This window comes from Rhodococcus sp. NPDC127593 (assembly GCF_042671975.1).
Classification (GTDB): domain Bacteria; phylum Actinomycetota; class Actinomycetes; order Mycobacteriales; family Mycobacteriaceae; genus Rhodococcus_F.
In genome coordinates this window covers 1-55,915 of sequence record NZ_JBHXWI010000035.1, presented here as the reverse complement: position 1 = coordinate 55,915, position 55,915 = coordinate 1, and the positions used below count along the sequence as shown (strand labels likewise).

Annotated in this window: 55 protein-coding genes and 1 riboswitch (1 of these 56 cut by a window edge); of the genes, 20 read left to right on the top strand and 35 right to left on the bottom strand. The window is 68.3% G+C overall.

What is annotated here, in order from left to right:
- Together ACFVJ3_RS29485 and ACFVJ3_RS29480 are read left to right on the top strand one after the other, a co-directional pair.
- Positions 1-1,557, top strand: partial view of an AMP-binding protein gene (locus ACFVJ3_RS29485; RefSeq protein WP_378455430.1) — the 3' portion only. 78 nt of this gene lie to the left of the window's left edge; the window shows 1,557 of its 1,635 coding nt (coding positions 79-1,635); its start codon lies beyond the left edge, outside the window; it ends in the stop codon at positions 1,555-1,557.
- Positions 1,558-1,639: 82 nt separating this feature from the next.
- Positions 1,640-2,773 carry a methyltransferase gene (locus ACFVJ3_RS29480; RefSeq protein ID WP_378455429.1) on the top strand — a complete coding sequence of 378 codons (1,134 nt, stop codon included), beginning with the start codon at positions 1,640-1,642 and terminating at the stop codon, positions 2,771-2,773.
- Positions 2,774-2,785: 12 nt separating this feature from the next.
- Here ACFVJ3_RS29480 and ACFVJ3_RS29475 read toward each other — a convergent pair whose 3' ends face one another.
- The 3 genes from ACFVJ3_RS29475 to ACFVJ3_RS29465 form a co-directional block, all read right to left on the bottom strand.
- Entirely contained in the window at positions 2,786-4,234 is a 1,449-nt protein-coding gene (locus ACFVJ3_RS29475) for a PQQ-binding-like beta-propeller repeat protein (protein ID WP_378455428.1), read from the bottom strand.
- Between the two features lie 5 nt (positions 4,235-4,239).
- On the bottom strand, positions 4,240-5,586 hold the full coding sequence (locus ACFVJ3_RS29470; protein WP_378455427.1) for a hypothetical protein: 1,347 nt from the start codon (positions 5,584-5,586) through the stop codon (positions 4,240-4,242).
- Positions 5,587-5,726: 140 nt separating this feature from the next.
- Entirely contained in the window at positions 5,727-7,151 is a 1,425-nt protein-coding gene (locus ACFVJ3_RS29465) for a short-chain fatty acyl-CoA regulator family protein (protein WP_378455426.1), read from the bottom strand.
- Positions 7,152-7,319: 168 nt separating this feature from the next.
- Here ACFVJ3_RS29465 and prpD point away from each other — a divergent pair, with 168 nt between their 5' ends.
- Genes prpD through ACFVJ3_RS29450 form a run of 3 tightly spaced genes read left to right on the top strand, consistent with a single transcriptional unit; the run spans position 7,320 to position 10,824 of the window.
- Positions 7,320-8,822 carry a 2-methylcitrate dehydratase PrpD gene (gene prpD / locus ACFVJ3_RS29460; protein ID WP_378455425.1) on the top strand — a complete coding sequence of 501 codons (1,503 nt, stop codon included), beginning with the start codon at positions 7,320-7,322 and terminating at the stop codon, positions 8,820-8,822.
- Positions 8,822-9,739, top strand: a complete 918-nt coding sequence (gene prpB, locus ACFVJ3_RS29455; RefSeq protein ID WP_378455424.1) for a methylisocitrate lyase — start codon at positions 8,822-8,824, stop codon at positions 9,737-9,739. The genes prpD and prpB overlap by 1 nt, the downstream gene beginning before the upstream one ends.
- On the top strand, positions 9,736-10,824 hold the full coding sequence (locus ACFVJ3_RS29450) for a bifunctional 2-methylcitrate synthase/citrate synthase (RefSeq protein WP_378455423.1): 1,089 nt from the start codon (positions 9,736-9,738) through the stop codon (positions 10,822-10,824). The genes prpB and ACFVJ3_RS29450 overlap by 4 nt, the downstream gene beginning before the upstream one ends.
- Positions 10,825-10,909: 85 nt before the next feature.
- Here ACFVJ3_RS29450 and ACFVJ3_RS29445 read toward each other — a convergent pair whose 3' ends face one another.
- From ACFVJ3_RS29445 to ACFVJ3_RS29430, 4 genes are all read right to left on the bottom strand, one after another.
- Entirely contained in the window at positions 10,910-11,044 is a 135-nt protein-coding gene (locus ACFVJ3_RS29445) for a hypothetical protein (protein WP_378455422.1), read from the bottom strand.
- 95 nt (positions 11,045-11,139) lie between these two features.
- Positions 11,140-12,498: a hypothetical protein gene (locus ACFVJ3_RS29440; RefSeq protein ID WP_378455421.1), complete on the bottom strand. Its 1,359-nt coding sequence runs from the start codon at positions 12,496-12,498 to the stop codon at positions 11,140-11,142.
- A gap of 70 nt (positions 12,499-12,568) precedes the next feature.
- Positions 12,569-13,234, bottom strand: coding sequence for an ESX secretion-associated protein EspG (locus ACFVJ3_RS29435; protein ID WP_378455420.1), 666 nt, complete (start codon positions 13,232-13,234; stop codon positions 12,569-12,571).
- A 14-nt stretch (positions 13,235-13,248) separates the two neighbouring features.
- Positions 13,249-14,166 carry a hypothetical protein gene (locus ACFVJ3_RS29430; protein WP_378455419.1) on the bottom strand — a complete coding sequence of 306 codons (918 nt, stop codon included), beginning with the start codon at positions 14,164-14,166 and terminating at the stop codon, positions 13,249-13,251.
- A gap of 123 nt (positions 14,167-14,289) precedes the next feature.
- On the opposite strand from ACFVJ3_RS29430, the gene ACFVJ3_RS29425 reads away from it, so the two are divergent.
- A complete protein-coding gene (locus tag ACFVJ3_RS29425) occupies positions 14,290-15,498 on the top strand; it encodes an MFS transporter (RefSeq protein ID WP_378455418.1) in 1,209 nt (402 codons plus the stop codon).
- 6 nt (positions 15,499-15,504) lie between these two features.
- Here the strand turns inward: ACFVJ3_RS29425 and ACFVJ3_RS29420 are convergent, their stop codons facing one another.
- Entirely contained in the window at positions 15,505-16,059 is a 555-nt protein-coding gene (locus tag ACFVJ3_RS29420; protein ID WP_378455417.1) for a hypothetical protein, read from the bottom strand.
- A gap of 290 nt (positions 16,060-16,349) precedes the next feature.
- On the opposite strand from ACFVJ3_RS29420, the gene ACFVJ3_RS29415 reads away from it, so the two are divergent.
- Both ACFVJ3_RS29415 and ACFVJ3_RS29410 read left to right on the top strand, forming a co-directional pair.
- Positions 16,350-17,927, top strand: coding sequence for an FAD-binding protein (locus tag ACFVJ3_RS29415; RefSeq protein ID WP_378455416.1), 1,578 nt, complete (start codon positions 16,350-16,352; stop codon positions 17,925-17,927).
- The gene (locus ACFVJ3_RS29410; protein ID WP_378455415.1) at positions 17,924-18,256 is read left to right on the top strand and encodes a ferredoxin family protein; all 333 of its coding nucleotides are present in this window, start codon (positions 17,924-17,926) and stop codon (positions 18,254-18,256) included. The genes ACFVJ3_RS29415 and ACFVJ3_RS29410 overlap by 4 nt, the downstream gene beginning before the upstream one ends.
- A 21-nt stretch (positions 18,257-18,277) precedes the next feature.
- Here ACFVJ3_RS29410 and ACFVJ3_RS29405 read toward each other — a convergent pair whose 3' ends face one another.
- On the bottom strand, positions 18,278-19,267 hold the full coding sequence (locus ACFVJ3_RS29405) for an alpha/beta hydrolase (protein ID WP_378455414.1): 990 nt from the start codon (positions 19,265-19,267) through the stop codon (positions 18,278-18,280).
- A gap of 178 nt (positions 19,268-19,445) precedes the next feature.
- Between ACFVJ3_RS29405 and ACFVJ3_RS29400 the strand changes: the two genes are divergently transcribed.
- Positions 19,446-20,801, top strand: a complete 1,356-nt coding sequence (locus ACFVJ3_RS29400) for a wax ester/triacylglycerol synthase family O-acyltransferase (RefSeq protein WP_378455413.1) — start codon at positions 19,446-19,448, stop codon at positions 20,799-20,801.
- Positions 20,802-20,813: 12 nt separating this feature from the next.
- Here the strand turns inward: ACFVJ3_RS29400 and ACFVJ3_RS29395 are convergent, their stop codons facing one another.
- The 5 genes from ACFVJ3_RS29395 to ACFVJ3_RS29375 form a co-directional block, all read right to left on the bottom strand.
- On the bottom strand, positions 20,814-21,626 hold the full coding sequence (locus tag ACFVJ3_RS29395; protein WP_378455412.1) for an ABC transporter ATP-binding protein: 813 nt from the start codon (positions 21,624-21,626) through the stop codon (positions 20,814-20,816).
- A complete protein-coding gene (locus ACFVJ3_RS29390; RefSeq protein WP_378455411.1) occupies positions 21,619-22,440 on the bottom strand; it encodes an ABC transporter permease in 822 nt (273 codons plus the stop codon). The genes ACFVJ3_RS29395 and ACFVJ3_RS29390 overlap by 8 nt, the downstream gene beginning before the upstream one ends.
- Complete coding sequence (locus tag ACFVJ3_RS29385; RefSeq protein WP_378455410.1) at positions 22,418-23,458, bottom strand: ABC transporter substrate-binding protein; 1,041 nt, start codon at positions 23,456-23,458, stop codon at positions 22,418-22,420. Before ACFVJ3_RS29385 ends, ACFVJ3_RS29390 begins: the two co-directional genes overlap by 23 nt.
- Positions 23,443-24,165, bottom strand: coding sequence for a TenA family protein (locus ACFVJ3_RS29380; RefSeq protein ID WP_378455409.1), 723 nt, complete (start codon positions 24,163-24,165; stop codon positions 23,443-23,445). Before ACFVJ3_RS29380 ends, ACFVJ3_RS29385 begins: the two co-directional genes overlap by 16 nt.
- A riboswitch (TPP riboswitch) is annotated at positions 24,159-24,254 on the bottom strand. Its footprint overlaps the gene before it by 7 nt.
- A gap of 57 nt (positions 24,255-24,311) precedes the next feature.
- Entirely contained in the window at positions 24,312-24,989 is a 678-nt protein-coding gene (locus tag ACFVJ3_RS29375; protein ID WP_378455408.1) for an NUDIX hydrolase, read from the bottom strand.
- A 110-nt stretch (positions 24,990-25,099) separates the two neighbouring features.
- Between ACFVJ3_RS29375 and ACFVJ3_RS29370 the strand changes: the two genes are divergently transcribed.
- Positions 25,100-26,653 carry a carboxylesterase/lipase family protein gene (locus ACFVJ3_RS29370; RefSeq protein WP_378455407.1) on the top strand — a complete coding sequence of 518 codons (1,554 nt, stop codon included), beginning with the start codon at positions 25,100-25,102 and terminating at the stop codon, positions 26,651-26,653.
- Here the strand turns inward: ACFVJ3_RS29370 and ACFVJ3_RS29365 are convergent.
- The 6 genes from ACFVJ3_RS29365 to ACFVJ3_RS29340 form a co-directional block, all read right to left on the bottom strand.
- Positions 26,646-27,887, bottom strand: a complete 1,242-nt coding sequence (locus ACFVJ3_RS29365; RefSeq protein WP_005252784.1) for an MFS transporter — start codon at positions 27,885-27,887, stop codon at positions 26,646-26,648. The two genes, ACFVJ3_RS29370 and ACFVJ3_RS29365, sit on opposite strands and share 8 nt — an antisense overlap.
- A gap of 83 nt (positions 27,888-27,970) precedes the next feature.
- Entirely contained in the window at positions 27,971-28,498 is a 528-nt protein-coding gene (locus ACFVJ3_RS29360; RefSeq protein ID WP_378455406.1) for a DUF3558 domain-containing protein, read from the bottom strand.
- A complete protein-coding gene (locus ACFVJ3_RS29355; protein ID WP_378455405.1) occupies positions 28,495-29,034 on the bottom strand; it encodes a DUF3558 domain-containing protein in 540 nt (179 codons plus the stop codon). Before ACFVJ3_RS29355 ends, ACFVJ3_RS29360 begins: the two co-directional genes overlap by 4 nt.
- Positions 29,018-29,293, bottom strand: coding sequence for a GNAT family N-acetyltransferase (locus ACFVJ3_RS29350; RefSeq protein WP_378455404.1), 276 nt, complete (start codon positions 29,291-29,293; stop codon positions 29,018-29,020). The genes ACFVJ3_RS29355 and ACFVJ3_RS29350 overlap by 17 nt, the downstream gene beginning before the upstream one ends.
- A gap of 65 nt (positions 29,294-29,358) precedes the next feature.
- Positions 29,359-30,477, bottom strand: coding sequence for a DUF4185 domain-containing protein (locus ACFVJ3_RS29345; RefSeq protein WP_378455403.1), 1,119 nt, complete (start codon positions 30,475-30,477; stop codon positions 29,359-29,361).
- A 182-nt stretch (positions 30,478-30,659) separates the two neighbouring features.
- Positions 30,660-32,033 carry an FAD-binding oxidoreductase gene (locus ACFVJ3_RS29340; protein WP_378455402.1) on the bottom strand — a complete coding sequence of 458 codons (1,374 nt, stop codon included), beginning with the start codon at positions 32,031-32,033 and terminating at the stop codon, positions 30,660-30,662.
- 513 nt (positions 32,034-32,546) lie between these two features.
- On the opposite strand from ACFVJ3_RS29340, the gene ACFVJ3_RS29335 reads away from it, so the two are divergent.
- The gene (locus ACFVJ3_RS29335; RefSeq protein ID WP_005254150.1) at positions 32,547-32,876 is read left to right on the top strand and encodes a hypothetical protein; all 330 of its coding nucleotides are present in this window, start codon (positions 32,547-32,549) and stop codon (positions 32,874-32,876) included.
- Between the two features lie 29 nt (positions 32,877-32,905).
- Here ACFVJ3_RS29335 and ACFVJ3_RS29330 read toward each other — a convergent pair whose 3' ends face one another.
- Complete coding sequence (locus tag ACFVJ3_RS29330; RefSeq protein WP_378455401.1) at positions 32,906-33,589, bottom strand: Type 1 glutamine amidotransferase-like domain-containing protein; 684 nt, start codon at positions 33,587-33,589, stop codon at positions 32,906-32,908.
- Positions 33,590-33,594: 5 nt separating this feature from the next.
- A complete protein-coding gene (locus ACFVJ3_RS29325) occupies positions 33,595-34,413 on the bottom strand; it encodes a maleylpyruvate isomerase family mycothiol-dependent enzyme (RefSeq protein ID WP_378455400.1) in 819 nt (272 codons plus the stop codon).
- Between the two features lie 166 nt (positions 34,414-34,579).
- On the opposite strand from ACFVJ3_RS29325, the gene ACFVJ3_RS29320 reads away from it, so the two are divergent.
- On the top strand, positions 34,580-36,121 hold the full coding sequence (locus ACFVJ3_RS29320) for an AMP-binding protein (RefSeq protein WP_378455399.1): 1,542 nt from the start codon (positions 34,580-34,582) through the stop codon (positions 36,119-36,121).
- A 22-nt stretch (positions 36,122-36,143) separates the two neighbouring features.
- Here ACFVJ3_RS29320 and ACFVJ3_RS29315 read toward each other — a convergent pair whose 3' ends face one another.
- Both ACFVJ3_RS29315 and ACFVJ3_RS29310 read right to left on the bottom strand, forming a co-directional pair.
- Positions 36,144-36,308, bottom strand: coding sequence for a hypothetical protein (locus ACFVJ3_RS29315; RefSeq protein ID WP_378455398.1), 165 nt, complete (start codon positions 36,306-36,308; stop codon positions 36,144-36,146).
- Positions 36,305-36,706, bottom strand: coding sequence for a DUF488 domain-containing protein (locus ACFVJ3_RS29310; protein WP_378455397.1), 402 nt, complete (start codon positions 36,704-36,706; stop codon positions 36,305-36,307). Before ACFVJ3_RS29310 ends, ACFVJ3_RS29315 begins: the two co-directional genes overlap by 4 nt.
- A 269-nt stretch (positions 36,707-36,975) precedes the next feature.
- On the opposite strand from ACFVJ3_RS29310, the gene ACFVJ3_RS29305 reads away from it, so the two are divergent.
- Genes ACFVJ3_RS29305 through ACFVJ3_RS29295 form a run of 3 tightly spaced genes read left to right on the top strand, consistent with a single transcriptional unit; the run spans position 36,976 to position 39,839 of the window.
- A complete protein-coding gene (locus tag ACFVJ3_RS29305; protein ID WP_378455396.1) occupies positions 36,976-38,088 on the top strand; it encodes a Re/Si-specific NAD(P)(+) transhydrogenase subunit alpha in 1,113 nt (370 codons plus the stop codon).
- A complete protein-coding gene (locus ACFVJ3_RS29300; protein WP_378455395.1) occupies positions 38,089-38,415 on the top strand; it encodes an NAD(P) transhydrogenase subunit alpha in 327 nt (108 codons plus the stop codon).
- A complete protein-coding gene (locus tag ACFVJ3_RS29295) occupies positions 38,415-39,839 on the top strand; it encodes an NAD(P)(+) transhydrogenase (Re/Si-specific) subunit beta (protein ID WP_378455394.1) in 1,425 nt (474 codons plus the stop codon). The genes ACFVJ3_RS29300 and ACFVJ3_RS29295 overlap by 1 nt, the downstream gene beginning before the upstream one ends.
- Positions 39,840-39,916: 77 nt before the next feature.
- Here the strand turns inward: ACFVJ3_RS29295 and ACFVJ3_RS29290 are convergent, their stop codons facing one another.
- On the bottom strand, positions 39,917-40,549 hold the full coding sequence (locus tag ACFVJ3_RS29290) for a hypothetical protein (protein ID WP_378455393.1): 633 nt from the start codon (positions 40,547-40,549) through the stop codon (positions 39,917-39,919).
- 184 nt (positions 40,550-40,733) lie between these two features.
- Here ACFVJ3_RS29290 and ACFVJ3_RS29285 point away from each other — a divergent pair, with 184 nt between their 5' ends.
- Complete coding sequence (locus tag ACFVJ3_RS29285) at positions 40,734-42,509, top strand: multicopper oxidase family protein (RefSeq protein ID WP_378455480.1); 1,776 nt, start codon at positions 40,734-40,736, stop codon at positions 42,507-42,509.
- 4 nt (positions 42,510-42,513) lie between these two features.
- Here the strand turns inward: ACFVJ3_RS29285 and ACFVJ3_RS29280 are convergent, their stop codons facing one another.
- The 5 genes from ACFVJ3_RS29280 to ACFVJ3_RS29260 form a co-directional block, all read right to left on the bottom strand.
- A complete protein-coding gene (locus ACFVJ3_RS29280; protein ID WP_378455479.1) occupies positions 42,514-43,662 on the bottom strand; it encodes an MFS transporter in 1,149 nt (382 codons plus the stop codon).
- A 61-nt stretch (positions 43,663-43,723) separates the two neighbouring features.
- Positions 43,724-44,968 (bottom strand): dihydrolipoamide acetyltransferase family protein, encoded by a 1,245-nt coding sequence (locus ACFVJ3_RS29275; protein WP_378455392.1) that lies wholly within the window; start codon positions 44,966-44,968, stop codon positions 43,724-43,726.
- A 30-nt stretch (positions 44,969-44,998) separates the two neighbouring features.
- Positions 44,999-45,982 (bottom strand): alpha-ketoacid dehydrogenase subunit beta, encoded by a 984-nt coding sequence (locus tag ACFVJ3_RS29270; protein ID WP_378455391.1) that lies wholly within the window; start codon positions 45,980-45,982, stop codon positions 44,999-45,001.
- Positions 45,979-47,076 carry a pyruvate dehydrogenase (acetyl-transferring) E1 component subunit alpha gene (pdhA, locus tag ACFVJ3_RS29265; protein WP_378455390.1) on the bottom strand — a complete coding sequence of 366 codons (1,098 nt, stop codon included), beginning with the start codon at positions 47,074-47,076 and terminating at the stop codon, positions 45,979-45,981. The genes ACFVJ3_RS29270 and pdhA overlap by 4 nt, the downstream gene beginning before the upstream one ends.
- A 243-nt stretch (positions 47,077-47,319) precedes the next feature.
- Positions 47,320-47,688: a DoxX family protein gene (locus tag ACFVJ3_RS29260; protein ID WP_378455389.1), complete on the bottom strand. Its 369-nt coding sequence runs from the start codon at positions 47,686-47,688 to the stop codon at positions 47,320-47,322.
- A 115-nt stretch (positions 47,689-47,803) separates the two neighbouring features.
- Here ACFVJ3_RS29260 and ACFVJ3_RS29255 point away from each other — a divergent pair, with 115 nt between their 5' ends.
- Entirely contained in the window at positions 47,804-48,832 is a 1,029-nt protein-coding gene (locus tag ACFVJ3_RS29255) for a phosphotransferase family protein (RefSeq protein ID WP_378455388.1), read from the top strand.
- Positions 48,833-48,854: 22 nt separating this feature from the next.
- Here the strand turns inward: ACFVJ3_RS29255 and ACFVJ3_RS29250 are convergent, their stop codons facing one another.
- On the bottom strand, positions 48,855-49,316 hold the full coding sequence (locus tag ACFVJ3_RS29250) for an acyl-CoA thioesterase (protein WP_378455387.1): 462 nt from the start codon (positions 49,314-49,316) through the stop codon (positions 48,855-48,857).
- Between the two features lie 58 nt (positions 49,317-49,374).
- Between ACFVJ3_RS29250 and ACFVJ3_RS29245 the strand changes: the two genes are divergently transcribed.
- The 3 genes from ACFVJ3_RS29245 to ACFVJ3_RS29235 are packed head-to-tail and all read left to right on the top strand — an operon-like array spanning position 49,375 to position 52,356.
- The gene (locus ACFVJ3_RS29245; protein ID WP_378455386.1) at positions 49,375-50,565 is read left to right on the top strand and encodes a benzoate/H(+) symporter BenE family transporter; all 1,191 of its coding nucleotides are present in this window, start codon (positions 49,375-49,377) and stop codon (positions 50,563-50,565) included.
- 7 nt (positions 50,566-50,572) lie between these two features.
- Positions 50,573-51,082 (top strand): O-acetyl-ADP-ribose deacetylase, encoded by a 510-nt coding sequence (locus tag ACFVJ3_RS29240; RefSeq protein WP_378455385.1) that lies wholly within the window; start codon positions 50,573-50,575, stop codon positions 51,080-51,082.
- Positions 51,079-52,356 (top strand): cation:proton antiporter, encoded by a 1,278-nt coding sequence (locus ACFVJ3_RS29235; protein ID WP_378455384.1) that lies wholly within the window; start codon positions 51,079-51,081, stop codon positions 52,354-52,356. The genes ACFVJ3_RS29240 and ACFVJ3_RS29235 overlap by 4 nt, the downstream gene beginning before the upstream one ends.
- A 57-nt stretch (positions 52,357-52,413) precedes the next feature.
- Here the strand turns inward: ACFVJ3_RS29235 and ACFVJ3_RS29230 are convergent, their stop codons facing one another.
- The 4 genes from ACFVJ3_RS29230 to uraD are packed head-to-tail and all read right to left on the bottom strand — an operon-like array spanning position 52,414 to position 55,622.
- On the bottom strand, positions 52,414-53,865 hold the full coding sequence (locus tag ACFVJ3_RS29230) for a nucleobase:cation symporter-2 family protein (protein WP_378455383.1): 1,452 nt from the start codon (positions 53,863-53,865) through the stop codon (positions 52,414-52,416).
- A gap of 10 nt (positions 53,866-53,875) precedes the next feature.
- Positions 53,876-54,769 carry a factor-independent urate hydroxylase gene (gene pucL / locus ACFVJ3_RS29225; RefSeq protein ID WP_378455382.1) on the bottom strand — a complete coding sequence of 298 codons (894 nt, stop codon included), beginning with the start codon at positions 54,767-54,769 and terminating at the stop codon, positions 53,876-53,878.
- 2 nt (positions 54,770-54,771) lie between these two features.
- Positions 54,772-55,116, bottom strand: coding sequence for a hydroxyisourate hydrolase (gene uraH, locus ACFVJ3_RS29220; RefSeq protein WP_378455381.1), 345 nt, complete (start codon positions 55,114-55,116; stop codon positions 54,772-54,774).
- Positions 55,113-55,622, bottom strand: coding sequence for a 2-oxo-4-hydroxy-4-carboxy-5-ureidoimidazoline decarboxylase (gene uraD, locus ACFVJ3_RS29215; RefSeq protein WP_378455380.1), 510 nt, complete (start codon positions 55,620-55,622; stop codon positions 55,113-55,115). The genes uraH and uraD overlap by 4 nt, the downstream gene beginning before the upstream one ends.
- Between the last annotated feature and the right edge of the window lie 293 nt (positions 55,623-55,915).

Sequence of the window (55,915 nt, the reverse complement as noted above, 5' to 3'; positions counted from 1 at the left end):
TTCGGCGGCGACTTCAACACGGCCCACGAAATCTGCACCCGCTATGCGGCCGACCCGAATCGGGTGGCGCTGACCGTCCGGCACGAGGACGGTTCGGCCGACCGCTGGACCTACCGTGAACTCGACCGGCTCTCCGCCAAGGCGGCACGGGTATTCGCGCGAGCCGGGCTGAAGCGGGGAGATCGCGTCGGCGGACTCCTCTCACGACAGGTCGAGAGTTGGATCACCGCACTGGCAGTGTGGCGCTCGGGGCTGGTGTACGTGCCGTTGTTCGGTGGGTTTGCCCCGGACGCGATCGGCCTGCGCCTCGACGCGGCGGGAGTCCGTGCGGTCGTGGTCGATCAGCGGTACCGGCCGGCGCTCGCGGAGGCGCAGGCGACCCACGGACTCGATCCCGCCGTGTTCGTCGTCGGCGACGTCGCGGCCGGCGAGGACGACAGGTCCTTCTGGACCGAGGTCGACCGGGCCGACGCCGACGGCCCGCTCGCGACCACGGCACTCGGGGACACCGCCACCCTCCTGTTCACCAGTGGAACATCCGGAACACCGAAGGCGTGCACCATGACCCACGCCACCTTCGTCTCGGTCATGCCCTACGCGAAGAGCGTTCTCGGGGCGACCCGCGACAGCGTCGTGTTCTCGACGTCGGATCCGGCGTGGGCGTTCGGGCTGTACAGCACGGGTGCCGCCGTCATGGCGCTGGGCGTGCCGCGCGTCATGTACTCCGGGAAGTTCGTCCCCGAGGCCTGGCATCGCGTCATCCGGGAAGAGCAGGCGACGATCCTCACTACCGCGCCGGCCGCGTTGCGGCGACTGACGGCGACGTTCGCGCAGGACGGGGTGCCGCCGTCGCTCCGCACCGTCGCCGCTGCCGGTGAACCGCTCACCGCAGCGGTCGCCGCGGCCTGGGCCGACACCGGTGCACCCGCCGTGCGCAACGGGTACGGACTGTCCGAGGTCGGCATGCTCCTGGGCGACACTCAGGGCACCGAATCGAGATCCGGTCCGGGCTGGATGTCCGCCACGATTCCGGGTTTCGACACCTTCCTCGCGGACCGGGACGGTCAACCGGTGGCCGACGGTCAACCTGGATTGATCGCGGTACGGCGGCCCCGGCACCAGATGTCCAGCGGCTACGAGAACACCCCCGATCTGTGGGCCGACCGCTGGCGCGGCGACGTATTCCTCACCGAGGACCGAGCCGTCACAGACCCCGACGGCCGGTGGCAGATCCTCGGCCGGGACGACGACATGATCATCGCGTCGGGGCACAACATCAGCCCGGTCGAGGTCGAGAACGCGCTGTTGCAGCACCCGGCGGTCGCCGACGCCGCGGCAGTCGCCTACGACGATCCGATCCGCGGCGGAGTGGTCCGGGCCGTCGTCGTCCGCGCGGATACCCGGGCCGACGACGGCGACCTCGTCACGCAACTCAAACACCTCGTCGCGCAGCGCGTCGGACCCTACGCGGCACCCAAAGTCGTCGACTTCCGGCCCGACCTTCCGCGCACCGAAGTCGGCAAGTTACGCCGGGCGGCCGTCCGCGAACTCCCGTGAGGCGGCTCCGCCGCCCGTGCGCCTTTCTGGTTGTTGCAGCTACCAAAAAGGCGCACGGGCGCGAAGCGCCTATGGTTGTGCGATGGAAACCGAGTTCGTCCGCTGGACCGAGGACGGCACCGAGCATTCGGCGGTGTGGCGGTCCACCAGCGGGGCGACGCCCCCGAAGAAGATCCGGGTGGCCGACGACTCGATGACCGCCGACGAGGCGTACCGCCTGGCGTGCGAGGGGACGGCGCTGCTGTGGCGTGGCGACTTCCACAACGCCCGCCAGCTCGGCACCGCCGTCGCCGCCCGTACCGACCGTAAGACCCGTAAGACCTCCGCCGACCCCGCCACCGCGTTCCACCTGCACCGGCAGACGCAGTCGCGGCGGGCGGGGATCCTGGGGATGCTGCTGGTGCCGTTCGACGCCGATCAGACCGTCCCGCTGCGACGCGCCCCCGACGTGCGGCAGGCGGTGCTCGAGGCGTACGGACCGACGGACCAGCCCACCGTCACCACCCTGCGGGATCTGCTCGGGGCGATCGGCGCCCACGAGTGGCAGAAGAAGGGCGTCGAGATCCCGGCCCTGGATGCGCGCATCCACCCCGGCTACGGCGTGTTCTCCCCGATTCGCGGCGAGTACGTCGACCTCGTCGCCGACACCCCGCTGCCGTCGCTCACGCAGGCGTTCGACATCGGCACCGGCACCGGTGTGTTGGCCGCCGTCCTCGCACACCGCGGCGTCGAGAAGGTGATCGCGACCGAACTCGACGCGAACGCGCTGGCCTGCGCCCGGGCTAATCTGGACCGGCTCGGCTACGCCGGTCAGGTGCAGGTCGTGGAAACGGACCTGTTCCCCGAGGGCCGGGCACCGCTGGTCGTGTGCAACCCGCCGTGGATCCCCGCCCGCCCCACCTCGCCGATCGAGTACGCGATCTACGACCCGGACAGCCGGATGCTCCGCGGATTCCTGGGCGGCCTGGCCGAGCACCTCGAGCCCGGGGGAGAGGGCTGGCTCATCCTGTCCGACATCGCCGAGCACCTCGGACTGCGGACCCGCGAGGAATTACTGACCCTGATCGACGACGCCGGCCTGACCGTCCTCGGGCGCCGGGACGTGGCGCCCCGGCACGGCAAGGTCGCCGACCGCTCGGATGCTCTGCACGCCGCGCGCAAGCGGGAAGTGACGTCGCTGTGGCGGCTCGGTGCGCAGGACTCGCCCGCCGGGTAGCCCCGGGGTGATTCACTCGGACGCGCCCAACCCGACCATCGTCCCCGACGTCATGTAGACCAGGCGGGTATCCGACGCCGCGACGACTTGTGTGCTGTCCCACGAGTCGTCGTCGATCACTGTCTGCAGGGGGAGCATCCACAGTTCCTCGCCGGACCGGACGTTCTCGGCGCGCAGGACATCGGATTCCAGCAAGACCGCGGTGTCGCCGTCCGCGGCGACGACGGTGCCGTACGACTCGGCGCTTCGGTGCCACAACCGGTCCCCGGACCTCAGGTCGAGTGCGGCTTCCGTCTTGCCCTCGTAGTCGCGCAGCAACGCCACATCCCCCAGGACGGCGACGGCGGTGCCCTGCGTGGTGTTCGGGCCGTACGACTGCGGAGTGTCGACCCGCGGCGTCGACACGAGATCGGGGCTCGTCCAGAGCAGTTCGCCCGCCGTCCGGTCGTAGGCACCGTCGCCGAGCAACACCGGAATCGTGGTGTCGGCGGGCCGATCGACGGCAAGGGTGTGCACCGCCTCCACGTCCGATGCCGCGAGGACGCGCCCGGTACGATCGACGGCCTCCGAGCCCAGCACCTTGCTGAGACTGCAGTCGCTGTGCACACGGACGACCACCCCGCCTTCGGTGGCCCGGGCGGACTGCGTGCAGTCGGGCAGCGTGCGCGTGAACGTCGGATTCCCGGTCGCGAGGTCGAACCCCGCCACCTCCCCGCCGAGTTCGAGCACACCCTGACCGTGCTCGGTGCTCATGAGGTGACCGAACGCGTCCTCCCACGCCGAACCGAGGTCGAACCGCTGTGACCAGCGGGCATCGGGGTCGGTGGGGATGCCGCCGTGCACCCGGATGTCGTCGGATTCCGGGTCGCCTTCCATCACGTACAGCCAGTCGTCGGCGGCCGTCATCGCGAGGATCGTCCAGTCGGTGGGTGTGCGGGTCACGGAGCCGCTCTCGGTGTCGACGGCCAGGATGACCGGTGCGTCCTCGAAGGGGGTCGTGTAACAGACCATCCGCCCGGCGGCGAGGGTGTCGGTGCACCCGCCCAGCGACTCGACCGGCGTCTCCCAGCGCACCGATCCGGTGTCGGCGTCCACCCCGACCAACCTCGTCTCGTCCAGCCCCGACGTCTGCTGATTCACCAACCCGATCATGGTGACCAGCACCTGTCCGCCGTCGACGAATCCCGGCTCGCCCGAGTCGAATCCGCTGCCGTACACCGGGTTGCGGAAGACCGCGAACTGTCGATCGTAGGTGGCGGCCGCATCCAGCGACCACTCGGCGCCCGGTGCATCCGGCGACGCCTCCGGGGCGCCGGGATCCACAAAGCCGGTGAGCCCGGGGATGTTCACCTCCGGGTACTCCGGTTCGTGCACGATCACGGTGGTGACGGCGCCGGCGACAGTCACGACCGCCACGAGCGCTGCGGCCCAGAGGTTTCGGCTGCTCTTGTCGGGGCCCATGTCGGCTACAGCTCCAGTCCGGGTGTCGTGGCCAGGGATTCGAGAAGCTCGTAGGGGAGCGGAGTGGCCGGCAGCGTGGAGGTCGAGCTGACCGAAACCCGGGTGCCAGACGGCCGTGTCAGCGTCACGTAACGGCCGGCCTCCGCGACGGCGGGTGTTCTGGGCTCGGACGCTGCGGAGGTGTACCCGTCCCGTCGCTCCAACACGGAGCCGTCGGGCAGTCGGGTGGCCTTCGCGGCTTGCGGGTCGTAGGACGGGTCGTACTTGTCCGGCTCGGGCGGAACGATGTAGCCGCCCTCGATCGAGATTCGCAGGGTCCCTTCGGATCCGGGTGTGGTGACGTCGACGCTCTCACACACCGCCTTGTCGCTGTACTCGGCCAGTTGCAGTGATCCGAGCGGTGTCGACACGGCGATACCCTGATCGCGCCACGCGTCGTCGAGCACGGAGTTCAACCGGTCCAGATCGGCGCGGGTCAGCGCCGGTCCCTCGTCCTCGGAGCCGCCCCCCGACCCGCATGCCGTCGGGGGAGGCGGGGTGCCCGGTGGAACCGCTGTACTCACCCGCAGTTCGGGGCGCAGCACGATGGCGGTGAGTTCGTCGAGGGTCAGTGGGATGGTGCCGCTGTACTTCGAGCCTTGGTCGGCCTCGGCGAAGTTCTCGTCGGTGGCGTCGGCATGGATCCACGTGCCGTCCGGGAAGTAGCCGGCGATGCTCCGGGACAGCGTGCGGTGGCCGTCGTACTCGGACCACGTGTCGTCCGCATCCAGCACGGTGCCGTCGGGCAGCGTCGTGCGACGGTCGAGTTCCCCGGCCACGCACGGCGGAATCGGCCTGTCCGCCTTGCTGACCGATATCCACAGCGACCCGGGTGCCGAGTCCCGGAGCAGCGGTCCCCGAGCGCTGGTGACGCCGCCGAAGTCGTCCTCGAAGTCCGGTGTCTCCGGCTGGTCGTACTCCGGAATCGGCTCGAACAGCAACGACTCGGTGGGGCTGACGAAGGGGATCTCCACGGCCTCCGGCAGAGCGTCGAGGACCGCGGCAGTCATGGACGACGCCTTCGGTGCCGAGAACCACGGGTAGCGCGGGTTGTCGTAACTCTGCTCGCCGCTGACGAACATGGCGAAGGACTCTCCCTCCGTCGGCGGTTCCACCGTCGCGCAACCGGGAATGTCGACGGGATATTCGACCGGCGAGGTGACGTACGACGGGAGCCCAGTGGCGTCCTCGACCGTGGCAGTGCCGGATCCGGTATCGAGCAGTCCCGCGACGATCACGCCACACGCCATGATCGACACCACGACGAGACCCGTCGTCCAGCGGTCCTTGCGGCTGTCCGCCCCGTCGCCCATGTGCCCCCACCCGTGTCGCAGGCGCTCACCCCGAACGGAGGAGCATCCGAAGTCCTATTCGTCACGATTGCGGGCAGCGTTACGCCCGTGCGTGGTCAACGAGTCCCTGGACTCCCCAACCACTCACGGGCGCGGAGCGCCTACCTGCCCTGCGGATACGGAAGATGGCCGCTGCTGTCCTCGTTGACGAGTACGGCCCGGCCCAGTTGCGGGAAGGCGCGTTGCGCGCATGCGGGCCGGTCGCACACCTTGCAGCCCGCGCCGATCGGGACGACCGTGCTCGGGTCGTCCGTCTGGATTCCGCGCGAATAGACCAGCCGATCGGCGTACCCGATGTCGCAGCCGAGGCCGATCGCGAAATTGCGTTCCGGGGCGAGATATCCGAGACCGCCGCTGTGGGTGGTGCGCGCGATCCACAGGTAGGCGCGCCCGTCGGGCATCTTCGATACCTGCGTGAGGATCCTCCCCGGATTCGCGAACGCCTCGTGGACCACCCACAGCGGGCAGCTGCCGCCCACCCGGGAGAAGTGGAACGCTGTGGCGGACTGTCGCTTCGAGATGTTCCCGGCGCGGTCGGTGCGGACGAAGAAGAAGGGCACGCCGCGCTGACCCGGCCGTTGTAGCGTCGACAGTCGGTGACAGATCGTCTCGAACCCCACCTCGAACTTCAGGCTCAGCAGGTCGATGTCGTAGTGGAGCGATTCGGCGGCACCCAGGAACAGCGTGTACGGCAGGATCAGCGCCCCGGCGAAGTAGTGAGCCAACCCGATTCGCGCGAGCGCGGCGGATTCGGCGGTCAGCGATTCGTCCCCGGCGACGATCGCGTCGATCGTCTCCGACTGCGTGAAGAACGCCACCTGCATCGCGATCTGGAACGCGCGCTGACCGGCGGTGAGCCGACGGGCGAGCGTCAGTGTGCCCGCCTCTGCGTCATACAGTCGTTTGGGGCCCAGCTGATCCGGTTCGTCGGTGCGGATGCGGACCGTCACCCCGTGCCGGTCGCGGAGGATGCGGGCCAACTGGAGGTCGAGCGCGCCGATCGACAGTGTGTTGCCCCTGAACATCTCCTCGGCGGCGTCGTCGAGGCGGCCGATATGGTTGCGCCGATCGTAGAAGAAGTCCCGCACCTCCTCGTAGGGCATCGGCACGTGCGCCGGGTCCGGCGTCGCGTCCCCGGAGATCTGCGCCGAGAACTGGTCGAGCTGATCGGTGGTCGCCCGCAACCGTCGGTGCAGCGTCACGAGCGTTCGCCCCACGGCGGGCATCCGGGCGACGAGTTCGTCGATCTCCGCCAACGACACCTCGCCGGACTCCGACGTATCCACCAGCGCCTCGTGCACGTCCGCGACCAGACGGGCATCGGTGTCGGAGGCGAAGAACTGGACGTCGAGATCGAACACCTCGTTGAGCTTGAGCAGAACCGGCACCGTGAGCGGGCGCTGATCGTTCTCGAGCTGATTGACGTAGCTCGGCGACAGCCCGAGGCTCTTCGCGAGCGCAAGTTGCGACAGCCGGCGTTCCTCCCGCAGGCGCCGCAACCGGGGGCCGGCGTACATCTTCTTCATGCGTCCATTCCTCCATCGCCGCGCCCACAGACAGTACCCAACGATGATTCGCAGCATTCGCAAGTTTGCCGGGTTCGATACGCACGAATAGGCCTTTGCGAGGTATTTCTTGCCCCCGAGGCCTCTGCGTAGCGTGCGAAAGAAGGACGAGGACCACGGAGGAAAACGATGAAGACACATCTCGTACGCACGCGACGCTCGGCGGAGGAGTTCCCCAGGGACGAACACCTGGCCTGGAAGATCGCGGAGGTGGCCACCGACCCCGTCGAGGTGTCCGGAGCGACGGCGGAGATGATCGTCAACCGGATCATCGACAACGCCGCCGTCGCCGCGGCCTCCCTGACCCGCCGCCCGGTGTCCAACGCCCGGGCGCAGGCGCAGTCGCATCCCTACAGCCCAGGGTCGGCTGTGTTCGGGGTCGGCGGGACGTACTCGCCGGAGTGGGCGGCGTGGGCCAACGGTGTGGCGGTGCGGGAACTGGACTTCCACGACACGTTCCTCGCCGCCGAGTACTCGCACCCCGGTGACAACATTCCGCCGATCCTCGCGGTCGCCCAGCACGCCGGACTCGGCGGACGCGACCTGATCCGCGGCCTCGCCAGCGGCTACGAGATCCAGATCGACCTGGTGCGCGCAATCTCGCTGCACGAGCACAAGATCGACCACGTCGCGCATCTCGGCCCGTCGGCCGCGGCCGGGATCGGCACCGCACTCGGTCTCGACACGGAGACCGTCTACCAGGCGATCGGTCAGGCCCTGCACCTGACGACGGCGACGCGGCAGTCGCGCAAGGGCGAGATCTCCAGTTGGAAGGCATACGCCCCGGCGCTCGCCGGCAAGGTGGCCGTCGAGTCCGTGGATCGGGCGATGCGGGGCGAGGGGTCTCCGTCACCGATCTGGGAGGGTGAGGACGGTGTCATCGCGTGGCTGCTCGGCGGACCGGACAAGGAATACCACGTTCCGCTGCCCGGCCCGGGTGAGGACAAGCGTGCGATCCTCGACAGCTACACCAAGGAACACTCGGCCGAATACCAGAGTCAGGCGCCCATCGACCTCGCGCGCCGGATGCGCGAGCGGATCGGGGATCTGAATCAGATCGCGTCGATCGTGCTGCACACCAGCCACCACACGCACGTCGTGATCGGCACCGGTTCGAACGACCCGCAGAAGTTCGACCCCACCGCCTCCCGCGAGACCCTCGACCACTCGGTGATGTACATCTTCGCCGTCGCGCTGCAGGACGGAACGTGGCACCACGAGCGCTCCTACGCCCCCGAGCGGGCACAGCGCCCCGACACGGTGGAGTTGTGGCGCAAGATCTCCACGGCCGAGGACCCGGAGTGGACGCGTCGCTACCACTCGACCGACCCGGACGAGAAGGCGTTCGGTGCGCGCGCCGAGATCACGTTGAAGAGTGGGGAGGTTCTCGTCGACGAACTCGCCGTCGCGGACGCGCATCCGTTCGGTGCCCGGCCGTTCGCCCGCGACCAGTACGTCGCCAAGTTCCGCACCCTCGCCGACGGCGTGATCACACCTGCCGAGCAGGACCGCTTCCTCGACGCCGCGTACGGCGCCGCCGACCTGAAGCCCGGTGAGCTGGACCAATTGACGTTCACCGTCACCGAGGACGTGCTCGCCCGCGTACCGAAGCTGCCGAAGGGACTGTTCTGATGAGCGGGCTGATCGCCGCGGCCACGTCGGCGGCGGACAAGCGGAAAGCGTTTCGGGCCGGGCTCGACTCGGGCGCGCTGCAGCGTCTGCCCGGCGCGTTCAACCCGTTGGTGGCCAAGCTGATCCAGGAGATCGGCTTCGAGGGTGTCTACGTGTCGGGCGCCGTCGTCTCCGCGGATCTCGCCCTGCCCGACATCGGGCTGACCACCCTGACCGAGGTCGCGGGACGGGGGCAGCAGATCGCCCGCGTCACCGACCTGCCGGTCCTGATCGACGCCGACACCGGGTTCGGGGAACCGATGAGCGCGGCGCGCACCGTCACCGTCCTCGAGGACGCCGGTATCGCCGGATGCCACCTCGAGGACCAGGTGAACCCGAAACGCTGCGGCCATCTCGACGGCAAGGCGGTGGTGCCGACGGACGAGATGGTGCGGCGGATCCGGGCGGCGGTCTCGGCGCGGCGCGATCCGAACTTCGTGATCTGCGCCCGCACCGATGCTCGCGGAATCGAGGGACTCGACGCGGCGATCGACCGGGCCAAGGCCTACGTCGACGCCGGCGCCGACCTCGTGTTCACCGAGGCCCTCGCCGACGAGTCGGACTTCGAGAAGTTCCGCGCGGGCATCGCCGTCCCGCTGCTCGCGAACATGACGGAATTCGGTAAATCCGAGCTGATCTCGGCGACGACGCTGCAGGACATCGGGTACAACGCGGTGATCTATCCGGTGACCACGCTGCGGCTCGCGATGTACGCGGCCGAGGCCGGACTGCGGCAGATCGCCGCGGAGGGAACGCAGGCCGGTCTGCTCGATCGGATGCAGCACCGCAGCCGGCTCTACGAACTGCTCGACTACAAGCGCTACAACGAATTCGACAGCGGCATCTTCAATTTCCGGATCGAGGGGAGTGGGTCATGACCGAACCAATTCCCATCATCTACAAGGGGCTGGCCGGTGTCGTCGTCGACACTACCTCCATCTCCAAGGTGGTGCCGGAGACCAATGCGCTGACCTACCGCGGCTACGCGGTGCAGGACCTGGCGGCGCACTGCAGCTTCGAGGAGGTGGCGTACCTGCTCTGGTACGGCGAACTCCCTACCCCCGCGCAGCTGGAACTGCTCGGTCAGCGTGAGCGGGCGGCGCGCCGGGCCGACCGCTCCCTGCTGTCGCTGCTGGCGAAGATGCCCGACAACTGCCACCCCATGGACGTGGTGCGCACGGCGATCAGCTACCTCGGTGCGGAAGACCCTGCGGAGGACGACAATTCACCGTCCGAGAACCTCGCGAAGGCGCTGCGCATGACGGCGGTGCTGCCCACGATCGTGGCCGCCGACTTCCGGCGCAGGCGCGGACAGGACCCGATCGCACCGCACTCGCACCTGGGGTTCGCGGAGAACTTCCTGAACATGTGCTTCGGGGACGTGCCCGATCCGGCCGTCGTCAAGTCGTTCGAGGTGTCGCTGATCCTGTATGCGGAGCACAGTTTCAACGCGTCCACGTTCGCGGCCCGCGTGGTGACGTCGACACTGTCCGACATCTACAGTGCGGTCACCGCGGCGATCGGGGCGTTGAAGGGTCCGCTGCACGGCGGCGCCAACGAGGCCGTCATGCACGACATGCTCGAGATCGGCGAGCCGGACCGCGCCGAGGAGTGGCTGCTGGGCAAACTCGCCGCCAAGGACAAGGTGATGGGTTTCGGCCACCGCGTCTACAAGAACGGCGACTCGCGGGTGCCGACGATGAAGGCGGCACTGCTCGACATCGCCGCCCACACCGGCGGCGAGAAGTGGGTGCGGATGTACGACATCCTGGAGAAGACGATGGCCGGCGCCACCGGCATCGCGCCGAACCTCGACTTCCCGACCGGTCCGGCGTACTACCTCATGGGATTCGACGTGGAAATGTTCACACCGATGTTCGTGATGAGCCGGATCACCGGGTGGACCGCCCACATCATCGAGCAGGGCGCGTCGAACAGTTTGATCCGCCCGCTCAGCGAGTAATCGGGGGTTCCCCAGAGGTCCGTCGTGGCCTGACCGCCTTGTGCGCCTTTGTGGTTGCTGCTGCTACCAGAAAGGCGCACGGGCGCTAGCGCTTCTTGACGTGCGAGACGATTTCCGGATCGCTCTGCCCGGTCGTCTTCATCTTCTTGTCGGCGCGCTTCTCCTTCAGCGACTTACCGGATTTCTTCGACATGGAATTGCGGGGCGATTTGTCAGCCATGGACCATCCCTGAATGCGGAACCTGGACGGCTCCGATAGAGCCGACAGTACGCCACATCCCGGGAAACCCGGACCGATCGTCGAAAGGGCCGCTTCTAGGACGACGGATCGTCGAACAGGGTCTGCTCCTCGGGATTGTTGAACAGTCCCATCTGCTCGGGCCGCGGCTTGCTGTCGGGAGCGCTCGTCGTCGGTGGCAGCACGACCGTCCGGAGGGCGTTGCGCAGGGCACCAACGATGCGCTCCCACTGGTCCGCCGACGCATCATCGGTATCCCGCAACCGGGACACCCAGGCGGTCCCGGTGTCCAGGAGCACGAGGATCCGGTCGCGGTCGTGACCGCAGACGTCGGCGACGACAGCCGGATCGGTGTCGCGATCGGGCCCGGAATCCAGATGGAACAGCGTCTGGAGTTCCTTCGGCAGGTCGGTCGACGACATCCGGCCCTCGGTGCCAGGTGCCGCTTCCGGTTCGGGTTCCTCGTCGGAGCCGGAATCCCGGCTGAAGAACAGTTCGCCACCGAACCGCGACGCGAACTCGTTGTCGACGGTGCGCAGGAAATCGGCGAACGCCTTGCAGCTGTCCGTCAGGTGCTGCGGAACGAACGGGTTGCCCGACACTTCCAGGAACGCCGACAACCGGTCGTCCACCAGCACGAACTTGATCCGCGACCACGTGCGGTTGAGGTCGGCGGTGACTTCGGCCGCCCGGGTGCGGTCGCTGATGTCGTGCACCAGCGGCGCGAACAGTTGCACGTCGACGGTGTCGGCGAGCGGGCCGACGAACAGGATGGTGTTGCCCATCCGGATCGGGACGTCCCCATCCGGGTCGCGTTCGGGCAGCAGCCCGAGCATCGGCACCAACGCGAGCGTGATCAGTTCGTGCAGATGCTCGACGTCGCGCGGGACCACGGCGGTCGCGGGGTCGAGCTGCGCGACCAGCGGCGGCCGCACCGCAACCGGGTCGAACGTGGCCTCGGGGTCTGTGCCGGACGTCTCGGTACTCAGGAACGCGGGATGCGTGATTCCCCAGACGTCGCGGAACGCGGCCACGGTCATCGCGGCCAGCTGATCCGACCACGACAGCTTCTTGTCGACGTAGAACGCGGGGGAGCCGTCGTCGGGTTCGTCGTCCGGACCGCGGGTCGGCCGGTTCCAGCCCAACTCGGTGAGGTACGTCTGCTCGGCCTCGGTCAGCGCGCGGTCGGGGTGCAGGTAGTGGTTCGACGGCACCTCGCAGCGCACCGTGTCACCGTCCCACACGACGAACTGGATGCACGGCATCAGCCCCTGGGATTCGTCGAGCTCCTCGAATCCCGATTCGAGCACCAGAAGGTCCTCGTCCTGCATCGCTGCCAGATAGTCCGCGAGGCGCCGCTGGAACTCGGCCCAGTCGCGGTTCACACTCGAATCCAGATCGAAGTCCTGCATGTCTGCTCCGTCCGGGTCGGCCACAAGTCACCTACTTCCGCTCTATACGGTAGCGGCGATCGCCGAGACCGCAGCGCAGGAGGGGTCGGCGGGCTCAGACCGGGTGACCGGCCGCGATCCGTCCGGTCAGCCGGGCGACGGCGTCGAGGAGGTCCCACGACGTGCCCGGTTCCACCGCGACGGCGGTATCGCCCCACACGAGGTACCGGCCGTCGCCCTCGATGTCCCGCCACGCCAGACCGCCGACGGGGTGTGGTGAGTGCCGCGACCCGCGGATGACGGTGACGACCCCCTGGCTCGTCGACGGCCGGTCGAGGATCCGGGCCGCCCGTGCGCTCCCGGCCGGTGCCGGTGGGACCACGATGCCCGCCACCGTGCCCGCGTCGGTGTCGGGGAGCTGAGCGATCAGCTGCCGGCCGACGTCGTACGGTTCGCAGCTCCGGATCACCACTTCGGCGCCCGGATGCTGCACCGCCGCGATTCCGTGCCCGCGTGCGAGGGCTCCCGTCATGCGGATCGGGGTACCGCCGTCCGCGCCTGCCGAACCGGAGATCTCGATCCGGAGGTCGGGTTCGGCGAGCACCAGCAGCGCCGACTCGAGCGGGTCGTGTTCGGGTCCGGAGAAGTCGCCGCGGATCCGGCGCTGCTCCGCCTGGTACTCGTCGGCGGTGGCCAGCATGCTCGTGACCTTGAACGGATACGGAATGCGGTCCTGGCCGGTCCGGGCCCACAACGCCGAGAACTGCGAATCGCTCAACACCCAGTGCCCCACGACTATTCGCCGATCACCGCGGGCGTGACGAGGGGCAGCTTTCCGACGAGTTCGCTTCCCTCGTCGATGCTTTCGAGGTAGGTCGGGGGTTCTTCCGCGTCCTCCCGCTCGGCGGGCCGGGCCGGACCGCTCGGCCGCTCGCGGCCGGGCGTCCGGTGAGAGGACACGATGCTGTGCGCGTACCGCGCCACCCCGCCGCCGACGGCGCCGGCCAACGCCGCACCCGCGATCGAACCCGGCGCAGCCTGTGCGGTTGCCTGCGGGTCCTCGAGCCTCACCTCGTCGCTCTTACGGTGCTCATTGCGCGGGACGGAATCGGATTCGGGCTCGGCCACCTGCTGGTCGCTGGGTATGCCGTGCACCCCGTTCGGTCCGATGTCGAAGCCCACCGGCTGACCGTGGGCCGTTGCCGCGGCGTGGGTCGCGGCGAGGCCGGCAGCGGGGAGTTGTTGGTCCGCAACGCAATAGGCCGACGTGTACAAGGTGTCCATGGCGGCCTTCGCGTTCTGTTCCGCGGCGTCGGCGTCGGCTTCCGCGGTCCAGTTGGCGGGCAGCACACGGGTCCAGTCGGTCGGGTGGTCGCCGGGCCGGCCCACCGCGCCGCGCACCGCTTCGGCGCCTGCGGTCGCGTGCCGCAACGCATCCCCCACATCGGTGAACTGGCCGCCGACCCGTCCGGCGCGGGCGGCGTAGTCGTCGAGTGCCGCCGCCACCGTGGTCGCGGTCGGCCCACGCCAGCCGGCGTCGACGGCGGCGCGGGTCGCGTCGTGGAACGCGTTGACCGACTCACGGAATCGCCGACCGAGGTCGTCCCAGGCCGCGGCGACCGCACCGGACTCGGCGGGCCTCAGCGCGTCGACCGCACTCCGGATGGCGCGGTGATCCCACTCGCCCGACCGAAAATTCTCCCCGCCATTCATCCCCGACCTCCGATGCTGGACACTCCCGGTCCCGGAGTGGACCCCCCAATCCGGCGGGAAGCCACCTTACCGACTGCTGCATATGACTTGTCACCGCTCCCGATCTCGGAAAGGCTCGGATCCATGCCTTCGTTCTCGCCCGCAGTGTCCGGAACGCGCACCCGGTCGTCCGCCCTTGCGGTCGGGGCCACGTCGTTCGCGTTTCTCGTCACGATGATGGGAACGACACTGCCCACCCCGCTCTACTCCATCTATGCGCAGGAGCTGGCGTTCAGCGCCCTCACCGTCACGATCCTGTTCGCCGTGTACGCGGTCGGGGTCGTGGCCGCGCTCGCCCTGTTCGGGCGGCTGTCCGACGACGTCGGACGGCGCCCGGTGCTGTTCATCGCGGTCGCCCTCGCCGCGGTCAGTGCCGTGCTCTTCCTGCTGCCGTCGACGCTTCCGGTGTTCGTGGTGGCCCGGGTCATTTCCGGACTGTCCGCGGGTCTCATGACCGGCACGGGCACGGCCGCGGTGATCGACCTGTTCCCACCCGACCGCAAGGCGGTCGGCGGAATGCTCGCGGTCGCGGTGAACACCGGCGGCCTGGGATTGGGCACGCTCAGCGCGGGGGTGATCGCCGACATCACGTCGAGTCCGCTGACCATTCCCTATGTGGTGAACCTCGTGCTCGCCGTTCTCGCGGGCGCCGGGCTGTGGATCTTCGCGCCCGCACCGGCAACCCGTCCGACGTGGCGCATCCGACCCCGCCGCCTGCAGGTTCCCGCGTCGATCCGCGGCGCGTTCGTCACCGCGGTGCTCGCCGCCGGAACAGCATTCGCCGTAACCGGCGTGCTGACCGCGGTGTCGGCGTTGTTCCTGACGGAATATCTGGGGTCGAGGAGCCACACGATGGCCGGGCTCGTCGTGTTCCTGACGTTCCTGTTCATGGCGTTCGGTCAGCTGCTGGCCCGCCGGCTGTCGCCGTCCACCGCGATGCTCGTCGGGTGCCTCGGACTGATCCCCGCCGCCGCGCTGCTGGCGCTCGCACTGGCGTACACCGTCCTCGAGCCGCTGCTCGCGTCCGCGGTGGTCCTCGGCGTCGCCGGCGGCCTGTGCCTCAATGCGTCGCTCGCGACCACCGTCGAACGGGTCGAACAGCAATTCCGCGGCGGAGTGTCGTCGGCATTCTTCGCGGGGATCTACGTGATGCTGGCCGTTCCCGCGGTCGGGGTGGGTGTCCTCGCACGGTTCACCGACCTCCGCACCGCCGGGATTGTCTTCGGCGGGCTGGTCGCCGCGCTGGGTGCCGGGGTGGCAGTCGCGCAGTTGGTCGCGCGCAGACGGGCCTGAGCGGCTCTAGCCCCGCGGTCTGGTGGTGACGGGCGGGATGGTGATCACCGGACGCGTCGTCGTGGTGGTGGTGGTGACCGGCGGCAGTGTCGGCTCGGCGGGTGCCGCGGACGGCGGGGCCGCGATCCGGGGCGCGGTCTGCTCGATCGTCGTGACGACGGGAGGCCTGGTCACGGGTGTGGTGACCGGGGCCAGACTGATCGTCGGGGGAGGCGGCGCGACCGTGGCCCTGACCGGCGGCGGAGGCGGGGCGGGGGTCGTCGAGGGCGCGGGTGGCGGTGCCGTGGTCACGGGCGCCGGTTCGGTGGTGAGCGTGACGGCCCGCGGGGTGGTGAGGTCGGCCATCTGCCAGGTGGGGGTAGGCGGGACGAACACTTGGAAGGTGGCAGGTGCGGCGCTGTGCGGTCCGCCGGACTGCAGGCCCTCCGACGTCAGCGGTGGCGGCACGACTGCGGGCCCGCGGCTGCCGAACGCGCCGCCCGCGGCGCCGATCATCAGGCCGGAGACCGCCGACACGGTGGCAATCGCGAGTGCCCCGATCGCTACAGTCCTGTCGTCCATGCGTTACCCGTCCTCGGCGTGCAAATGCGTCCACCATAGAGGGCGCTTCCGTCTGCTGCCGCATGTGTCCGGAAATGCGAGCCGTCCGGGCACGTTCGCTGGATGGTTGCCGGGGTTCGGCGCACGCTGACGAGAACCCTTGTTCGGACGAGCCGGTCAGCCGACGATCGAACGGTGTCCATACCGCTCCGACCGGGGGTAACGATGTCTCTGCTCGACTGGTTGTTCCGTCGCCCGCTGTCCGAACGAACCGGGGCGGCCCTCGCTGCGTCGGCGATGCTGTTCGCTTCGTGAGCCAACTCGAGATCGACGCCGACGTCCTCGTCCTCGGCGGCGGACCCGCCGGAACGTGGGCGGCATTGGCGGCGGCCCGCGAAGGCGCGCGGGTCGTCCTCGCCGACAAGGGGTACTGCGGCACCAGCGGCCCCACCGCGTCGGGCGGCAACAACCTGTGGAACGTCCCGCCCGGCCCTGCACGCGAACGGTCGGTGCAGGCCCGCTTCGAGGACGGCGGCAGGCTGTCCGAGCCCGCGTGGATGTACCGGGTGCTCGAGGAGACCCACCACCGGGTGGACGAACTGGCCGGCGCCGGGTACCGGTTTCCGTCCGGCGACGACGGCCGGGAGGTGCGCACCAGTCTGCAGGGGCCGGAGTACATGCGCCGGATGCGCAGGCGTGTGCACCGCGCCGGGGTCGCCATCCTCGACCACAGCCCCGCCCTGGAACTGCTCACCACCGGCGACGGCGTCGTGTCCGGCGCCGCGGGTCTGCAACGGCAGAACGGATACGCCGCGTGGTCGGTGCGCGCCGGGGCAGTCGTCGTGGCGACCGGTGGCTGCGCGTTCCTGTCGGGAAGTTTCGGAACGAACGTCGACACCGGCGACGGACTGCTGATGGCCGCCGAGGTCGGGGCGTCGTTCTCGGGCATGGAATTCTCGACGGCCTACGCGCTGGCACCGGCGTGGAGTGGCCACACCAAGGGTTTGATGATGCAGTTCGCCACCTACTACGACGCGGACGGTCGGACTCTCGGGGACGGCGGCTTCTCTGCACGCGGCGCCGCGATGGCGCACCTCGCCGCCGGCCGCCCCGTGTATGCCCGACTGGACCGGGCCAGGCCCGATATCCGCGCGGCCATGCGCACGTCGCAACCGAATTACTTTCTGCCGCTGGACAAGGCGGGTATCGACCCGTTCACGCAGAAGTATCCCGTGCGGGCAGTGCTGGAGGGAACGGTGCGGGGAACCGGAGGCATCCGGGTCGCCGGCCCCGACTGCACCAGCGACGTTCCCGGCCTGTTCGTGGCGGGTGACGCCGCCACCCGTGAGCTCATCACCGGTGGTCGCAGCGGCGGCGGCAGTCACAACGGGGCGTGGGCGATCTCCTCGGGGACGTGGGCGGGTGCGGGTGCGGCGCGGTTCGCGCGGACGCGTCCCGCCCCCGACGGGGTGCGCGGCGCGGGCGCGGCCGGACTGCGCGGACCGTCCGCCCGCCGGCAGGCGTCGCGCTCCATCGTCGGACTCGTGCAGGAGCACACCCTGCCGCTGCGCCGCAGCTACCGGCGCAGCGCGACGAGCCTGCAGGACAGCGTGACCGCCCTCGACGAGGCCTGGTCGGGTGCAGCGGATCTGCTCGGCGGCTCCGAACGGGAGCTGCTGCAGGCACGTTCGGCCGCCGCGATGCTCGCCGTCGCGCGGTGGGCGACGCACTCCGCGCTGGCGCGGACCGAGACCCGGGGGATGCACGTGCGCACCGACCTGCCCGACACCGATCCGGCGCAGACCCGTCGACTGCTGTCGGGCGGACTGGACGACGTGTGGGTGCGGCCGGAACGCGGCACCGCCGAGGTCCGGACGGTCGCGTCGTGATCGAAGTCGTCGTCGCCGACCGCTGCGTGCAGTGCGACATCTGCATCAAGGTCTGCCCGACGGACGTCTTCCGCCGCGGCGCGGACGGCGTTCCCGTCGTCGCGCATCAGGAGGACTGTCAGACGTGCTTCATGTGTGAGGCGAACTGTCCCACCGACGCGCTGTACGTCGCGCCGTTCGACACCCCGGTTCCCGAGGACTCGACGCACACCGACGCCGAGAGCCTGGCGGAGTCGGGGGCCCTCGGCGCCTACCGTGCCGTGATCGGGTGGGGTGGCAGGCGCACGCCGGGGTCCACACTCGACCGGAACCACCTCTTCACCCCGTGAGTACTTGTTAACCGCCCGCGGTTAAGAAGTACTCACAGGGGTGGCCTTGCGGATGAACCGGCCGATCTCGCGGATGGCGCGGGTGCCCTCGGGAAGCAGTCCGGCGGCGGCCTGGAAGACGTGCACCTGACGTTCCCACACCTGCAGTTCGCACGGCACACCCGCCTGGGACAGCCGCTCGGACATCAGTTCCGCGTCGACGTACACCATCTCCTGCGAGCCGGTCTGGATCAGTGCCGGCGGCATGGAGGCGAGGGAGCCGTCCACGGGTGACGTGGACGGCTCGTGCCCGCCCCTGGTGTCCAGTCTTTCGATCAGCCTGGACAGGGCACCGACCGCGCGTTTGGGGAAGACAGCGCAGAGGTCGGCGTTGGGATGGGCCAGCTTGTTGACCGGGTCGAGGTCGGTCAGCGGCGACAGCGCGACGTCGGCGGCGGGACGCGGCAGCCCCTGGCGCAGGGCTTCGAGCGTCACCATGAACGTCAGGAATCCGCCTGCCGAGTCGCCGGCGATGACGATGCGGTCCGCGGTGTAGCCGTGGGAGAGCAGCCACCGGTACCCGTCGACACCGTCCGCGACGGCCGCCCGGATGGGGTTCCGCGGGATCATCCGGTACGCGACGTTCAGCGTCGACGCCTGCGACTCCGCCGAGATCCGGGACACCATCTGGCGGTGGGAGTTGATCCCGCAGCACAGGAACGCCCCACCGTGAAGGTAGAGGATCGCCCGGTCGCCGAGCTCACCCGGAGGCCGGATCCATTCGGCGCGGCAGTGCGGCAGCCGGATGGGCCTGCGCTGGGTTCCGCGAATGGGGCCGAGCGAGTACCCGAACAGGTCGACGACTCCGGTGGGCCACGGCAGTTCGGGGTAGCGTGCCCACCCGTCGAGGAACGGCCGGACCGTACGACGGAGTGTGTGGGTGAGGGCCGTCGACTGCAGGCTGGTTCCGGCGAACTCCCGCCGCGTCACCGGGAGCGGTGACGGACAGAATTCGTAAGTCGCAGTGCTCATTGCCTGCCTCCGTTCCGGCCTCGGTGCCCATCGACTTGCTGCCTTTAGGTTTTCCACCTCTTTGCGCCGTACGGTCTACATCGAAGTTGGTCGCACGGACGCTACGCCCGACGTAGCATCCAGGCGGAAGTCGTAATGGGATAGTGACCGAGCGGGGGTGAACGTCCAGGTGGGGATCATGCCGGTTACCGATTCGATATTCCTTCTCGGCGAATCGCGAGAGCATCCGATGCACGTGGGATCGCTCGAATTGTTCACACCGCCGGCGGATGCCGGCCCCGACTACGTGAAGTCGATGCTGGAAACACTGCTGAAACACACGGACGTCGACCCCACTTTTCGCAAGAAGCCTGCGGGCCCCGTGGGCACTCTCGGGAACCTGTGGTGGGCCGACGAGTCGGACGTCGATCTCGAATACCACGTGCGTCATTCGGCCCTTCCGGCCCCGTACCGGGTCCGGGAACTGCTGACGCTCACGTCCCGGCTGCACGGCACGCTCCTGGACCGTCATCGCCCGCTGTGGGAGATGTATCTGATCGAGGGTCTCAGCGACGGCCGCTTCGCGATCTACACCAAGCTGCACCACTCGCTGATGGACGGTGTCTCCGGGTTGCGGCTGCTGATGCGGACGCTGTCGACCGACCCGGACGTGCGCGACGCCCCGCCGCCGTGGAACCTGCCGCGCAGGGCGTCGGCCAACGGAGCCGCCCCCGACCTCTGGTCGGTGGTGAACGGGGTCCGTCGCACGGTCGGTGAGGTGGCCGGTCTCGCGCCGGCGTCGCTGCGCATCGCCCGCACCGCGATGGGGCAGCACGACATGCGGTTTCCGTACGAGGCGCCCCGCACCATGCTGAACGTCCCGATCGGTGGCGCGCGCCGGTTCGCCGCGCAGTCCTGGCCGCTCGAACGGATCCACGCCGTGCGGAAGGCGGCCGGGGTCAGTGTCAACGACGTCGTAATGGCCATGTGCGCCGGAGCGTTGCGTGGGTACCTCGAGGAACAGAATGCGCTGCCCGACGAGCCGCTGATCGCGATGGTTCCGGTGTCGCTGCGCGACGAGCAGAAGGCCGACGCCGGCGGCAACGCGGTGGGGGTCACGTTGTGCAACCTGGCGACGGACGTCGACGACCCGGCCGAGCGTCTGACGGCGATCTCCGCCTCCATGTCCCAGGGGAAGGAACTGTTCGGCAGCCTCACCTCGATGCAGGCGCTGGCGTGGTCCGCGTTCAACATGTCGCCGATCGCCCTGACACCGGTGCCGGGGTTCGTCCGTTTCACGCCGCCACCGTTCAACGTGATCATCTCCAACGTCCCGGGGCCGCGGAAGACCATGTACTGGAACGGGTCCCGGCTGGACGGCATCTACCCGACGTCGGTGGTGCTGGACGGGCAGGCACTCAACATCACGCTCACCACCAACGGCGGCAACCTCGATTTCGGTGTCATCGGGTGCCGCCGCTCGGTGCCGAGCCTGCAACGCATCCTCCACTATCTGGAGACGGCTCTGGGTGAACTCGAGGCGGCATTGCTCTGAGACGCAGTCTTTTCAGCGCCGAGCCGACTCCTGCTCGACGAGTGCCCGCCGCGACTCCTCGTGGAGCACTCCGAGCAATTCGTGTTCGACGTCCGCGAACTCGGGCGACGTCATCATCGACAGTTCGCGGGGACGGGGCAGGCCCACCGTCACCTCCCGCCGCACGGTGGCGGGCCGCGCGGACAGCACGACCACCCGGTCCGACAGGTAGACGGCCTCCCGGATGTCGTGGGTGATCATCAGGACGGTCCACCGGTAGCGCTGCCACACGTCCTGCAACCAGGTCTGCATTTCGGTGCGGGTCAACGAATCCAGGGCGCCGAACGGCTCGTCGAGCAACAGCACCGGACGGTCCTGGACGACGGTCCGCAGCATCGCGGCACGCTGTCGCATCCCGCCGGACAGCTGGCTGGGACGGGCGTCCTCGAATCCGCCGAGACCGAACACGGAGAACAATTCCCGGGCCTTGTCCCGCGCCTGCTTCTTCGGCACGCCCTGCACCTCGAGTCCGAGGGTGGTGTTGTCGAGGACGGTGCGCCACGGGAACAACAGGTCCTTCTGCGGCATGTACGCGCATTTCGCGGGACCACTCCCCGCGGGGCGCACCGGTTCGCCGCCGATCGTGACGGTGCCGGAGTCCGGTTGGTCGAGACCGGCGAGCATGGAGAACGCGGTGCTCTTACCGCACCCGCTGGGGCCGATCACCGACACGAACTCACCCGGTTCGACGGTGAACGAGACGTCGTCGAGGACGGGCCGGATGCCGCCGCGGACCGGGAATCCCTTGCTCAGACCGGACAGTGCGACGCGCGCGGTCTCACTCATGCCGGGCCCTCTCGTTCTTGATCCAGGGGGCGACGACGCGCTCGACCGCGAAGGTGAGCAGGTAGAGGCTGACGCTGATCACGGCCGTCACGAGCACCGCCGCCAGCACGAGGTCGGTGCGGAAGGAGTTCTTCTGCGTCGCCATGTAGATGCCGAGACCGGACGTCGCCCCGACGTATTCGGCGAACACGGCACCCACCACTGCGTACGTGATGCCGATGCGCAGGGCGGTGAAGAACCGGGGGATCGCAGACGGAAGCCGCACGTAGCGGAATTCCTGCCACCGCGAGGCGCCCATGCTGCGCAACAACGCGCCCGCCTCACGGTCGGCCGCGGCGAAACCCTCGATCAGTCCGATCGTCATCGGGAAGAACGTGGCGAGCGCGATCACGAGAATCTTCGGCAGCAGACCGAATCCGAACCAGATGATCATCAGAGGCGCGATCGCGATGATCGGGAGCGTCTGCGACACGACGAACAGCGGGACGAACGCGCGTCGCAGCCACGGCGAGAAGTCCACGAGCACGGCGAGCGCCCACGCGCAGAGCAGGGAGACGGCGAACCCGATCAGCGTCACCTGCAGTGTCGCGGAGGCGTGACCGGAGATGGCGTCCCGCGCCCGCCAGCCCTGCTGGACGACCCGCAGCGGCGACGGCAGCACCTGCGGCCGGATCCCGCTGACCGTCACGTACACCTGCCACGCGACGACGAGCAGTGCCACGACCACGACCGCGGGCAGCACCCGCCGCAGCAGCGGGGACGTGCCCGGGGCCGTGGTGCGGAGACTCGGGTCAGGGCTGAGTGAGGTACTCATTGGTGAAATATGTCGACCAGTCGGGTTCCGTGGTCAGCGGTGCCCCGTCGGGGCCGGTGAGCAGGCCGTGCTGGAACAGGAAACCGGAGTACCCCGCCCACTGCTCGGCCGTCTGTGTCCCGACCTTTCCGGAACTGTCCTTCATGTACTCGGAGGACAGCATCTGCTGGCTCTCCCGCACGAGGGACTCGTCCGTGAAGGCGCCGGGGTTGGCGTCGATCAGCATCTGCGCGGCCTCGTCCGGCCGGTCGGCGGCGAACTGGTATCCGCGCTGCAGTGCCTGGACGAACTTGCGGGCCTGCTCGGGATGATCGGCCATCCACTGCTCGTTGCCCTCGATGACGAGCGCGTACGCGTCCGGGAAGCCGTAGTCGGTGTAGTGGAAGTAGCGCATCGGGGTGCCCTGGTGCTCGGCCTCGATACCCTCCCAGCCGAAGAAGGAGACGGTGAAGTCGGCGGTGCCGGAGTACACGGCCTCGTAGGCCGAGGTGCCGAGCGTGACGGTGGTGAATTCGCCCTTGCCGCCGTCGTTCCGGATGATCTGCTTCAGCGTCTCCTCGCCGTCCGGGTCCGCGAACCCGGCGTAGATCTTGCCGTCCAGATCCCGGGGGCGGGTGATGTCGGCGCGATCCGCCTTCACCGCGATGCCCGTCGCCCAGTGCTGCAGCGGGGCCATCACCGACGTGGTCTGTGCGCCCGCGGCCTTCGAGAACGTCGCGGAACTCTGGAAGCTCACCCCGAACTCCGCGTTACCGGCGTCGACCAGGGTGTCGGGCGAGGTGTCGTTGTAGGGCAGCACCTGCACGTCGAGTCCGGCGTCCGCGAACCAGCCTTCCTGCTGGGCGACGAACAGACCGGTGTGGTTGGTGTTCGGTGTCCAGTCGAGTGCGAACCGGATGGTGTCGTCGGACTGCGAGTCACCGGCGCAACCGGTGAGCAGCGAGAGGGCGGAGACCAGGATGACGGCTGCGGTGGCAGCGCGCTTGGTACGAGAGAAGAGTGTCACGACGCCGGCCATTCCTGCTTGTTGAGAGCGGTATCCCAGAACATGAGTTCGTAGCGGCTGGCGATCACGAACGCCTCCGCCATCGCCTCACGCTGGGCGTCGGTCGACGCCTCGGCCGCGGCGTCCACGAGTTCGCGGGCCGTCGCGACGGCGGCGTGGAACTCCTCCGCGTCATAGGTGGTCACCCACTGCGCGTAGGGGTGCGACGGGTCCGCGGAGAGCACGTCGCGGGCGCTGGCCGCGAGCCGGTGCCCGACGTCGGCGTAGATCCAGAAGCAGGGCAGTACCGCCGCCGCGGCCACCGCATACGGCTCGGTGGCGGCGACGGCCGTCAGGTAGGAGATGTACCCCAGGCAGGCCGGCGAATGCAGCGGCTCCACGTCCGACTCGGGGAGTCGTCCGCTGGTCAGCAGATTCTGGTGCAGCGTCGCCTCGACCGTGGCGGCCTCGGCGGCCGAGCCCGCCCAGAAGCCGGCCTCGACCGGGCCCGGCGCGTGCGCGGCCACCAGCGAGAGGGCCTTCGCGTACCCGGTCAGGTACAGAAAATCCTGCTCGATGTACGTGCGGAACACGTCCAGCGGCAGCGTTCCGTCGCCGAGTCGGCGCAGGAACTCGAGTTCGTCGATCGCCTCGCGCAGCACCTTGGTCCGGTCCCACAAGTGGTCCGTGAATCGGGCGTGCTGGCCGGCGCCGGCAGCATCTTGGACAGAGCTATTCACAACGTTGACATCCCTTCGTCAGCATTACCTGAGCAGGTTCCCGGGTGTGTTCTCAGCCCCGCCCGTGCGGAGCACCCCGTGTCAGAACAAGCCGACCCTAGCACCGGCCGTGCCGCGGGCGGAAAGGCCCGGGTCGGTGGACGGGCTCAGCCGGCGAGGAACGCGGCCGCGCTCGGCGGGAGGGGCGCGGGGCCGCGCCGGTAGATCTCCGCGGGCCGGCCGGTCCCGACGACGGCCATGTCGCCGGTGTTCTCGAGGGCCGGCATCATGTGCCGCCGGAACGAGTCCTTCGGCAGGAGGCGTCCGAACACCACCTCGTACACCCGGCGGAGTTCGAGGACCGTGAACGTGTCGCCGGCCAGGCCGGACGGGTCGACGGACCGCGCGTATCGCTCTCTCAGGTCGGCGACGGCGAGGGCGACGACGTCCGCGTGGTCGAATGCCAGCTCCTGCGTCACCCGGTCGTCGTCGACGGTGATCAGCAGCGCGTCGCGGGGGAGCGTCGTGCGGGGCAGCGCGGCGCCGTGCGTCATCGACAGCACCCACCCGCGATCGTCGCGGCTGGGATCGTCGAGCATGGCGAGCTGATGGAATTCGGTGCCGGTCAGGCCGGCCTTGATGCGCAGGCACCGCTCGGCGGCGTCCCGCAGTCGTTCACCCTCGTGGAGGAAGGTGCCGGGGAGGGCGATCCGGCCCGAACGGCGGGGAACCGCAAGCACTTTCAGTTCCGTGCCGTCGACGGTGAGAACGGCGACGTCGACCGCCACCGACGGGCGCGGATAGTCGAGGAGGCTCTTGCCCCCGGGATCGGTCCATGCGGCCACGCACGAATGTTAGCGCACGGTTGATCTATATCGCGTTCGATCGGTCCTGCCTGCTCATCGTTGGTAGTTTGGCGAGAGTCCCGGTACGTGCTGCGTGAGGAGATTCGTCCGTGGAGGTCGACAAGTCCGGCGACACGCTCGTCGTCCGCGCCCGGGACGGCGAGGTGCGTGGCTACCCCGAGGGCGACGTCTACGCGTGGAAGGGCATTCCGTTCGCCGCGGCTCCCGTCGGTGAACGGCGGTTCCGCGCGCCGGTCCCGCCCGCACCGTGGGAGGGTGTGCTCGATTGCGTCGACTTCGGCCCGATGGCGCCGCAGGGGCACGGCACCGCCGTCCCCATCGATGCGGGACTCGAAATGGACGAGGACTGCCTGTCCGTCAACGTCTGGGCCCCGAGACCCGGCGGCACCCCCCGGCCGGTGATGGTGTGGATCCACGGCGGTGCCTACTGCCTGGGAACCGCAGCTCAGGGCATCTACAACGGGCGCATCCTGTCCACCCTCGGCGACATCGTGCTGGTCTCGTTCAACTACCGGGTGGGAGCGCTCGGCTTCCTCGACCTGTCGTCGTTCTCGACGGCCGAGCGGGTGTTCGAGACAAACTGCGGGCTGCGCGATCAGGTCGCCGCCCTCGAGTGGGTGCGCGACAACATCGCGTCGTTCGGCGGCGACCCGGACGAGGTGACGGTGTTCGGGGAGTCGTCCGGAGCCGGGTCGATCACCACGCTGATGACGTGCCCGAGCGCGGACGGGCTGTTCCACCGTGCGATCGCCCAGAGCCCGCCCGCCACGTCGGTCTACGGGAGCGAGCGGGCGGCGACCGTCGCGAAACAGTTCCTCGACATCCTCGAGGTGGAACCCGCGCAGATCGACACCCTGCTGCACCTTCCGTACCGCACGGTCATCGAGGCCAGCGACACACTCGTCAACGAGGTGCCGACGCGGATCCCGGGCACGCTCGCGATGGCGCCCGTCGTCGACCGCGACTTCCTGCCCCGCTACCCGGTGGCCGCCTTCCAGAAGGGCTACTCGCACCGCATCCCTCTCATCATCGGTTCCAACAAGGACGAGTCGTCGATCTTCAAATTCATGAAATCGCCGCTGCTGCCGGTCACGTCGGATTCGGTGCAGGAGATGTTAAGGGCGATCGCGGCCGATCACCCCGAACTGCCCGCGGCGCGCCTCGCCGACATTCTGTCGGTGTACCCGGACCGCGGAAAGCCGAAGGGCGCGCTCGCGATGTCGCGGGACGCCGCGTTCCGGATGCCCGCCCTGTGGGTGGCCGACGCCCACAGCCGGCACTCACCGACGTGGATGTACCGGTTCGATCAGGCCACGCCGATGCTCAAGGCCGCGCGCATCGGAGCCGGGCACGCCACCGAACTCCCGTACGTCTTCGGCAATTTCGACACCCTCAACATCGACCCGACGTTCTGGCTCGGCGGCCGGAAGACGGCGCTCGAGGTGTCGGGCCGGATCCAGCGCCGGTGGCTCGCGTTCGCGCGGCACGGTGTCCCCGCCGCGCTGGACGGGTCCAAGCACTGGGCCCCCTACGACGAGGAGAACCGCTCGACGCTGCTGATCGACGGCGCGGACACCCTCGTGAAGGACCCGGACCACGAGATGCGGATCGCCTGGGGCAACGACGTCATGGGATTCAACTGACGGGCACCTTGTCGTCCAGTTCCTTCAGCACGGGCAGCGCGAAGCAGGCCAGCCCGATGATCAGGACCGGGATCGCGAGCACGAAGAACGTCGGCTGGATACCCCACTTGTCGAGGATCGGACCGGCCAGCAGGTAACCCAACGGACCCGCGGCGTACGCGGTGGACGTCATGACCCCGGTGACCCGTCCGCGCATGTGCTCCGGACTGCGAGTCTGCATGGCGTAGTTGGCTATCGGGCCGACCGGACCGAACACGAGACCCTGGAGGAGTGCCAGCGCCAGAATCGCCCACAGCGGCGGCAGGAACGCCATCGCGACCATGGCGGCGCCCAGCACGGTCACCGCGACCACCATCAGCGTCCTGCGCGACACGAACGGCGCGAGCGGTCCGTACGCGAGGGCGCCCACCACACCGCCGATGCTGAGCGCCATCAGGACCGAACCGAGTTGCGCGGGCTTGTCGAGTTCGGTGAAGTACACCGGGAACACCACCGATTCGACGGGCATGTACAGCGCGACCACCGCCATGTCCACGAGAGCGATCGTCCGCAGGAGCCGGTTGTGCCACACGAACTTCAGTCCCTCGAGCGTGCCGTGCCAGATGGACGTCGGGCGCGTGGAGGTGTCGGGTCTGCCGGCGTTCTCCAGTCGCAGGAACGCGATGGTCACCACGGACAGCACGAAGCCGACGGCGGTGACCCACAACGTGTTCACCGCACCCACCGTGGCGATGAGGACGCCGCCGATGCCCGGTCCGACGAGATACGCCATGTTGTAGTTGGCCTCGTAGAGGCTGTTCATCCGGTCGAGTGACCACCCCGCGGACTTCGTGGCGGCGGGCAGCATCGACTCCCGCGCCGCGATTCCGGCCGGATCGAACGCGGCGCCGATCGCGGCGAGGACGGCGATCACGGTCACGGTGAGGCCCGTCGTGTTCGCGATCACCGGGATGGCCGCCACGGACAGGGCAGACAGGCAGTCGGAGATCATCGACGTGCGGCGACGTCCGAACAGGTCGACGAACGTGCCCGCGAACAGGCTCGACAACAGCAGCGGGAGGGTGGCGGCGCCCGCGACGATCGCGGCGTCGGACGCGCGACCGGTCCTCTCGAGCACGAGCCAGGGCAGCACGACGATCGCGATGCCGTTGCCCGTGGACGAGAACAGCGTCGCGAGGTTCAGGAGGATCAGGGGCCCGAACCGGCGAGTCACAGCCGTCTCGGTGGCGGTCACGGCAAGGGTCCTCTTGTCGGCTCGATCGGTGGTCCTTCGACGCTAACAGCGAGGTCGTGGCCACCGCGAGCGAATTTCGGCCGCTACTGGTTGCGTTGCAGGGTCAGTTCGGCGAGGGTGCGCGCTCCGTCGCACGGGTCGCCGGTGCCCGACCGCTGCTGCACCCACCACGTGATGACGCCGGAGTAGGCGGCGGTGATCCCGCACGTCGCCGAATCACCAGGACGCCGGGCGCTGAACGCCGACGTGCCCGCGATCGACGTGGTTTCCACCTGGTAGCCCAGCTGGTCCGCCACACTTCGCTCCCGTTGCAGCGAGTTGTTCTCGAACCAGCCGAACGTGACGTCGATCGATCCGGCGGCGGACGACACCGTCCACATGCACACCGCGCCGAAGAAGTACTGGTCGATGCCGGCGCCGTGGAGGGTCTCCGCGATCTTGTCGTTGGGGACCGCATCGCACTCGCGGAGGAGTTTGTCGAACTGCGGCGAGCCGTCTTCTTCGGAGGCGGCCGCGCCCTCGGGCAGCGGACTGCCGGTGACGGAGGTGCCGCAGCCGGCGAGAACCACCGCCGACGCCACCGCCGCGGCGAGCCGGCGTGCGCCGCTCACTTGACCTTCTCCAACGTCAGCCGGCCGAGCGCGGTCGGGGCCGCGCACGGATCGGACGGTGCGGTGCCGGTGCCGTAGCGGACCAGCCAGTGCACGAAGTCGGAACCCGTGCCGAGCGCGACCTCGCAGAACCCGACGTTCTGCGAGGAGAACCCGCGGTGCCCGGCGATCTCGAGGTCGTGGACCTCGTGACCGATGCCCTTGGCCACCGACCGTTCCCGGTCGATGGGGCTGCCGCGGTACCAGGTGAACATCACGTACCGTTCGCCGCCGTCCGCTTCCCACCGGCACTTGATGCCGTTGCGCGATACCGGGGTGAGCCCGGTGATCCCGGCCCGCTCGTACACCTCGGCGTCGGTCAGCGAGCCGCATTCACCCACGAACGCGCCGGGCTGCGCGGACACCGACGTGGTCGGCGCGGACGCCGCCGGATCGGACTCGGAACCGTCGCCGGAACCGCAGCCGGCCAGCACGACCGCCGCGGCGACCAGACACGTCGCGCGGACGGTCAGGACCGGATCAGACGAGCTCCGCATAGCTCGGATTCTCGGCGATGTACTTCTCGACGTACGAGCACGAGGGAATCACGGTGAGTCCGCGGGCCTTCGTGTCGTCGAGGGCGGCCTTCACCACTTCCGCGGCCAGACCCTGACCGCGGAACTGCGGGTACGTCACGGTGTGGTGGAAGTCGCGGGCACCGTTCCGCTCGAAGTAGTCGGCGTATCCGGCCAGCTGGCCGTCGAGGTAGACCTCGAACCGGGATTCCGACACGTCGTGCTCCACCGTGGCCGCCACAGACCGCTCCTCTGCTCGTGTGGCGTGCGCGCTGTCCCGCGCACGCTGTCACTCGCAGATTACCGTCAGTCCGCGAGGTTGGTGCGCAGCAGCATGACGTTGTAGTCCGACCAGGTGGTGGCCAGGAAATACAGATCGGATCCCTGCGACCACGGGTGCATGTACGCGCCGTACAGCTCCGGCACGTCCCGGCTGCTCACCAGCACCTCGGGTTCGCTCCAGCCGGATTCGAGGTGGTCGGACCGGCGCATGACCACCGAATTGCCGGCATCGGTGTACATCGCCACGAACTGGCCGAGGTACTGGTTGAACTGCACCGACAACTCGCTGACGGGTCCGGGGATGACCGGTGCGGCGACGGTGGCGTTGGCCTTCACCCACGCCTTGCCGTCCCAGTACTCGTACAGCGTGAGATTCCGGATGTCCGCTTCCTTCACCCGCGACAACCGGGCGTCGCCGGAACGACCCGACGGCGTGCCGAACCCGTAGACGAATCCGTCGTGCTTGACGTACGAGCCCATCTGGAAGTTCTCGGCGCCCGTGCCCGGCACGTTGGGCCGCAGCGTCAGGGGGTCGGCGACCCAGTTCTCGCCGTTGTCCACGGAGTACGCGATGCCGGACGCGTTGGTGTCCCACTCGCCGGGCGCGCCCCAGCTCCGCACCGACATGTAGTCGATGTACTGCGTCGCGCCGGGACCCTCGCCGACCGAGATGCCGGTGGTGGGGATGACGGTCTGCTCCACACCCGGGATCTTCTTGCTCTGGATGATCTCCTTGGAATGGTTCGGAGTATCGATCGGGGAATTGTCGATGCCCATCCCGTCGGTGAGGTCCTTGTCGGAGCTGCGCAACAGGATGTTGCTGCGCCAGTCGCCGACCAGACCGCACAGCGGGTTGTCGCTCAGTCCGACGGTGTCACCGAACGCGGTGAGGACTTCACCTCCGCCGTTGTCCCACATGATGCCGAGGTCGGTGCCGAGCACCCGGAACCTGCCGATCGTGTCGTTGGAGCTGCGCGGCCCGGTGATGTGCGCGATAGCCTGAGTTTTGCCACGCAGCTCGGGAAGGCGACCATCGCTTCCGTTGAGCCAGGGAATGGGGTTGATGCCCTGGTTCGAGCCGCTCGATCCGAGGCTGCCGGTTCCGCCGAGGCACGGCGCCGCCGTCGCAACTGGGGGCGTCATGGTGAAAAACGTGCAGGTAGAAGCGAGTAAGGCGGGCATCGCCAGGGAGGCGACACGGCGGAGTCTGGTCACGAGCGCACCTCTCTGCGACGAATCGAGTCGGGTCCGGTCACGCTAGCAATACCTCACCTGTCACACCAGTCCCTAGGGTAACCATTGGGTATCGCACCCGGAACGGGTAGCTACAGGATCGCTCCGGGGTTGAGGATCCCCAGCGGGTCCAGTGCGTTCTTGATCCGCTGCGTCAATTCCATGACGTCCGGGCCCAACTGGTCGGGCAGCCAGGCCTTCTTCAACCGGCCCACTCCGTGCTCGCCGGTGATCGTGCCGCCGAGAGAGAGTGCGAGGTCCATGATCTCGCCGAAGGCCAGGTGCGCACGCTCGGCCATCGCGGCGTCCTCGGGGTCGAACACGATGAGCGGGTGCGTGTTTCCGTCGCCGGCGTGCGCGATGACCGCGACCATCACGTCACGCTCGCGGGAGATGGCCGCTATTCCCTCCACCAGCGCAGGCAGTTTCGGGAGCGGAACGCCGACGTCCTCGAGGAGCAGGCTGCCGAGTCTCTCGACGGCGGGGATCGCGAATCGTCTTGCCGCGGCGAAGGCTTCGCCCTCCTCGGGGTCGTCGGTGGTGAAGACCTCGGATGCGCCGTTCACCGTGCACGCGTCGGCCATGACGGAAATCTCTTCGGCCGCAATCGCACCGGGCGCATCCGAGCGGGCGATGAGCATCGCCTCCGCCATCCGGTCCAGGCCCATCTTCAGCGCGTCCTCGACGGCGCCGATCGAGGCGCGGTCCATGAATTCGAGCATCGACGGCCGCAGCGTGCGGGTGATGGCCAGCACCGTGTCGGCGGCGGCCTGGACGGAGGCGAACGATGCGACGAGGGTGCTCGACGGCGGCTGGGCCGGGATCAGCCTGAGCGTCGCCTCCGTGACGATGCCGAGGGTTCCCTCGCTCCCGACGAACAGCTTGGTCAGCGACAGGCCGGCCACGTCCTTCAGCCGCGGCCCGCCCAGGCGTACGTCCGTCCCGTCCGCGAGGACGACGCGCAGCGCGAGGACGTAGTCGGTGGTGACGCCGTACTTGACGCAGCACAGCCCGCCGGCGTTGGTCGCGACGTTGCCGCCGATCGAGCACATCTCGAACGACGACGGATCCGGTGGGTACCAGAGCCCGTGCTCGGCGGCCGCGGCCTTGACCTCCGCGTTGAGCAGTCCCGGTTCGACGACGGCGATCCGCGTCACCGGGTCCACCTCGATCCGTCGCATGCGTTCGGTGCTGACCACCACGCAGCCCGCCACGGCGGTGGCGCCGCCGCTGAGCCCGGATCCCGCTCCGCGCGGGATCACGGGGACCCGGTGCTCGGTCGCCCAGCGCATCACCACCTGGACTTCCTCGGTGGTCGTGGGGCGGGCGACGGCGAGGGGGAGGACGGCGTCGGGATCGCGCGCCCAGTCCTGGCGGTAGGAGACCAGGACGTCGGGATCGGTGACGAGGCGCCCTTGGGGGAGCGCGGCGGCGAGCGTCGCGAGTGCGTCGTCGGTGACCGTCATCGTGACTCCTGAAATGCGGGTGTCGGGCGCCCCGACGGTAACCCAGCGGGCCACGGGTGTCCTCGAATTGGTCAAACGTCCAACTGAACCGATTCCGACCCCGTTGTTCGGATATCGCTCCAACCTGGACGTTCGGTGCAGAAGCGAGACCCCACTAGTCCATCTGTTAGTTACTTACGCGTAGGAGTCTCACGATGTGGGATCAGGGGGGTGAATTTTTTCGGGGGTCCCGGCGATGGGGTATGCAAGCGGGTCCGGAGGAGAAAATGCAGGTAGGGGCGTCCCGAGAACCGTGGAGACCCGGACAAATCGGGTGTAACACAGGTCACATTCGTCACTCTGTTACCGGATCGTATCGACCAGGCAATGCAAAAACTCACTTCTACGGGTTAGCGTCTTGCATCGTCAAACACCGGCGAGGCGTTACACCCAAACGGAGATTCTCACGAAATGTGAGCTAGAACACGGTTGGGGCCGGGTTTTGCCGCACCGACCCTGGAAGGACCCGCACCGATGAATGCACTCCACCGAGATCCCAGCAGCTACATCTCCGCGATGTTCTCGTACGAGTTCCTCGACGGTGGCATCGACTACGATTCCATCGAACAGATCCATCGTGGCGAGTTCGACGAATGGATCTTCGCACTGGCCGGTTCGGGATTGTTCACCAACGAGGAAGTTCGGTCCATGGTGCAGGAATGGCGCCTGAACCCGAAGACCCTCCTGAACACGCTCCTCGCCGACGCGGACGAAGTCACCGCCAAGCGCTGCGAGGTCACCTGGGCCGCACTCGACCGCGTCGCCCCGTTCGCTCCGTCCGTGCCGGTCGCCGTCTTCGGCTGAAGGCCTTCCCGCCGCAGGGCTCGCCGTCGTCACACGAGTTCGGTTGAATCTCCGTTCACGACGATCGCCTGATCGTCCGTCAAGGTGCGGTACTCGATGCCGGCGAGCTTCAAAGCGCTGACAGTGCGCCGAACGGCTGCCGCGTCCTCCAAGGGCACGGCGTCTTCGGCCCCTGGAAGCTCCGCAGGCGGGTGATGCGGCACGATCGCGAAACTCACCACGCCCAGGCCGTCCCAGAGCGGCTCCATGCCGCAGGTTGCGACCACCTCCGCCGGGTCATCGGAGGAGTCGAGACCGTGCAGCGTCGGAGTCATCACACACGCCCCCGCGCTGTAGCCGGCGTACACCAGCGAATCGCTCAGCAGTAGTTCCGGGATCACCCGGTCCGCCCCGCTCCGGGCCATCTGCGCGCGCAACACGAACGTGTTCCCGCCGCGCACCCACAGCATGCCGAACCCGTCCAGCCGCTCCTTCAGCGCGGCGGAACGCGCATGCCCGTCGCTGCCGATGTAGTCGCGCAGATCCACCTCCTCCGGGGTGAAGCCCAGCCGCGTCAGCGGCATCACGTCACTCACGACCGCAGACGTCCGCGCCGTCCGCGGCCACGCGTCCGCGGCGGCGGCGATCACCCCCACGCGCCCCGGACGGCCGATGAGCGACAGCAGCGGCGCGGGATCCGCCCCGAACCGATACGAGGACAGGAACAGGCGCACCGCGGTCAGATCGTGAACGCGAGGTTGTCGACGATCCTCTTGCCCACGGCGGTGTCGCCGCTCAACGCGATCTCGTCGCGGTGATCCACTGCGGTCGTCCTGCCGCCCGCCAACCGGGTGAACAGCCGGGAGTCGAGGGTCACGGTCGTGGTGGCCTCGGATGGCAGTTCGTCGACCACCGCGGCTCTGCCGTCGACGGCGATGTGGATGTTCCTCGCGAGCGGTCCCGTGAGTTCGAGGGTGATCCGCGACCCGTCCGGAGCCTTGCCGCGCTTGCCGACGAGGAACGCGACGGCGCCGGCGATCTCCTCGAACGCCGTCTCCCCGCGGACGCCTCCCTCGTCGCCCGGCAGCGCGAGTGCGTCCCGGAGGTCGAGCTCGTGCATCCAGCAGTCGAACATGCGGATCCGCATGAAGCGGAGATAAGGCGCCGGGCCGACCGGTGTGGTGGTCTCGGCCTGGAATGCCTCGTCGGTCATCTCGCCCAGTTCCGACCGCCTGCGGGCGACGATCGCCCGGAAACGCTCGAGCATCTCGGGGCCGGAGCACCCCCGCAGTCCCTCGACCCACTCTTCGTTGAACGCACCGATCTCGTTGCGCACGTGCGCGAGGCCACGGACGTCGATGCTGGTGTGCGGCGCGGAGATTCCGGCGAGGAGCGACTCGGTGCCGATGAGATGCGCGGTCACGTCGTGGACGGTCCACCCGGGCAGCGCGGTGGGTGTGAACCATGCGTCGCCGGACAACGACGACAGCACCTCGTCGAGTACGTCCCATTCCTCGAACAATGCGTCGAGGATCGGTTCCTTCTGTAGGGCATTCACGGGTCGTACGCCTCCTTTTGCCTCAACTCTAGGACCTCCCGGCGGGGCGTCCGAGCGTTTTCGCCGCGGGCAGACGAATGCGCCGGTGACGGCGTCGAAGGCCTCCCCGTCCCGGGTTCGGTGTGGTAGACCGATGGTGAGAATCTCCATTAACAAAGGAGTGCGGATGTTTCCTGGAAACTTCGTGGCGACCACCCCGGACAAGCCCGCTGTCATTCGTCCCTCGACGGGGGAGCAGTTGACCTACCGGGAGCTGGACGAGCGGTCCACCCGCCTCGCGCGGCACCTGCGCTCGCTCGGCCTGAAGGTCGGCGACCACCTGGCGCTCGTGTCGAGCAACGACCTCCGGGTCCTCGAGGTGTACTGGGCGGCGCTGCGATCCGGGCTGTACATCACGGTGGTGAACTGGCACCTCACTCCGGAGGAAGCCGGCTACGTCGTGGACGACTGCGGAGCCGAGGTGCTCATCGTGTCCGCCGACGCGGGCGGCGCCGTGCCGCGCGACCCGAACCAGCTTCCCCGCGTCCGCCACCGTCTCGTGTACGGCGGCGAACTCGACGGATTCGACAGCTACGACGACGCCGTGGCGGCGCAGTCGGCCGAACCGCTCGATTCGCAGCCCCGCGGGCAGGACATGCTGTACTCGTCGGGTACCACCGGCAGGCCGAAGGGGATCAAACCCGCCCTCCCCGAGGGCGAGGTGGACACCACGATGGATCCGTACACCGCCGTGTTCGCCCCGATGTACGGATTCGATTCCGACACCGTCTATCTGTGTCCCGCACCCCTGTATCACGCAGCGCCGCTGCGCTTCTGCGGCACCATCACCTCCGTCGGCGGCACGATCGTCCTGATGGACCGATTCGACGCCGAGGAATCGCTGCGGCTCATCGAGGAGTACCGGGTGACCCACAGTCAGTGGGTGCCGACGATGTTCGTCCGGATGCTCAAGCTGCCGAAGGACGTTCGCGACAAGTTCGACGTGTCGAGTCTGAAGGTGGCGATCCACGCGGCGGCGCCGTGTCCGCCCGACGTGAAGCGTTCGATGATCGAGTGGTGGGGCCCGGTGATCCACGAGTACTACGCGTCCACGGAGGGTGCCGGTGCCACGTTCATCGACAGCGCCCAGGCCCTCGCGAAGCCGGGATCGGTCGGCCACGACGGCGTCATGGGCATCGTGCACATCTGCGACGACAACGGTGCGGACGTACCCGTCGGTGACATCGGAACCGTCTACTGGGAGAGAGAGGAACGGCCGTTCGAATATCACAACGACCCGGCCAAGACCGAATCTGCGACGCACCCCGACCATCCGACGTGGACCACGAGCGGCGACATCGGGTACATCGACTCCGTCCGCTTCCTCTACCTCACGGACCGCGCCGCGTTCATGATCATCTCGGGTGGGGTGAACATCTACCCGCAGGAGTCGGAGAACGTTCTCACCATGCATCCCAAGGTGTTCGACGTCGCGGTGATCGGCGTGCCCGACGAGGAGATGGGCGAACAGGTCAAAGCCGTCGTGCAACTCGTCGAAGGGGTGGAGCCGTCCGATGCCGTCGCCCGCGAGTTACTCGACTACGTCCGCGACCGGGTGAGTCACTTCAAGGCGCCGCGCAGCATCGACTTCTCCGACGACCTGCCGCGAACCCCCACGGGCAAACTCGTCAAGCACAAACTCCGTGCCCGGTACCTGAATGCCGGATGAATTCCCGCTGAATTCGCGCACGTCACCAGTCCCGCGCCGAACCGCAGCGCGGGCAGGTGCTCGCGGCGTGATCGGTAAGGAACAACCCGCAGTCGGGGCATACGCGGTCGAGCCAGCAGACGGGGTCGCCGCCGAGGTCGTCGTCCGGCTCTGCGATCGGCCGGGCCTCGTAGCGGTCGGTGGTCACAACCGATCCAGCATGTATTCGGCGAGCACCTCGGCGTGACTGTGACTGACGTCCTTCGTCGCGGTCAGAAGAACGATCGGCCGACCCTGTGCGAGTTCCTGCACCCGCGCGACGGCCTTCCGGCCGGTCGGCGAATCGAGCTCGTGAACGTACCGCTCGCGGAACTCACTGAATGCGGCGACGTCGTGCGAGTACCAGTGACGCAACTCCGTCGACGGAGCGAGGTCCTTGGCCCAGTCGTCGAAATGGAACGCGTCCTTGCGGAGCCCCCGCGGCCAGAGCCGGTCCACGAACAGTCGCAGTCCGTCGCCCTCGGTCGGATGGTCGTAGACCCGCTCGACGACGACCGGCGGATCCGCGGTGACGTCCTCCGCGCTCCGTTCCTTCGGTTTGCTCATGGCCGAACCTCCGCTTCCTTGCGGCTGTCTACCGTCAGACTACGACCAAACACCCTGTGACCGGGTTCACAAACGAGCAGAAAGATCTGTGAGAACGACTGTTCGGACTCGATTCAGACGCCTACCCACGGACTTCTCTGTTCCCTACGTCACGCTTTCTCTGGCTACTATCAGCTAACTCAGTCGAGTCGGGGGAAATATTTCCGCTCATCATCGGTTGATCGCCGCTCGTCGCGGCACACACACCATCTACCGCAGGAAGTCGATACATGGATACATCGCAGAGCGCGTCCACTGCGCGCCCGACGGTCGGCGTCGTTCGGGAGTCGAACGACGGTGAGCGTCGAGTGGCGTTGGTGCCGAAAATTGTGGCGTCGTTGATCGCCAAGGGCGTCGACGTGGTGGTCGAGTCGGGTGCCGGATTGGGCGCGCTGATTCCGGACGAGTTGTACAAATTGGCAGGAGCCGCCATCGCCGACCCGTGGTCGGCGGACGTGATCGTCAAGGTCGCCCCGCCGTCGGACGAGGAAGTGGGCCGGTTGCATGCCGGGCAGACCCTGATCGGGTTCCTCGCCCCCCGCAACCAGGACAACCAGGTCGCCGCGCTGAAGTCGGCGGGGGTGCAGGCGTTCGCCGTCGAGGCGATCCCGCGTATCTCCCGCGCCCAGGTGATGGACGCGCTGTCGTCGCAGGCGAACGTGTCCGGGTACAAGTCGGTGCTGCTCGCGGCGTCGGAGTCGACCCGGTTCTTCCCGATGCTCACCACCGCCGCGGGCACCGTCAAGCCGGCCACGGTGCTGGTGCTCGGCGTCGGTGTCGCCGGCCTGCAGGCCCTGGCCACGGCGAAGCGGCTCGGTGGCCGGGCCACCGGCTACGACGTGCGCCCGGAGGTCGCCGACCAGGTCCGCTCGGTCGGTGCCCAGTGGCTCGATCTGGGGATCGACGCCGCCGGTGAGGGCGGGTACGCCCGCGAGCTGACCGAGGCGGAGCGGGCGCAGCAGCAGCAGGCGCTCGAGGACGCGATCAAGGGCTTCGACGTGGTCATCACCACCGCCCTGGTGCCGGGCCGTCCGGCGCCCCGGTTGGTGACCGCCGCCGCGGTGGAGGGCATGAAGCCCGGCTCCGTGGTGGTCGACCTGGCCGGGGAGACCGGCGGCAACTGCGAGCTCACCGAGCCCGGTCAGACCGTTGTCAAGCACGGGGTGACGATCTGCTCGCCGCTGAACCTGCCCGCGAGCATGCCCGAGCATGCCTCGGAGCTGTACTCGAAGAACATCTCCGCGCTGCTCGAGTTGATGCTCGTCGACGGGGCGCTGGCCCCTGATTTCTCGGACGAGGTCCTCGCCGCGTCCTGCGTCACCCGTGAGGAGGGTGTGTCCTAGATGTATACCGAATTGTTGGCGAACATCGCGATCCTGGTGTTGTCCGGGTTCGTGGGGTTCGCGGTGATCTCGAAGGTCCCGAACACGTTGCACACCCCGCTGATGTCGGGCACGAACGCCATCCACGGCATCGTCGTCCTCGGTGCGCTGGTGGTGCTCGGCAAGGTCGAGGACCCGCCGTGGGGGCTGCAGGTGATCCTGTTCGTCGCCCTGGTCTTCGGAACGATCAACGTGGTCGGTGGTTTCGTGGTCACCGACCGGATGCTGGCGATGTTCAAGTCCAAGCCCGCCGCACCTGTTGCTGCTGAGAAGGGTGGGGACAAGTAATGGAGTATTTGGTCAACGTTTTGTACATCGTCGCGTTCGCGATGTTCATCTACGGTCTGATGGGCCTGACCGGCCCGAAGACCGCGGTCCGCGGTAACCAGATCGCCGCGGCCGGCATGGTCGTCGCGGTGGTGGCGACCCTGATCGCGATCCGGGACACCTCCAACTGGGTGCTGATCGTCGCCGGTCTGGTGATCGGTGTGGTGTTGGGTGTGCCGCCGGCGTTGCGGACGAAGATGACCGCGATGCCGCAGCTGGTGGCCCTGTTCAACGGTGTCGGCGGCGGCACCGTCGCCCTGATCGCGTACGCCGAATTCCTGGACTCGGACGGATTCACCGCGTTTGCGCACGGTGAGTCGCCGACGGTGCACATCGTCATCGCGTCGCTGTTCGCGGCGATCATCGGGTCGATCTCCTTCTGGGGTTCGGTGATCGCGTTCCTCAAGCTGCAGGAAACGTTGCCGGGCCGGCCGATCGGCATCGGCCGGTTGCAGCAGCCGCTCAACGCGGTGCTGCTGATCGGGGCCGTCGCGTTGGCGGTGATCATCGGGATCAAGGCGATCGACCCGACCGGACCCACCAGCCAGTGGTGGATCGTCGGTGTGCTGGTGCTGGCGGCGGTGCTCGGGTTGATGGTGGTGCTGCCGATCGGCGGCGCCGACATGCCCGTCGTCATCTCCCTGCTCAACGCGCTCACGGGTCTGTCCGCCGCGGCCGCCGGTCTGGCCTTGAACAATCAGGCGATGATCGTGGCCGGCATGATCGTCGGTGCGTCGGGTTCGATCCTGACCAACCTGATGGCGAAGGCGATGAACCGGTCCATCCCGGCGATCGTGGCCGGCGGGTTCGGTGGCGGCGGCGTCGCGGCGGCGGTCGGGGACGGCACCGCGAAGACGGCGAAGTCCACCTCGGCGGCGGACGCGGCGATCCAGATGGCGTACGCCAACCAGGTCATCGTGGTCCCCGGCTACGGGTTGGCCGTCGCGCAGGCCCAGCACGCGGTCAAGGACATGGCCAAGATGCTCGAGTCGAAGGGCGTCGAGGTCAAGTACGCCATTCACCCGGTCGCCGGCCGGATGCCCGGGCACATGAACGTGCTGCTCGCCGAGGCCGACGTCGAGTACGACGCGATGAAGGAAATGGACGACATCAACGACGAGTTCGCTCGCACCGACGTCACCCTGGTGATCGGCGCGAACGATGTCACCAACCCCTCCGCCCGCAACGACCCCTCCAGCCCGATTCACGGGATGCCGATCCTGAACGTGGATCAGTCGAAGTCGGTGATCGTGCTCAAGCGGTCGATGAACTCCGGCTTCGCCGGCATCGACAACCCACTGTTCTTCGCCGACACCACCTCCATGCTGTTCGGGGACGCGAAGAAGTCGGTCGCCGAGGTCACCGAGGAACTCAAGGCCCTGTAGGCCCTGTAGGCCCTCCGGGCCCGTGCGCCTTTTTGGTAGCACCAACTACCAGAAAGGCGCACGGGCGGCGAAGCCGCCTACAGCCGCAGACTGCCGCGGTGCCGGGAGAAGGCGATGGCCGCGGTGTCGGGCCGTCGCTCTTCACGCTCGGCGGCGACGGGGGAGTACAGCATCAGGGTGGACGCCAGCGCCCACCAGATCGCCGAGATGATCAGGCTGGCCGCGAGGCCGAAGATGCCGATGGGCTCGACGAGCGCCGCGGCACCCGCGACACCGAGGACGACGGCGAAACCCAGGCCCGCGATGACGGGCCGGAACCGCGGCGCCGACACCAGCAGCGCCGAACCGTAGAGCGCGGTGACGGCGACGACGTGCCCGCTCGGCAGGAGCACGGACGGCGCATCCGATTCCCAGGCCCGGACTGCGGCGCTGGTGAGATTCGCGCCGATACACAGCAGCAGTACCGCACCCATGCCGTACGAAAGTTTTCGCACCGCCGCGACGATGGCGAGGACGACGGTCGCTGCGAGCACCGTGGTGACGTCGATCGCCTGGATCACAGGATCGGCGACGGGTCGGAGTGCCTCCGGGAGGACGAGACCCGACGATTCGGGGCGGATGAGGTAAAGCGCGCACAGTGCCACCACACCCGCCGCGGCGAAGGCGAGGCGACGAACACTGCGACGCAGCCTGCTAGTCGATTCGGTCACGACACACAGTGTGCCAACCGACGCTGAACGATCGATGAGAGGCCGCTGTGAGGTCGGTGAACGGTCCTGTTCGTGCGTCGAGCGTGTGCCCCGATATCGGGTGGGTGCCGCGTCCCGCGGAGTAACGTGATCGTCGACCGATCTCGAATCGTCTTTCCGCGTGAACACACACGATGTGACCGATATGAGTGGACGGATCTCGCGCCGATCGTTCCTGCAGGCGGTGGCGCTCGGCGGTGGGCTGGGCGCGGTGTCGGCCGGTTCGGCGAGCGCCTTCCCCTTCGACATCGATCCGCTGCGACCGTTGATGTTCTCCTCGCCCCCGCTCGAGCCCTATCGTGATCGGCTCCCGATGCTGCCGCCGATGTCCGGGACGAGGGTCGACGTCCATGCGAGCAGCACGGTCCATCAGTTCCACACCGATCTGGCGCCCTCGCCGGCGTTGGCATACAGCGGCGCGGACTATCTCGGCGCGACGATCGAGGCGCACGTCGATCAGCCGACGACCATCGCGTTCCGGAACAGCATCACCGTCCACCCGTTCGCCGTCGATGCCGATACGTCGCTGCACGGGCTGAGCGAACGGGACCGCACGCAGGTGCCCACGGCGACGCATCTGCACGGCGGGGTGAATCCGCCGCAGTTCGACGGGCACCCCGAGCAGGTGTTCCGGCCGGGGCAGGAGTACCTGCACCACCTTCCGAACCGGCAGGACGCGGCCACGCTCTGGTACCACGACCACGCCATGGGGGTGACCAGACTCAACATCTACGCGGGCCTCGTCGGGCTGTACCTGCTGCGGGACGACTTCGACACCGGGCGCGCCGACAACCCGCTGGGTCTGCCGGCCGGGGAGTTCGAGGTTCCCCTCGTGCTGCAGGAGAAGATGTTCACCGCCGAGGGCAGGCAGCGGATCCGCTCGACGCCCACCGTGCCGCAAGGGAGCTGGGAAGGGGGCGCGGTCGGCGACGTCGGGGTCGTGAACGGCAAGGTGTGGCCGGAACTCGAGGTGGCCCGCGGGTTGTACCGACTGCGACTCGTCAACGCGGGTTCACTCAGTGTGTGGAATCTGTACTTCGGCAACCGCATGCCGTTCTGGGTGATCGGCGGCGACAACGGGCTGCTGGACGCCCCGGTCGCGGTGACACGGGTGCGGTTGAGCCCAGCCGAGCGTGTCGACCTCCTCGTCGACTTCGGCTCCCTGGAACCGGGATCGACGGTGGAACTCTGCAATGACGAGCCACCGCCGTTTCAGGCGGCGCTGATCGGCGAGCGCACGATGCCGAGGTTCTGCCGATTCCGGGTGGGCGCGGCCCGCGGATTCGCCGGTGCGCCGCCGGCGACACTGCGCGGAGGACGGGGCCAGCCGGAATTGCTGCCGCCGATCCCGCGGCCCGAGGTCTTCCGGGACGTGACGCTCAGCCAGCCGAGCGACGTGCGACTCCCGCCGTCGATCATGTCGCTGAACAATCTCCGGTATTCGACCGAGGACATCGAGTTGCCGCGCCAGGGCGCGGTGGAGCAGTGGAACATCGTCAACGCGACCAATGATCCGCATCCCGTGCATCTGCATCTCGCGAACTTCCGGGTGCTGGGGCGTCAGGTCATCGAGACTCTGCGATTCGCATTTGCCGCCCCGCAACCGCCGCTCGGCATCCGGTGGACCCCGTCGGCCGACGCGTTCACGACCTCTCCGCTCATCCCCCCGGAGCCGTGGGAGCGGGGATTCAAGGACACGGTGCTGGCGAACGCCAATTCCGTCACCAGGATCGTCGTGCGGTTCCCCACCGCGGAGGGGTTGGGCTTCGATCCCGACGCGGTGTTCGGGAACGGATCACACGACGTCCACGGGCACGGACCCGGCGGAGGTCCGAGACCGCTGCAGGGCTACGTGTGGCACTGTCACATCCTCGATCACGAGGATCACGAAATGATGCTGAGGTACCGCACGCCGGCCTGAAAGGTCAGGTGCGCCGGACCGCCCCCGCGAACGTGGCCGCCACCAGCACGCAGACCAGGGGCACCACCATCGCAACGGTCAGCGGAACCACCTGGGTGATCCAGCCGATGGTGGCCGGGCCGGCGAGGAATCCCACGTACCCCAGCCCGACCACCCGGGACATGTTGGTGCCCGCGGAACCCGCGCCGAGGTTGCCCGCGGCGGTGAAGATCTGGGGGACGCAGCCCGACAATCCCAGGCCGAACAGCGCCCAGCCCAGGATGGTGAGCGGGAGCAGCCCCGAGACGACGACGAGCAGCATTCCGAGGGCCGCGATCAGGGTGCCGTAGCGGACGACGGCGACGGGACCGAGCGCGCCGCTCACGCGGTCGGCGGTGAACCGGCCCACCGTCATCATCACCGAGAAGGCTCCGAACGCGAGGGCGGCGACGGAATCCGACGTTCCGAGGTGTTCCTTGACTTGCAGGGTGCTCCAGTCGTTCGCGACACCCTCCGACAGCATGAGGACGAAGGCGATGCCACCGAGCGCGAGGACCCGGGTGGACAGCCGGCCGTGTGCCTTCTCGGCGGGAGCGGTGTCGTGCCGAGAGCGGGGACGGTCCGCCATCAGCCACTGCGAGCCCGCGGCGACGGTGACGACCCCGACTCCGCCGGCGGCCAGCAACGCCGTCGCGGGTGCCCATCCGGCGGCGAGCGTCGCCGCTCCGAGCAGCGATCCCGCCACCCCGCCGACGGAGAACAAGGCGTGGAACGCCGACATGATCGGCCGTCCGTACCGCTGCTCGACTTCGACGGCCTGCGAGTTCATCGACACGTCCAGTGCGCCGTTCGCGAAGCCGAACACGAGCAGGGCGAGACCGAGCTGCCAGGCCGCGGAGGCCAGCCCCGGACCCACGGTGGCGACCGACAGTACGAGCCCGGCGACGATCACCATGCGCCTGCTGCCGAAACGGTCGGCCAGTGGACCGCTGACCTGCATGCCGCCGATCGCGCCGACCGCCAGCAGGAGCAGCAGCGAACCCAGCGTGGAGTGGCTGATGCCGGTCCGGTCCTCGATCGCCGGAATGTGCACGACCCACATGCCGAGCAGGAACCCGTTGATCCCGAATATCCCGAACGTTCCCGCACGAGCCCGGCGGAGCGGTTCGGCCACTGGTGCGCGCGTGTCGACCGCGGACGCTCGGGAAGTGCTCACCGACCAAACGTACCGAGGATCAGAGGTGCGCGAGCAGTGAGGCGGGATCGTGCAGCATCGCCGCGACGGACGACAGGAACCTCGACCCCTGCTCGCCGTCGACCACCCGGTGGTCGAACGACACGCTCAGGGTGGTGACCCACCGCACCGCGAGTTCGTCCTCGTGCACCCACGGTCGCTTGGTGACGCTGCCCAGGCACAGGATGGCCGATTCGCCGGGGTTGAGGATGGGCGTGCCCGCGTCGACACCGAAGACTCCGACGTTGGTGATCGACACCGTGCCGCCGGTGAGCTGCGCCGGCTCGGCCCTGCCGCTGCGCGCGGTCGCGGTCAGTTCGGTGATCGCACGGCACAGCTCGAGCAGGCTCAGCGACTGCGCCTCCTTGATGTTGGGGACCACCAGACCGCGGGACGTGGCCGCGGCGATGCCGAGATTGACGTAATGCTTGGTGACGATCTCCTGGTTCTCCTCGTCCCACGAGGCGTTGAGGCTCGGGTTCTCGCGCAGCGCGACGATCATCGCCTTCGCGACCAGGCTCAGCGGTGTCACCGACAGTCCCGCGAATGCGGGAAGGTCCCGCAGGCGTTCGAGCAGTTCCACCGACCGGGTCACGTCGACGGTCACGAATTCGGTGACGTGCGGGGCGGTGAACGCGCTGCGGACCATTGCCGCCGCCGTCTGTTTCCGGACACTGCGGATCGGGGTGCGGGTCTCACGCTCCGACGGCTCCGGCGAGTCCGGTGTCGACGGCACGGACTGCCCGGCCGCACCCGCATGGGATTCCACGTCGTTCCGGGTGACGGCACCGGACGGCCCCGTCCCGGCGACGACGGCGAGGTCGACCCCGAGTTCACGTGCGGCCACCCGGGCGGCCGGGGACGCGTCTGGGCGCCGACGGTCCGGGGCGGACGTGCCGGTCTCCGGAGCTGTCATCAGCTTCCGCCGGGCGCGTTTGCTCTCGGCAGCGGCCTCGGGCCCGTACCCCACTAGAACGGGCGTGCGCGTCGGAGGTTCCTCGGTGGCCGCATCCGTCGTGATCCGGATGATCGGTGTTCCGACCGGCACCGTCGCGCCCGCCGGAACCAGCAATTCCTCCACGACACCCGCGTACGGCGAAGGCAACTCGACGAGCGCCTTCGCCGTCTCGACTTCTCCGATCACCTGATTGAGTTCGATCGTCTGGCCCACCTCGACGGCCCAGGAGACCAGTTCGGCCTCCGTCAGCCCCTCTCCGAGATCGGGTAGGCGGAATTCCTGCGCCAACGGACGGCTCCTCTCCTCCGATGAGTGCGATCAGGCCGCGAGGCTGCGATCGACCGCGTCGAGCAGACGGTCGGCGTCCGGCAGGTGGTGCAGTTCCAGCTTCGCCGGGGGATACGGAACGTCGAATCCGCCGACCCTCAGGACGGGCGCGTCCAGTTGGTAGAAGCAGCGCTCGGAGATGCGGGCGGCGATCTCCGCACCCAGGCCGAGGAACGTCGACGCCTCGTGCGCGACGACGAGCCTTCCGGTCTTGCGGACCGACTCCTCGATGGTGTCGAAGTCGATCGGCGAGAGGGAGCGCAGGTCGATCACCTCGAGCGAGTGCCCCTCGTCGGCTGCGATGGCCGCGGCCGACAGGGCCGTCGGCACGACGGAGCCGTACACGACGATGGTGGCGTCCGTGCCCTCCCGGGCCACCCGGGCCCGATGCAGCGGCAGGTCCGGTTCGGCGTCCACGTCGAACTCGGCCTTGTCCCAGTACCGCCGCTTCGGTTCGAAGAACACCACCGGGTCGTCCGCCGCGACAGACTGCTGGATCATGTGGAACGCGTCCGCCGGGTTGCTGGGCGTGACGACGCGCAGTCCGGCGGTGTGGGCGAAGTACGCCTCCGGCGACTCCGAATGGTGCTCGACCGCGCCGATGCCACCGCCGTACGGGATCCGGATCGTGAGGGGCGCGGTGACCCTGCCCTGTGTGCGGTAGTGAATCTTGGCCACCTGCGACACGATCTGGTCGAACGCGGGGTAGACGAAGCCGTCGAACTGGATCTCGCAGACGGGCCGGTAACCGCGCAGCGCCATGCCGAACGCGGCGCCGATGATCCCCGATTCGGCGAGTGGGGTATCGATGACCCGGTTGTCGCCGAAATCCTTCTGCAGGGTGTCGGTGACGCGGAAGACCCCGCCGAGGCGTCCGACGTCCTCACCCATGATCACGACCTTGCGGTCGTGTTCGAGAGCGCGCCGGAGGCCTGCGTTGAGTGCGGCGCCGAGCGACAGCGTGGTGGTGGTCATGACAGTGCCTCCTCGATGCCGGCGAAGCCTGCGAGGTACGCGGCGTACTGCTCGCGTTCCTCGTCGATGAGTGGGTGGTCGGTGGAGTACACGTGCTCGAACAGATCGAGTGGCTCGGGATCGGGCGCACCGATGGTCCCGGACCGCAGTCGCGCCGCGACGTCGTCGGCGGTGGCCTGCACCCCGGCGAGGAACGTGTCGTCGAGCAGGCCCTCCCGGTCGAGGAGGCGCCTCATCCGGTCGATCGGGTCGCGGGCCTTCCAGACCTCGGTCTCGGCCGCCGCCCGATACCGGGTGGGATCGTCCGACGTGGTGTGGGGACCCATCCGGTACGTGATGGCCTCGATGAACGTCGGCCCACTGCCTTCGCGGGCTCGCTGGGTGGCCTGGCGGGTGACCGCGAGGACCGCGAGGACGTCGTTGCCGTCCACCCGGAGGGCGGGCATGCCGTAACCGGCGGCGCGCTGCGCGATGGGGACGGGACTCTGCAGGCGGACCGGTTCGCTGATCGCGAACTGGTTGTTCTGGCAAAAGAATACGACCGGCGCGTTGAAGCTCATCGAGAAGCCGAGAGCCTCGGCGAGGTCGCCCTGGCTGGTGGCGCCGTCGCCGAAGTAGGCGATCGTCGCGATCTCCGCGCCGTCCAGATGGGCGCCCATGGCGTACCCGGTGGCGTGCAGCCCCTGGGAGCCGACGACGATCGCCGGATTCGTCACATTCACCGAACTCGGATCCCACGCGCAATGGGCGCATCCCCGCCACATGCGGGTCATCACCCCCGGGTCCACGCCCCGGCAGTAGGCGACGGCGTGCTCGCGGTAGCTGATGAACGCGTAGTCGTCGGGACGGAGGGCGCGGGCGGAGCCGACCTGTGCGGCTTCCTGCCCGAGCATCGGAGCCCAGAGTCCCAGTTCACCCTGGCGTTGCAGGGCGACCGCTTCGACATCCATCCGACGCGCGACCACGAGGTCCTCGTAGAGGCCGCGCAGTTGGTCGGGTCCGATGTCGCGGACCAGGCTCGTGTAGTCGGGTCTGAAGACCCGTCGGCCGTCCGGCTGGATGAGCTGGACCGGATAGGCAATCTTGTCGACCATCGGGGTCACCTCGCGTTGTCGAGTCCGTGAACCTTGTGGGTTCGTTGGAGACGGGTACTGCGGTAGGGCAGGTGTGTGTCCTACTTCACAGCATCCACGGGAATGCGAAGTGCGCAAGTGGCACCGACGGCATCGAGCAGAATGCCCAGTTTTGGGGGTCCCACCAGTGTCATGCTGCGTCTAATGACCAATTCGGACACAACCGACGCCAGGTTGTTGCTGCAATTGTCCGAGAACCCCGGATCACCCCGCGAACACGAACCCGATCGAGGCGAGGACGGCGAGCATCGCGAGGTAGACCGCGGGCATCGCCACGGCCCGGGTGTCGGGATTGCCGTAGTCGCCGTGCCGGACGTGAAAGGCGATTGCACACAAGAGGAGAATCAGCAGCGCCACCGTCGCGATCACTCCCAGCGGAGTCCAGTAAAGGCCGACGAGAACGCCGACACCGCCGGCGAGTTCCGCCGCCCCGATCAGCCGGACCTGCTGCCTGCTCAGGCCTCGTGATTGCAACCCCGTCCACGCGGTTCCCTTCAGCCTCAGCTTGGGGATGCTCACGGCGACGGCACTCACGGCGAGGAGCACGCCGCACACGATGAGGAAAACTTCCACGTCGGTCCCTCCAGTTCCGGCCGAATCGGCCTCACTGTTGCCACCCTAGGGCCGCGACCTGCGGTGCGGACCGCTTCCCTCCGCATCGGGCCTCCGAGCGGTTAGCATCGAGCGCGTGAATGCTGTGGGGCTGAACGAAGATGCCGTCTCTGCGTGGATTGCCGGACTCGGTGTGGGAGCGATCGCGCCGCTGAGCTTCGAGAGGATCGGGAACGGTCAGTCGAATCTCACGTACGCGGTCAGCGACGCGGGTGGTGGACGGTGGGTGCTGCGGCGGCCACCGCTCGGACATCTGCTCGCGTCGGCGCACGACGTCGTTCGCGAACATCGGATTCTGTCCTCTCTGCAGGGATCCGACGTTCCGGTGCCGAAGATCCTCGGGCTCACCGACGATCCGGAGGTCACGGACGCGCCGCTCGTGCTGATGAGTTTCGTCGCGGGGGTGGTGATCGACAGTATCGGCGTGGCGAAGAAGCTGACACCCGAGCAGCGGAATGCCGTCGGACTGGCGATGCCGAAGGCTCTCGCGAAGATCCACGCGGTCGATCTCGGAGATGCCGGGCTGGAGGATCTGGCCAGCCACAAGCCTTACGCGGCAAGGCAGTTGAAGCGCTGGACGGATCAGTGGGAGAAGTCCCGTACCCGTGACGTCCCGGCGATCGAGGACGTGGCGGGCATCCTCGAGCGCAACATGCCGGAGCAGGCCGAACTGTCGTTGGTGCACGGTGATTTTCACCTGAGCAACGTCATCACCTCGCCGGAGGAGGGTGAGGTGGTCGCGGTGGTCGACTGGGAACTGTGCACGCTGGGCGACCCCCTCGCCGACGTCGGCGCGCTACTGGCCTACTGGCCCGAGGCGGGCGACGAGGACGCCGGACCGTTCCCCGCCTCCACGCTGGAGGGATTCCCCACCCGGGCCGAACTCGTGGAGGCCTACGTCCACCACACGAAACGCGATGTCACGCATGTGGGGTACTGGCACGTCCTGGCGTTGTGGAAGCTGGCGATCATCGCCGAAGGCGTCCTGCGCCGGGTGATCGACGACCCCCGGAACAAGGCCGAGACCGGTGCGCCCACGGTTGCGTTGATCGACGGCATCATCGCCCGGGCGGTGGCCACGGCGGAGGCCGAGGGCCTGCGCTGAACCATCTGGTGGTGCCGGACGTTCAGACGGCGTCCGGCACCACCAGAAGGGTTGCAGCGCTCCGAATTTCGGCAGGAATCGGCACCGGCCTCCGGGTTTTCGCGCCCACGTACACGTGAACGAAGCGGCCGAGAGCCGCGAGTTCGAGTGCGTCGTCGTTCTCGCGGAAGATCGCGAGCGCGTACACGATGCTCCGGGTGCCCAGCTTCTGAATGGACAACCCCACCTGCAGACGGTCCGGGAACGACAGTTCGCTGACGTACTTGCAGGACGTCTCGGCGACGACGCCGATGGCGGGCAGATCACGGATGTCGGTGCCCGTCGTCGCGATCAGCCAGCCGTTGACGGCCGTGTCGAAGTACGAGTAGTACGTGACGTTGTTGACGTGCCCGTAGTGGTCGTTGTCTTCCCAGCGGGTCGGCACCGGCCACAGGGCGGGGAAGTCGGCGGCGGTCGGCAGGGCGGGGGCGTCGTCGTGTTTCACCGTCCCGACCCTAATGCCACGGATTACCCGGACCACGGGTCGGGCAGAATCGCGTCCTATGTCTGTGCCCGACAGTGATGTGCGTTCACCCGATTCCGCCGCCCAGCCGATCAGCGCCGGAATCGTGACCGCCCTGGTGGGCTTCACCAGTTCGTTCGCGGTCGTACTCACCGGGTTGACGGCGGTGGGCGCGAACTCCGCCCAGGCCGCGTCGGGACTGCTGGCGCTGTGTGTGACGCAGGCGCTGGGCATGTTGTGGATGTCGCGGCACTACCGCATGCCGATCACGCTGGCGTGGTCGACGCCGGGTGCCGCTCTCCTCGCCGGTGCGGGGACGGTGAGCGGGGGCTGGCCGGCCGCGGTCGGGGCGTTCGTCGTCGTGGGGGCGGCGGTGATCCTCACGGGGCTGTGGCCGCGGCTGGGACGGCTCATCGCGGCCATCCCCTCGGCGTTGGCGCAGGCGATGCTCGCGGGGGTGCTGTTGCCGCTGTGCCTGGCGCCGGTGCTGGCGCTGCGTGATGCCCCGCTGGCCGTCGCGCCCGTGGTTCTCGTGTGGCTGGTTCTGCAGCGGTACTCGCCGCGGTGGGCGGTGCCGGCCGCGTTCGCTGCTGCCGCAGTGGTGATCGCGGTCGGTCTCGCCTCCGGCAGCGACGGACTGGACACGAGCGCGCTCCTGCCGAGACTCGACGTCACCGCACCGGCCTGGACGTGGCAGGCGATGATCGGGATCGCGATCCCGCTGTACATCGTGACGATGGCGTCCCAGAACATCCCCGGGACCGCCGTCATGAATTCGTTCGGCTACCGGGTGCCGTGGCGGCCGGCCATGCTGGTGACCGGTGTCGGGACCCTGGTGGGCGCGCCTGCGGGTGGACACGCCATCAACCTCGCCGCCATCAGCGCCGCCCTCGCCGCCGCGCCGTCCGCGCATCCCGATCCCAGGAAGCGCTGGGTCGCGGCCTTCACGGCAGGCTGGGCCTATCTGGTGCTCGCCGCGTGTTCCGCCGCGGTGGCCACGCTCATCGCCGCGGCACCCGAGGGCGTCGTGGAGGCGGTCGCCGGTCTCGCCCTCCTCGGCACCCTCGGCGGGGCGCTGGCCTCCGCCCTCGACGACGTGCGCGAACGGGAAGGCGCCGTCGTCACCTTCCTGATTGCCGCGTCGGGGGTGAGCATCCTCGGCATCGGGTCCGCGTTCTGGGCGTTGGTCGCCGGACTGATCGTGCGGGTGGCGGTGACCTCGCGGCGATAATGGGATGATGACCACCATCGAGGTAGTGCAGGGTGACATCACGACGGTCGAGGTCGACGCGATCGTCAACGCCGCCAACTCCGGACTGCTCGGGGGTGGGGGCGTGGACGGCGCCATCCACCGGGCCGGTGGTGCCGAGATCCTCGCCGAATGCAGGCACCTGCGGGCCACCACGCTGCAGGACGGGCTCCCGGCGGGACAGGCGGTCGCGACGACGGCGGGCCGGTTGCCGGCTCGATGGGTGATTCACACGGTCGGCCCCGTGTACTCCGCTTCGGACGATCGGTCGGCCACTCTGCGCAGCGCCTACACCAGCAGCCTGGCGGTGGCCTCCGACCTCGGCGCGCAGTCCGTTGCGTTCCCGTTGATCTCGTCCGGGGTGTACGGCTGGCCCGCGGACGACGCCGTCCGGCAGGCGGTCGGTGCCGTCCGTGAGTCGGACTCCGGAATTCCGAGGGTGCTGTTCGTGGCGTTCGACGCACGGATGGCGTCCCTGCTCCGCGGCGAGGTGGGGTGATCGCGCTGAACACCGATCTCGTGTATCTGACGGCAGGACTGGCTCTTCTGCTGGCTGCCACCGTTCCACGCCTGTTCCAGGACCGTGCCGTCTCGGCGCCGCTGATCGTCCTGGCGGTCGGAGCGGGGGCCGGCCTGTTTCTCGGCGAGTCGGGCACCGACACCCTGTCCCCGGCGCTGCATCCCGCCGTGACGGAACACCTGAGCGAAACCTGCGTCATCGTCGCCTTGATGGGTGTGGGACTGGCGATCGACAGGCCCCTGGGCTGGCGGACGTGGAATTCGACGTGGCGTCTGCTGCTGATCGCGATGCCCTTCGGTATCGCCGCTGTCGCGGTGCTCGGCTGGTGGGTGGCGGCATTGACCCCCGCCGTCGCGATCCTGCTCGGGGCCGTCCTCGCGCCCACGGACCCGGTTCTGGCGTCCGACGTGCAGGTGGAAGGTCCCACGTCGGGCGGCGAGTCCCATCGGGAGGACGACGAGGTCCGGTTCGCGCTCACCTCGGAGGCCGGGCTCAACGACGCTCTCGCCTTCCCGTTCGTGTATCTGGCACTGTTCATGATCGGCAAGGGGCCGATCGAGCAGTGGATCGTGCAGTGGGTGGCGTGGGAGCTGATCGGCAAGGTCGTCATCGGCGCGGCCCTGGGGTGGATTGCCGGTGATCTGTTCGGTCGCGCGGTCTTCCGCTTCCCGATCGCACACATGCGCCTCGCCGAACGCAGCGAACCCATCTTCGCGCTCGCCGCCACGTTCGCCGTCTACGGACTCACCGAACTGGCCGGGGGATACGGGTTTCTCGCCGTCTTCGCCTGCGCCGTCGCCATCCGTCGGACGGAGCGGGCCCACGAGTACCACGCCGAGATGCACAGCCTGATCGAGCAACTCGAACACGTGCTCACCCTCGCCGTCCTGCTCCTGCTGGGCGTGGCACTCACCTCCGGTCTGCTGACCGAACTGACGTGGGGCGGGGTTCTCGTCGCGGCAGCCCTCGTGTTCGTCATCCGGCCGGTGGTGGGATGGGTTTCGCTGCTGGGCTGCGAGGAGATGTCCGGTCCCGAGCGCCGGGTCACCGCATTCTTCGGGGTTCGCGGAATCGGGTCGATCTACTATCTCGCCTACGCCGCTGCGGAAGCCGGCGTGGACGACGAGAAATGGTTGTGGTCGACGGTGGCCTTCACGGTCGTCCTCTCCGTCCTCGTCCACGGGGTGAGTGCGACGCGGGTGATGCGCCTGCTCGATCTTCGTCGGGAAGGCGGTGCAGTCGCGGACCGTTAGCGTCGCGACTGCACCGCTCGACCAGGGAGTTGCTCCGGCGTGTGCTGGTTCGGTCCTTCACTCGTTGCGCACGGCGGAGGTGCGCGCCGGGTCTGCGGGATGCCCCGTGTCTGCGGGATGCGTCGGGTCCTCGGTTCGGTGGACGAGGACGGGTGGCGCCGCCGAGACCACCGAGGGAGTGGGCCGGTTGCCGGCCTTGATCTCGTTGAACAGGATGTTCAGCAGCACCGCGACGATGCTCGCCGCGCTGATCCCCGAGTCGAAGACGATGTGCACCCATTCCGGGAAGGCCGAGTAGGACTCGGGCACCGCGATCGGAATGACCCCGAATCCGAGGGCCACCGCGACGATCACCAGGTTGAGGTTGCCGTCGTACGACACCTTGGACAGTGTCCGGATTCCGCTCGCGGCCACCGAACCGAAGAGGACGATCCCCGCACCGCCGAGGACGGGCAGCGGCACGGAGGCCACCAGCCGCCCGAGGACGGGGAACAGTCCGAGAGCGAACAGAACCGAACCTCCCGCCGCGACAACGAATCTGCTCTTGATCCCCGTGATCGCGACGAGCCCGACGTTCTGAGCGAACGCGCTGGCCGGGAACGTGCCGAACACCGGTGCCACGGTGGTGGCGAGCATGTCGGCGCGGAGACCGTCGCCGACCCGGCGAGCATCGACCTTCGTTTCCACGATCTCGCCGACCGCGAGGATGTCCGCCGTCGTCTCTGTCATGATCACGAGGATCACCACGGTCATCGAGATGATCGCGCCGATCTGGAACAGGGGAGTGCCGAACGAGAACACCTGCGGCAGTTCGAAGATCGCGCCCTTCCCGACGGCGCCGAAGTCGGCCTTGCCGATCAGCGCGGCGAACAGGGTTCCCACGACGATGCCGATCAGGATGGACAACCGCGACAGGGTTCCCTGGACCAGCCGGCTCACCAGCAACACGATGAACAGGCTGAATCCGGCGAGCCCGATGTTGGACATCGACCCCCAGTCCGGGGCCTTGGCGTTGCCGCCCATCGCCCAGCGCACCGCGACCGGCAGGAGGGAGATGCCGATGACCGTGATGATCGATCCGGTGACGACGGGCGGGAAGTAGCGCACGATCCTGCAGAAGAACGGGCTGACCAACAGTCCGATCGCGCCGGCGACCATGATGGCTCCGAAGACCGAGCGCAGTCCACCCGGCCCGCTCGCCACCGCCACCATCGTGGACACCGAGGCGAACGAAATTCCCTGCACCAGGGGAAGTTTTGCCCCGAAATAGGGAACGCCGAGGGTCTGCAGCAGTGTGGCCGCCCCGCTGACGAACAATGCCGCCGACACGAGCAGTCCGATCTCGACGCCGGTCAGTCCGGCGGCGCCGCCGACGATCAGGGGAGGCGCGATCACGCCGCCGTACATCGTCAGGATGTGCTGCAGCCCGTAGACGTACGACTTGCCGAGCGGCAAACGCTCGTCCTCGGGTCCGGGAGCTCCGGCAACCCGGTGTCCGATCCGCTTCATCGCCGCGCTCCTAGCAGAATCCGGGAACGGAATCCCAGGCGCGGCCGGCGTCGGGAGCGTCCTCGCGCTCGACGGTCGCCTCGATCAACCCGTAGGGGCGGTCGGCCGCGAAGAACACCTCGCCCGGGTTGTCGAGTCCGAACGGTTCCAGGTCGACGAGGAAGTGGTGTTTGTTCGGCATCGAGAACTTCACCTCGGCGATTTCGGGGTGCGCCTCGAGTACCGCCGAACCCATCTGGAACAGGGACTGCTGCAGCGCGAGCGAATGCGTCGTGGCGAACGCCTCCAGCATGATTGCCCGCACGTTCTCGAAGGTCTTGTCGAAGTCGACGTCGGTGGTGAGGTACCGCCACCGGGCGCTCACCGACGTCGCGAGGATCCGGTCCGACGTCTCCTGCAGGGTGGTGTACTTGTCCTTCGGGTACCCGCGGAACTCCGAACCCGTCGACTTCAATACCACCATGTTGCTGAGGCCGGACACGATCCACGTCCGATCGCCGTCGATGGTGACCACGGTGTTCCGCCGTTCGTCGCTCGATCGGACGAAGGAATGGTCGTGGCCCTCGCCGTCGACCGGGATCCGCGCCCACGAGTACTGCTCGATCTCCCATCGGCCGCCGGTGATCCACTCGAATTCCCCGGTGAAGTGCCGGCCGAGTCGCATGGCGAACGTCTCGATCGAACCGACGCCGTCGCGGGCGAACGCGTACACCGTGTTCTTCTGGGTGTCCGTGGCCACGACGTGCGCGTTGTCGCCTTCGGTGTGCACCGCGTCGAGGTCGCCGCGCAGTTGCGATGTCACGGTGACGTCTTCGATGTCGTGTCGCTTCGTGTCCCGGGTGATCTTGACCAACCGGACTTCTGCCTTGCCGTACTGGTTCTGGCCGAGCACGATCTTGCTCATGATTAGCTCCCTCGGTAGGTCGAGTATGCGAACGGGCTGAGAAGGACTGGTACGTGGTAGTGCTGTTCGCTGTCGGTCAGGGCGAACGTGATGGTGATGTCGGGGTAGAACGCCGGACGTCCCTTCGCGGCGAAGTAGCGTCCGGTGTCGAAGACGATCCGGTAGGTGCCCGGATCGAGTCGGGCGGGGCCCAGGGTTGTGACGCGGCCGTCGTCGTCGGTGACGGCGTCGGCCACGGTGATCCAGGCGGACTGCCGCTGGACCGTCAGCGTGACCGGCACCTTCTGCGCGGGCATGCCTTCGGCCGCATCCAGCACGTGGGTGGTGACCTGGCTGACGTCGCTCATGTGTCCAGCATCCCGGCGAGTCGGCGCGCGGCGATGTCGCGCAGTTCCTCTGCGACAACGGCTAATTCGCTGGCCTCGTCGTTGAGTAACCGGCGGTCGAGTGCGGTGAGGATGTCGGACGTGCTGCGGCCGGCGGCGCGGACGAGGAAGACCCTTCCGAACTTGTCCTCGTAGGCACGGTTGCCGTCGGTGAGCCGTTTCTGCGCCCCCGCGTCGGACGAATCGACGTTCGACTGCTCCGAGCGTGCCAGGAGCGCCTCGGCGTCGTCGCCGCCCGGAGGTTCCCCGATTCGGGGATGGCGCGCGAGGGCGTGCTCGATCTCGTCCGCGGAGAGCGGGCCGGCGCCCGTCCTGGCCGCGGTGAGAAGTGAGGCGCGATCGGTGTACGGCCGGGCGGACACGAGTTCGTCTGCCCACCGGGGAATATCCAGGCAGATCCGCGCCAGTTCCGTTGCCTCGGACTGTGAAGCCTCGTTGAATCGGTGGAGTCCTGCATCGAGATCCATGCGACCCTTCTTCCACAATGCGAAATAATGATTCCGTATAGAGAAGCGTGACAGGGGTCACAATTCATGTCAAGGCCCAAAATTGAATTGATCCAGATTCGGATGCGAGCGCGATCCGCGGCGTGCTGGAATCACGACATGGGAAAGCTGTTGTAGAACAACAGGTTATGATCGAACGGCGCGCCGAAGTGCGGGTCCCTAGTCCCAAAGCCGTGTAGTTAAGTCGTGGGTTGTGTTGTCAAGGGTCGATGTCGGTGAGGATGTTGATGGCGATGGTGGCCTTGAGACTTGGC

What these genes read in the sequence shown, in the direction of transcription:
- ACFVJ3_RS29390 (WP_378455411.1), bottom strand. Translation starts at nt 22,440, where the DNA reads ATGAGTACCTCACTCAGCCCTGACCCGAGTCTCCGCACCACGGCCCCG.
- ACFVJ3_RS29305 (WP_378455396.1), top strand. Translation starts at nt 36,976, where the DNA reads ATGGATACATCGCAGAGCGCGTCCACTGCGCGCCCGACGGTCGGCGTC.
- ACFVJ3_RS29345 (WP_378455403.1), bottom strand. Translation starts at nt 30,477, where the DNA reads ATGACGCCCCCAGTTGCGACGGCGGCGCCGTGCCTCGGCGGAACCGGC.
- ACFVJ3_RS29425 (WP_378455418.1), top strand. Translation starts at nt 14,290, where the DNA reads ATGCCTTCGTTCTCGCCCGCAGTGTCCGGAACGCGCACCCGGTCGTCC.
- ACFVJ3_RS29285 (WP_378455480.1), top strand. Translation starts at nt 40,734, where the DNA reads ATGAGTGGACGGATCTCGCGCCGATCGTTCCTGCAGGCGGTGGCGCTC.
- ACFVJ3_RS29240 (WP_378455385.1), top strand. Translation starts at nt 50,573, where the DNA reads ATGACCACCATCGAGGTAGTGCAGGGTGACATCACGACGGTCGAGGTC.
- ACFVJ3_RS29245 (WP_378455386.1), top strand. Translation starts at nt 49,375, where the DNA reads ATGTCTGTGCCCGACAGTGATGTGCGTTCACCCGATTCCGCCGCCCAG.
- uraH (WP_378455381.1), bottom strand. Translation starts at nt 55,116, where the DNA reads ATGAGCGACGTCAGCCAGGTCACCACCCACGTGCTGGATGCGGCCGAA.
- prpB (WP_378455424.1), top strand. Translation starts at nt 8,822, where the DNA reads ATGAGCGGGCTGATCGCCGCGGCCACGTCGGCGGCGGACAAGCGGAAA.
- ACFVJ3_RS29475 (WP_378455428.1), bottom strand. Translation starts at nt 4,234, where the DNA reads ATGGGCCCCGACAAGAGCAGCCGAAACCTCTGGGCCGCAGCGCTCGTG.
- ACFVJ3_RS29405 (WP_378455414.1), bottom strand. Translation starts at nt 19,267, where the DNA reads ATGAGCACTGCGACTTACGAATTCTGTCCGTCACCGCTCCCGGTGACG.
- ACFVJ3_RS29465 (WP_378455426.1), bottom strand. Translation starts at nt 7,151, where the DNA reads ATGAAGAAGATGTACGCCGGCCCCCGGTTGCGGCGCCTGCGGGAGGAA.
- prpD (WP_378455425.1), top strand. Translation starts at nt 7,320, where the DNA reads ATGAAGACACATCTCGTACGCACGCGACGCTCGGCGGAGGAGTTCCCC.
- ACFVJ3_RS29270 (WP_378455391.1), bottom strand. Translation starts at nt 45,982, where the DNA reads ATGACCACCACCACGCTGTCGCTCGGCGCCGCACTCAACGCAGGCCTC.
- ACFVJ3_RS29295 (WP_378455394.1), top strand. Translation starts at nt 38,415, where the DNA reads ATGGAGTATTTGGTCAACGTTTTGTACATCGTCGCGTTCGCGATGTTC.
- ACFVJ3_RS29300 (WP_378455395.1), top strand. Translation starts at nt 38,089, where the DNA reads ATGTATACCGAATTGTTGGCGAACATCGCGATCCTGGTGTTGTCCGGG.
- ACFVJ3_RS29320 (WP_378455399.1), top strand. Translation starts at nt 34,580, where the DNA reads ATGTTTCCTGGAAACTTCGTGGCGACCACCCCGGACAAGCCCGCTGTC.
- ACFVJ3_RS29340 (WP_378455402.1), bottom strand. Translation starts at nt 32,033, where the DNA reads ATGACGGTCACCGACGACGCACTCGCGACGCTCGCCGCCGCGCTCCCC.
- pucL (WP_378455382.1), bottom strand. Translation starts at nt 54,769, where the DNA reads ATGAGCAAGATCGTGCTCGGCCAGAACCAGTACGGCAAGGCAGAAGTC.
- uraD (WP_378455380.1), bottom strand. Translation starts at nt 55,622, where the DNA reads ATGGATCTCGATGCAGGACTCCACCGATTCAACGAGGCTTCACAGTCC.
- ACFVJ3_RS29395 (WP_378455412.1), bottom strand. Translation starts at nt 21,626, where the DNA reads ATGAGTGAGACCGCGCGCGTCGCACTGTCCGGTCTGAGCAAGGGATTC.
- ACFVJ3_RS29450 (WP_378455423.1), top strand. Translation starts at nt 9,736, where the DNA reads ATGACCGAACCAATTCCCATCATCTACAAGGGGCTGGCCGGTGTCGTC.
- ACFVJ3_RS29230 (WP_378455383.1), bottom strand. Translation starts at nt 53,865, where the DNA reads ATGAAGCGGATCGGACACCGGGTTGCCGGAGCTCCCGGACCCGAGGAC.
- ACFVJ3_RS29400 (WP_378455413.1), top strand. Translation starts at nt 19,446, where the DNA reads ATGCCGGTTACCGATTCGATATTCCTTCTCGGCGAATCGCGAGAGCAT.
- ACFVJ3_RS29445 (WP_378455422.1), bottom strand. Translation starts at nt 11,044, where the DNA reads ATGGCTGACAAATCGCCCCGCAATTCCATGTCGAAGAAATCCGGTAAG.
- pdhA (WP_378455390.1), bottom strand. Translation starts at nt 47,076, where the DNA reads ATGGTCGACAAGATTGCCTATCCGGTCCAGCTCATCCAGCCGGACGGC.
- ACFVJ3_RS29355 (WP_378455405.1), bottom strand. Translation starts at nt 29,034, where the DNA reads ATGCGGAGCTCGTCTGATCCGGTCCTGACCGTCCGCGCGACGTGTCTG.
- ACFVJ3_RS29385 (WP_378455410.1), bottom strand. Translation starts at nt 23,458, where the DNA reads ATGGCCGGCGTCGTGACACTCTTCTCTCGTACCAAGCGCGCTGCCACC.
- ACFVJ3_RS29335 (WP_005254150.1), top strand. Translation starts at nt 32,547, where the DNA reads ATGAATGCACTCCACCGAGATCCCAGCAGCTACATCTCCGCGATGTTC.
- ACFVJ3_RS29480 (WP_378455429.1), top strand. Translation starts at nt 1,640, where the DNA reads ATGGAAACCGAGTTCGTCCGCTGGACCGAGGACGGCACCGAGCATTCG.
- ACFVJ3_RS29310 (WP_378455397.1), bottom strand. Translation starts at nt 36,706, where the DNA reads ATGAGCAAACCGAAGGAACGGAGCGCGGAGGACGTCACCGCGGATCCG.
- ACFVJ3_RS29430 (WP_378455419.1), bottom strand. Translation starts at nt 14,166, where the DNA reads ATGAATGGCGGGGAGAATTTTCGGTCGGGCGAGTGGGATCACCGCGCC.
- ACFVJ3_RS29420 (WP_378455417.1), bottom strand. Translation starts at nt 16,059, where the DNA reads ATGGACGACAGGACTGTAGCGATCGGGGCACTCGCGATTGCCACCGTG.
- ACFVJ3_RS29470 (WP_378455427.1), bottom strand. Translation starts at nt 5,586, where the DNA reads ATGGGCGACGGGGCGGACAGCCGCAAGGACCGCTGGACGACGGGTCTC.